The 57,671-nt window shown below is 45.8% G+C and carries 51 protein-coding genes (2 of these 51 cut by a window edge); 26 read left to right on the plus strand and 25 right to left on the minus strand.

The annotated features are described in order from the left end of the window. The 3 genes in view from GV64_RS01640 to rsmG are tightly spaced (at most 16 nt apart) and all read right to left on the minus strand, a layout consistent with a single transcriptional unit that may run on beyond the window. Nucleotides 1-419 carry the start of a ParB/RepB/Spo0J family partition protein gene (locus GV64_RS01640; protein WP_020582247.1) on the minus strand. The gene continues 472 nt to the left of window position 1, outside the view, so 419 of the gene's 891 nt are visible here — the first part of the coding sequence; the start codon lies at nt 417-419; its stop codon lies beyond the left edge, outside the window. Nucleotides 420-422: 3 nt separating this feature from the next. Continuing rightward, nucleotides 423-1,232 carry a ParA family protein gene (locus tag GV64_RS01645; protein ID WP_020582246.1) on the minus strand — a complete coding sequence of 270 codons (810 nt, stop codon included), beginning with the start codon at nt 1,230-1,232 and terminating at the stop codon, nt 423-425. A gap of 16 nt (nt 1,233-1,248) precedes the next feature. After that, complete coding sequence (gene rsmG / locus GV64_RS01650; RefSeq protein ID WP_201772457.1) at nt 1,249-1,923, minus strand: 16S rRNA (guanine(527)-N(7))-methyltransferase RsmG; 675 nt, start codon at nt 1,921-1,923, stop codon at nt 1,249-1,251. A gap of 245 nt (nt 1,924-2,168) precedes the next feature. Between rsmG and GV64_RS01655 the strand changes: the two genes are divergently transcribed. After that, nucleotides 2,169-2,858, plus strand: coding sequence for a DUF2817 domain-containing protein (locus GV64_RS01655; protein ID WP_081622096.1), 690 nt, complete (start codon nt 2,169-2,171; stop codon nt 2,856-2,858). On the opposite strand, the gene GV64_RS23520 is transcribed toward GV64_RS01655, so the two are convergent. From GV64_RS23520 to GV64_RS01690, 7 genes are all read right to left on the minus strand, one after another. Continuing rightward, nucleotides 2,855-3,520, minus strand: a complete 666-nt coding sequence (locus tag GV64_RS23520) for a YiiX/YebB-like N1pC/P60 family cysteine hydrolase (protein ID WP_020582242.1) — start codon at nt 3,518-3,520, stop codon at nt 2,855-2,857. The genes GV64_RS01655 and GV64_RS23520 overlap by 4 nt on opposite strands. A 141-nt stretch (nt 3,521-3,661) precedes the next feature. Further along, nucleotides 3,662-4,489 (minus strand): shikimate dehydrogenase, encoded by an 828-nt coding sequence (gene aroE, locus GV64_RS01665; RefSeq protein WP_020582241.1) that lies wholly within the window; start codon nt 4,487-4,489, stop codon nt 3,662-3,664. Nucleotides 4,490-4,504: 15 nt separating this feature from the next. Then, nucleotides 4,505-5,413, minus strand: a complete 909-nt coding sequence (hemF, locus tag GV64_RS01670) for an oxygen-dependent coproporphyrinogen oxidase (protein ID WP_020582240.1) — start codon at nt 5,411-5,413, stop codon at nt 4,505-4,507. A 38-nt stretch (nt 5,414-5,451) separates the two neighbouring features. Continuing rightward, entirely contained in the window at nt 5,452-6,006 is a 555-nt protein-coding gene (locus GV64_RS01675; RefSeq protein ID WP_020582239.1) for an L-threonylcarbamoyladenylate synthase, read from the minus strand. Nucleotides 6,007-6,032: 26 nt separating this feature from the next. Beyond that, a complete protein-coding gene (gene purE / locus GV64_RS01680) occupies nt 6,033-6,557 on the minus strand; it encodes a 5-(carboxyamino)imidazole ribonucleotide mutase (protein ID WP_020582238.1) in 525 nt (174 codons plus the stop codon). A 79-nt stretch (nt 6,558-6,636) separates the two neighbouring features. After that, nucleotides 6,637-7,770 (minus strand): DNA-processing protein DprA, encoded by a 1,134-nt coding sequence (dprA, locus tag GV64_RS01685; RefSeq protein WP_020582237.1) that lies wholly within the window; start codon nt 7,768-7,770, stop codon nt 6,637-6,639. Nucleotides 7,771-7,899: 129 nt separating this feature from the next. After that, nucleotides 7,900-8,937, minus strand: a complete 1,038-nt coding sequence (locus tag GV64_RS01690) for a LysM peptidoglycan-binding domain-containing protein (RefSeq protein WP_020582236.1) — start codon at nt 8,935-8,937, stop codon at nt 7,900-7,902. 318 nt (nt 8,938-9,255) lie between these two features. On the opposite strand from GV64_RS01690, the gene GV64_RS01695 reads away from it, so the two are divergent. From GV64_RS01695 to GV64_RS01720, 6 genes are all read left to right on the plus strand, one after another. Beyond that, nucleotides 9,256-11,109 carry an extracellular solute-binding protein gene (locus GV64_RS01695; protein ID WP_236632911.1) on the plus strand — a complete coding sequence of 618 codons (1,854 nt, stop codon included), beginning with the start codon at nt 9,256-9,258 and terminating at the stop codon, nt 11,107-11,109. A 101-nt stretch (nt 11,110-11,210) separates the two neighbouring features. Further along, the gene (gene def, locus GV64_RS01700) at nt 11,211-11,708 is read left to right on the plus strand and encodes a peptide deformylase (RefSeq protein ID WP_020582234.1); all 498 of its coding nucleotides are present in this window, start codon (nt 11,211-11,213) and stop codon (nt 11,706-11,708) included. Between the two features lie 124 nt (nt 11,709-11,832). Next, entirely contained in the window at nt 11,833-12,777 is a 945-nt protein-coding gene (fmt, locus tag GV64_RS01705; protein ID WP_020582233.1) for a methionyl-tRNA formyltransferase, read from the plus strand. Nucleotides 12,778-12,794: 17 nt separating this feature from the next. After that, complete coding sequence (gene rsmB, locus GV64_RS01710) at nt 12,795-14,117, plus strand: 16S rRNA (cytosine(967)-C(5))-methyltransferase RsmB (protein ID WP_020582232.1); 1,323 nt, start codon at nt 12,795-12,797, stop codon at nt 14,115-14,117. After that, nucleotides 14,114-15,487 carry a Trk system potassium transporter TrkA gene (gene trkA / locus GV64_RS01715; protein ID WP_020582231.1) on the plus strand — a complete coding sequence of 458 codons (1,374 nt, stop codon included), beginning with the start codon at nt 14,114-14,116 and terminating at the stop codon, nt 15,485-15,487. The genes rsmB and trkA overlap by 4 nt, the downstream gene beginning before the upstream one ends. A gap of 199 nt (nt 15,488-15,686) precedes the next feature. Next, nucleotides 15,687-17,138: a TrkH family potassium uptake protein gene (locus tag GV64_RS01720; RefSeq protein ID WP_020582230.1), complete on the plus strand. Its 1,452-nt coding sequence runs from the start codon at nt 15,687-15,689 to the stop codon at nt 17,136-17,138. A 23-nt stretch (nt 17,139-17,161) separates the two neighbouring features. On the opposite strand, the gene GV64_RS01725 is transcribed toward GV64_RS01720, so the two are convergent. Next, a complete protein-coding gene (locus GV64_RS01725; protein ID WP_034843924.1) occupies nt 17,162-18,199 on the minus strand; it encodes a permease in 1,038 nt (345 codons plus the stop codon). A 303-nt stretch (nt 18,200-18,502) separates the two neighbouring features. Between GV64_RS01725 and glyQ the strand changes: the two genes are divergently transcribed. The 4 genes from glyQ to GV64_RS01745 all read left to right on the plus strand — a co-directional run bounded on the left by glyQ (nt 18,503) and on the right by GV64_RS01745 (nt 23,030). After that, nucleotides 18,503-19,468 carry a glycine--tRNA ligase subunit alpha gene (gene glyQ, locus GV64_RS01730; RefSeq protein WP_033402939.1) on the plus strand — a complete coding sequence of 322 codons (966 nt, stop codon included), beginning with the start codon at nt 18,503-18,505 and terminating at the stop codon, nt 19,466-19,468. Further along, on the plus strand, nt 19,468-21,567 hold the full coding sequence (glyS, locus tag GV64_RS01735) for a glycine--tRNA ligase subunit beta (protein ID WP_020582226.1): 2,100 nt from the start codon (nt 19,468-19,470) through the stop codon (nt 21,565-21,567). The genes glyQ and glyS overlap by 1 nt, the downstream gene beginning before the upstream one ends. 138 nt (nt 21,568-21,705) lie before the next feature. Then, nucleotides 21,706-22,272: a D-glycero-beta-D-manno-heptose 1,7-bisphosphate 7-phosphatase gene (gmhB, locus tag GV64_RS01740; RefSeq protein WP_020582225.1), complete on the plus strand. Its 567-nt coding sequence runs from the start codon at nt 21,706-21,708 to the stop codon at nt 22,270-22,272. Between the two features lie 116 nt (nt 22,273-22,388). Continuing rightward, the gene (locus GV64_RS01745; protein ID WP_157236987.1) at nt 22,389-23,030 is read left to right on the plus strand and encodes a lysophospholipid acyltransferase family protein; all 642 of its coding nucleotides are present in this window, start codon (nt 22,389-22,391) and stop codon (nt 23,028-23,030) included. 48 nt (nt 23,031-23,078) lie between these two features. On the opposite strand, the gene lpcA is transcribed toward GV64_RS01745, so the two are convergent. The 5 genes from lpcA to dnaA form a co-directional block, all read right to left on the minus strand. After that, the gene (lpcA, locus tag GV64_RS01750; protein WP_026258215.1) at nt 23,079-23,675 is read right to left on the minus strand and encodes a D-sedoheptulose 7-phosphate isomerase; all 597 of its coding nucleotides are present in this window, start codon (nt 23,673-23,675) and stop codon (nt 23,079-23,081) included. A 71-nt stretch (nt 23,676-23,746) separates the two neighbouring features. Then, on the minus strand, nt 23,747-26,161 hold the full coding sequence (gyrB, locus tag GV64_RS01755; protein ID WP_020582222.1) for a DNA topoisomerase (ATP-hydrolyzing) subunit B: 2,415 nt from the start codon (nt 26,159-26,161) through the stop codon (nt 23,747-23,749). After that, nucleotides 26,154-27,299 (minus strand): DNA replication/repair protein RecF, encoded by a 1,146-nt coding sequence (gene recF, locus GV64_RS01760; protein WP_020582221.1) that lies wholly within the window; start codon nt 27,297-27,299, stop codon nt 26,154-26,156. The genes gyrB and recF overlap by 8 nt, the downstream gene beginning before the upstream one ends. Nucleotides 27,300-27,422: 123 nt before the next feature. After that, entirely contained in the window at nt 27,423-28,526 is a 1,104-nt protein-coding gene (dnaN, locus tag GV64_RS01765; RefSeq protein ID WP_020582220.1) for a DNA polymerase III subunit beta, read from the minus strand. Nucleotides 28,527-28,592: 66 nt separating this feature from the next. Continuing rightward, nucleotides 28,593-30,218: a chromosomal replication initiator protein DnaA gene (gene dnaA / locus GV64_RS01770; protein WP_201772458.1), complete on the minus strand. Its 1,626-nt coding sequence runs from the start codon at nt 30,216-30,218 to the stop codon at nt 28,593-28,595. A 204-nt stretch (nt 30,219-30,422) separates the two neighbouring features. On the opposite strand from dnaA, the gene GV64_RS25160 reads away from it, so the two are divergent. From GV64_RS25160 to mnmE, 8 genes are all read left to right on the plus strand, one after another. Further along, on the plus strand, nt 30,423-30,596 hold the full coding sequence (locus tag GV64_RS25160) for a hypothetical protein (protein ID WP_157236985.1): 174 nt from the start codon (nt 30,423-30,425) through the stop codon (nt 30,594-30,596). A 331-nt stretch (nt 30,597-30,927) separates the two neighbouring features. Then, complete coding sequence (gene rpmH / locus GV64_RS24105; protein ID WP_081622094.1) at nt 30,928-31,062, plus strand: 50S ribosomal protein L34; 135 nt, start codon at nt 30,928-30,930, stop codon at nt 31,060-31,062. A 14-nt stretch (nt 31,063-31,076) separates the two neighbouring features. After that, entirely contained in the window at nt 31,077-31,448 is a 372-nt protein-coding gene (rnpA, locus tag GV64_RS01780) for a ribonuclease P protein component (protein ID WP_020582217.1), read from the plus strand. Between the two features lie 260 nt (nt 31,449-31,708). Continuing rightward, on the plus strand, nt 31,709-32,002 hold the full coding sequence (gene yidD / locus GV64_RS24110) for a membrane protein insertion efficiency factor YidD (protein WP_345917547.1): 294 nt from the start codon (nt 31,709-31,711) through the stop codon (nt 32,000-32,002). Further along, nucleotides 31,978-33,642, plus strand: a complete 1,665-nt coding sequence (gene yidC / locus GV64_RS01785; RefSeq protein ID WP_020582215.1) for a membrane protein insertase YidC — start codon at nt 31,978-31,980, stop codon at nt 33,640-33,642. Before yidD ends, yidC begins: the two co-directional genes overlap by 25 nt. Before the next feature lie 234 nt (nt 33,643-33,876). Beyond that, the gene (locus GV64_RS01790) at nt 33,877-37,662 is read left to right on the plus strand and encodes a LysM peptidoglycan-binding domain-containing protein (RefSeq protein WP_020582214.1); all 3,786 of its coding nucleotides are present in this window, start codon (nt 33,877-33,879) and stop codon (nt 37,660-37,662) included. Nucleotides 37,663-37,751: 89 nt separating this feature from the next. Then, the gene (locus tag GV64_RS01795) at nt 37,752-38,210 is read left to right on the plus strand and encodes a LysM peptidoglycan-binding domain-containing protein (RefSeq protein ID WP_152553893.1); all 459 of its coding nucleotides are present in this window, start codon (nt 37,752-37,754) and stop codon (nt 38,208-38,210) included. Between the two features lie 76 nt (nt 38,211-38,286). Further along, a complete protein-coding gene (mnmE, locus tag GV64_RS01800; RefSeq protein ID WP_020582212.1) occupies nt 38,287-39,675 on the plus strand; it encodes a tRNA uridine-5-carboxymethylaminomethyl(34) synthesis GTPase MnmE in 1,389 nt (462 codons plus the stop codon). A gap of 35 nt (nt 39,676-39,710) precedes the next feature. On the opposite strand, the gene GV64_RS01805 is transcribed toward mnmE, so the two are convergent. The 4 genes from GV64_RS01805 to GV64_RS01820 form a co-directional block, all read right to left on the minus strand. Further along, nucleotides 39,711-40,247 (minus strand): hypothetical protein, encoded by a 537-nt coding sequence (locus GV64_RS01805; protein ID WP_020582211.1) that lies wholly within the window; start codon nt 40,245-40,247, stop codon nt 39,711-39,713. A 325-nt stretch (nt 40,248-40,572) separates the two neighbouring features. Beyond that, nucleotides 40,573-41,712, minus strand: coding sequence for an ABC transporter ATP-binding protein (locus tag GV64_RS01810; protein ID WP_020582210.1), 1,140 nt, complete (start codon nt 41,710-41,712; stop codon nt 40,573-40,575). After that, nucleotides 41,709-43,346: an ABC transporter permease gene (locus tag GV64_RS01815; protein ID WP_034843927.1), complete on the minus strand. Its 1,638-nt coding sequence runs from the start codon at nt 43,344-43,346 to the stop codon at nt 41,709-41,711. The genes GV64_RS01810 and GV64_RS01815 overlap by 4 nt, the downstream gene beginning before the upstream one ends. A gap of 16 nt (nt 43,347-43,362) precedes the next feature. Beyond that, entirely contained in the window at nt 43,363-44,373 is a 1,011-nt protein-coding gene (locus GV64_RS01820; RefSeq protein WP_020582208.1) for a Fe(3+) ABC transporter substrate-binding protein, read from the minus strand. Between the two features lie 684 nt (nt 44,374-45,057). Here GV64_RS01820 and mnmG point away from each other — a divergent pair. After that, the gene (gene mnmG, locus GV64_RS01825) at nt 45,058-46,938 is read left to right on the plus strand and encodes a tRNA uridine-5-carboxymethylaminomethyl(34) synthesis enzyme MnmG (RefSeq protein WP_026258211.1); all 1,881 of its coding nucleotides are present in this window, start codon (nt 45,058-45,060) and stop codon (nt 46,936-46,938) included. Nucleotides 46,939-47,014: 76 nt separating this feature from the next. Here the strand turns inward: mnmG and GV64_RS01830 are convergent, their stop codons facing one another. Beyond that, nucleotides 47,015-47,308 carry an ArsR/SmtB family transcription factor gene (locus tag GV64_RS01830; protein WP_020582206.1) on the minus strand — a complete coding sequence of 98 codons (294 nt, stop codon included), beginning with the start codon at nt 47,306-47,308 and terminating at the stop codon, nt 47,015-47,017. Nucleotides 47,309-47,526: 218 nt separating this feature from the next. Here GV64_RS01830 and GV64_RS01835 point away from each other — a divergent pair, with 218 nt between their 5' ends. Next, the gene (locus tag GV64_RS01835) at nt 47,527-48,033 is read left to right on the plus strand and encodes a hypothetical protein (RefSeq protein WP_152553894.1); all 507 of its coding nucleotides are present in this window, start codon (nt 47,527-47,529) and stop codon (nt 48,031-48,033) included. Between the two features lie 90 nt (nt 48,034-48,123). On the opposite strand, the gene GV64_RS01840 is transcribed toward GV64_RS01835, so the two are convergent. The 3 genes from GV64_RS01840 to GV64_RS01850 all read right to left on the minus strand — a co-directional run bounded on the left by GV64_RS01840 (nt 48,124) and on the right by GV64_RS01850 (nt 49,756). After that, nucleotides 48,124-48,714 carry a YhgN family NAAT transporter gene (locus GV64_RS01840; protein ID WP_020582204.1) on the minus strand — a complete coding sequence of 197 codons (591 nt, stop codon included), beginning with the start codon at nt 48,712-48,714 and terminating at the stop codon, nt 48,124-48,126. 93 nt (nt 48,715-48,807) lie between these two features. Next, nucleotides 48,808-49,038, minus strand: coding sequence for a hypothetical protein (locus tag GV64_RS01845; protein ID WP_020582203.1), 231 nt, complete (start codon nt 49,036-49,038; stop codon nt 48,808-48,810). A 181-nt stretch (nt 49,039-49,219) separates the two neighbouring features. Then, the gene (locus GV64_RS01850) at nt 49,220-49,756 is read right to left on the minus strand and encodes a gamma carbonic anhydrase family protein (RefSeq protein ID WP_026258209.1); all 537 of its coding nucleotides are present in this window, start codon (nt 49,754-49,756) and stop codon (nt 49,220-49,222) included. 122 nt (nt 49,757-49,878) lie between these two features. Between GV64_RS01850 and prlC the strand changes: the two genes are divergently transcribed. From prlC to GV64_RS01865, 3 genes are all read left to right on the plus strand, one after another. Beyond that, entirely contained in the window at nt 49,879-51,912 is a 2,034-nt protein-coding gene (prlC, locus tag GV64_RS01855) for an oligopeptidase A (protein ID WP_020582201.1), read from the plus strand. Nucleotides 51,913-52,017: 105 nt separating this feature from the next. Beyond that, nucleotides 52,018-52,272 carry a YheV family putative zinc ribbon protein gene (locus GV64_RS01860; protein ID WP_020582200.1) on the plus strand — a complete coding sequence of 85 codons (255 nt, stop codon included), beginning with the start codon at nt 52,018-52,020 and terminating at the stop codon, nt 52,270-52,272. 150 nt (nt 52,273-52,422) lie between these two features. Continuing rightward, nucleotides 52,423-53,625, plus strand: a complete 1,203-nt coding sequence (locus GV64_RS01865) for an FAD-dependent oxidoreductase (protein ID WP_020582199.1) — start codon at nt 52,423-52,425, stop codon at nt 53,623-53,625. 22 nt (nt 53,626-53,647) lie between these two features. Here the strand turns inward: GV64_RS01865 and GV64_RS01870 are convergent, their stop codons facing one another. Further along, nucleotides 53,648-54,298, minus strand: a complete 651-nt coding sequence (locus tag GV64_RS01870) for a hypothetical protein (protein WP_020582198.1) — start codon at nt 54,296-54,298, stop codon at nt 53,648-53,650. 1,090 nt (nt 54,299-55,388) lie between these two features. Between GV64_RS01870 and coxB the strand changes: the two genes are divergently transcribed. Both coxB and ctaD read left to right on the plus strand, forming a co-directional pair. After that, nucleotides 55,389-56,576 carry a cytochrome c oxidase subunit II gene (gene coxB / locus GV64_RS01875; protein WP_020582197.1) on the plus strand — a complete coding sequence of 396 codons (1,188 nt, stop codon included), beginning with the start codon at nt 55,389-55,391 and terminating at the stop codon, nt 56,574-56,576. An 11-nt stretch (nt 56,577-56,587) separates the two neighbouring features. Then, on the plus strand, nt 56,588-57,671 hold the 5' portion of the coding sequence (gene ctaD, locus GV64_RS01880; protein WP_020582196.1) for a cytochrome c oxidase subunit I. The gene runs 512 nt beyond the window's last position; only the first 1,084 of its 1,596 coding nucleotides appear in the window; it begins with the start codon at nt 56,588-56,590; its stop codon lies beyond the right edge, outside the window.

Genomic DNA, 57,671 nt, shown 5'->3' on the forward strand with positions numbered 1-57,671 from the left:
ATAGGATTCAGGTCCTCACGCTGGATGTTTTCAATCAAAGCCATGGCGATGGCAGCTTCATCTGCAACATCACGAATCAACGCTGGAACTTCAGAAAGGCCAGCCAATTGAGCTGCACGCCAACGTCGTTCACCGGCAATGATCTCATAGCGGTTCTGCCCGAGCGGACGAACAACTATCGGCTGCATGATGCCCTGCTCTTTAATACTTTCCGCCAACTCTTCCAGGGCATCAGAGTGCATGTCTCGGCGAGGCTGATACTTGCCACGAACCAGAAATTCAACAGGCAGTTCTTTCATCACCCCATCCATAGACTCTTTGACCAGGGAAGGCCCTGCCAAGTCATTAGATAGAGAGTTTGGTAATCTGGCACTGCCCAGCAGTGCATTCAAATTAGTACCGAGACGTTGTTTCGCCATCTGTTATTGAGTTCCTGTTTTCCTTTCAGACTTGCTGTGAAGGCCCTTGATATCATGCTTGCGAACCAGCTCTCCAGCCAGAGCCAGATATGCCACCGCTCCACGGGAGTTTCTGTCATAGGCCAACACCGGCTTACCATGGCTAGGTGCTTCAGCGAGTCGAATATTTCGGGGAATGACGGTTCGATAAACCTGATCACCAAAATGGTTGATGAGCTGTCTCGATACTTCAGTGGTCAGCGTCATCCTTGGGTCATACATGGTCCGTAGCAGACCTTCAATATGCAAATCGGGATTAATGGTTTCCCTGAGACCTGAAATGGTTTCCATCAGGGCTGTCAAACCTTCCAGCGCATAATACTCACACTGCATAGGGATAATGACCCCGCGGGCAGCAACCATGGCGTTGATGGTCAACATGTTAAGGGATGGCGGACAGTCAATCATGATGAAGTCATACTGATCTTCTACTTTGGCCAGGGCATCCTTGAGTCGTGACTCTTTGTGATCCATAGACATCAGCTCAACTTCAGCTGCCGTCAGATCCGCATTGGCTCCCAGAACATCATAGCCACCATCAAGAGAGGGCATGATAGCCTGGCTGATATCACAACGACCGGTCAGTACATGGTACACGGACCATTGCTGATCATGCTTGTCAATACCACTTCCCATAGTGGCGTTACCCTGAGGATCGACATCGATCAGCAACACCCGTTGCTTACTGGCTGCCAGAGAAGCCGAAAGGTTAACGCAGGACGTCGTTTTGCCAACTCCGCCTTTCTGATTGGTTACCGCTAGAATTTTAGCCACAGCCGTTTAATACCATTCAATGCCTGTTACGCAAAATGACCAGATGTCGATCGCCTTCTGTGCCCGGTACATTCAGGGGCTCACAGCCGACTAGCTCAATCTCGTGACGATCCATCAGTTCCTTCAGTTCTTCTTCAGGATATAGCCCTTTCATGGCCAGATAAACACCTGAAGGTGATAATAAGTGTTTTGTACCATCAACCATGTTAACTAATGAGCTAAATGCCCGTGAGGTAATAGCATCAAAAGGTTCACGGATTTCAAAGCTTTCTACTCGAGCATTTGCAACTTCAAGGTTATCCAGTTGAAGATCCAACTTTGCCTGAAGCATGAACCGGGTCTTTTTGCCATTACTGTCCAATGTCGTGAATTTTTTGTCTGGATAGATAATTGCCAGAACAATGCCGGGCAACCCCGGGCCTGAGCCAACATCCAGAATCGTACCACCTGAAATATGTGGAACAATACTCAGGCTATCAATGATATGCCGGAAGACCATCTCTCTGGGGTTTCGGATAGCAGTCAGGTTGTAGGCCTTATTCCACTTATCCAGCAACAGAACATAGCGGGTCAATAAGTCGGCCTGTGTCTCTGATAAATCAAGACTCAACGATTTTGCACCCTGACAAATATCATTCCGCAATGTTTTCGCCAGAGGATTGTCTATTAATGATGATTGAGAAACGTTCATTGATTCCTTCAGCCAGCAGCCTGATGGACCTTATTGAGCCCTGCTGCGGTTACGCTAAGCAAGCCAAACACGTTTGGACTGCATTACTGATGGCAAGTATTTATAGATAACCAATCAGTCTATTTCATAACTTTAATAAAATCGACGCAATCATTGATCAAAACCTGCGATATATAAAGTAAGTACTATTTCCCTTTTCAAATGCAGCATTTACCTGCGTTATAGATCACTACAGTATTAACAAAATGACGAATTACAACTTTTCAAAGAATGGATTCAGTGTTTGTAAGAGACCCATTAATGCACTAGTGAGCCGACAGCCCAGCGATAACCGGTTCTGTTATCTGATAGCAGGTACTCATGGAGATGAGCCTGAGAGTGTCTATGTTCTTGAGCAGCTAATGCATTGGTTCAAAGACCATAAGATAAGCTTTCCGATGGTTATAATTCCTGCCCTCAACCCAGATGGCTTTGCTGATGGGACGCGGGTGAACAGTAATGGTGTTGACCTTAACCGTAATCTTCCTGCTTCTAACTGGACTAGACAGCAGCGTGATGAAAAGTACTCTCCAGGACAGCATCCTGCCAGCGAGCCCGAGAATCAGTTTCTTATCTCTTTATTTGAGCAATATCCACCTGGTTTTATTCTCTCTTTTCACTCCTGGAAACCCATGCTTAACAGCAACGGCTCTTGTGAAGAAATCCTGCAACTGCTTCATCAGGAGAATGCTTATCCAATTGTCAGAGATGATATTGAAGGTCACCCGACTCCTGGCTCTCTGGGCAGCTATGCCAGTGAAAAACTGGGTATACCTGTCTTAACTTATGAATGCCCTGTTATGAACGAGAAACAGACTCTCCATTCTATCTGGCAAGAAAGTGAAAACGCATTGGTCAAGCTGATGCAATCGGGCCTGATCGAAAAACTGCTCTAAACGAGTGTTGATCCTGGCTCAAGGCTGCATAAGTCCTGACCATTTTTAGCTGGGAGGGATCCAAAAATATTGATGGAGACCAGCTTATCAGAGCAGGAGAGAAGCGCCGGATGCGAACCAGGGAGCCCTTCCGGAATATCCTGACCAACCGCTTTGTAATGATCAATCCAGAATGGCATTAACTCTCCGGTATCCATATCGCGAAAGCTCATGGGGGTCTCTTCAAACAGGAAACAGCCTTCATTGGCACTGCGGAAAGCATGAACAATCAATTCGCTGCAATACCAGCTCTTTTGGTGGCCATCTTGAGATTGGCTGTAGTGCGGGTCATAGGGTACCGCTAACTGCTGCTCTGCAAACTCCAAAGCAGCAGACACCAGAATGGAATAATCAGCTTCAAGTCGGCAGACCAGAACACATGGTCTACCATGGTTGTCCAACACAGAGCAGTTCAAAAAATCATCCAGCGGTGTCTTTTTAACCTGAGGCATCACTGCCTCAATTACCATGCCATCACCGTCGTAGAGAGCCACATGGTTAATAGCTATACCGTCTCGGCCCGCAAATAATCGGCTGATAACCCATTCAGCCTCTCCTCCCGCACGAAGCTGAAAAAGCAAATCTCCCGGCAAGAGATCTTCAGTAATTACAGTGGCGGGCATTGCCTTATCCATAACATTTCCGATATCTGAGCATCATTCCGTGATAGACAGCCTTGAGCTGAAATTCCGCATGTACCCAAACTATTTAAAAGGCTGCAACTTTCGGAATGGCGGAATTTCCATAATAGAGTATAGAGTCTGTCAGGCTATTTCGTTACGTAGCAGATCAAGAACCTTGCGAGTATCCGGGCGAACACCACGCCAGATAGAAAACTGTTCAGCAGCCTGCTCAACCAGCATACCCAGCCCATCAATAGTCTTCTTTGCACCACGCTCACGACACCAACGGTTAAATACTGTTTCTTCAGCACCATACATCATGTCATAGCAGCAGGTACTATTATCAACGATGTACTCTGGAACCGGAGGCATTTCCCCCTGCAGACTGGCAGCAGTGCCATTAATGATCAGGTCAAAGCGACCTTCTATACCTTCAAAACTGCTGGAGGAAACAGCCTCCCCGGGAAAGAGCCCAACCAAAACTTCAGCTTTGCTTAATGTTCGGTTCGCAATCACCAGTTCAGCTGGCTGCTCTGAAAGTAATGGTTCAAGTACACCTCTTACCGCACCACCAGCTCCAAGAACCAGTATTCTGGCACCGTTAATATTCACGCCATTATTTTCTTTAAGATCGGCAACCAGACCAAGGCCATCAGTATTATCACCGTGAAGCTGGCCCTGATCATCCTGCCAGAGTGTGTTCACTGCACCCGCTTTCTCCGCTCGCGATGTTCTTTTTTTAGCCAGCTGCCATGCCTCTTCCTTAAAAGGTACAGTGATACTCAAGCCAAGATCACCATTTTCGAAAAAGTCTTTTACTGCTTTCTCAAAACCATCAGTTTCTACAAGGTTGGCTGTGTAGCGCAGGCTCTGACCGGTCTGATCGGCAAACAGTGTGTGTATTGCGGGAGATTTACTGTGGGCAATGGGATTCCCCATTACAGCGTAACTGTCTACTGGTCCGGCCATGATCTAATCCTCTCTTTATACCCAGTCTTTTGGTTTTAGAAATTCTTCATATAAGCGAGCTTCTTCAGTGCCCTGCTCTGGATTCCAGTTGTAATCCCAACGAACATGAGGAGGCAGAGACATAAGAATAGACTCTGTACGACCACCGGACTGCAATCCGAATAATGTTCCACGGTCATATACCAGGTTGAATTCCACATAACGGCCACGGCGGTATTCCTGAAAGCGCTTGTTCTGCTCCGAGTAAGAAATCTCTTTACGACGCTGAACAATGGGCAGGTAGGCATCAATATAACTGTTGCCAACCGACTGCATAAACTCAAAGCAGCGTTCAAATGGCCACTCATTCAGGTCATCGTAGAACAGTCCGCCGACCCCCCTTGGTTCATTGCGATGTTTAAGAAAGAAGTAGTCATCACACCATTTCTTATAACGGGGGTAGACCTCGTCACCAAACGGCTCACAGGCTTTTTTGGCTGTCTGATGCCAGTGTTTGCAGTCTTCTTCAAAGCCATAGTAGGGAGTCAGGTCATAGCCACCGCCAAACCACCAGATCGGATCTTCTCCTTCTTTATGAGCAATCAGCATTCGAACATTGGCATGAGACGTTGGCACAAATGGATTGTCCGGATGAATCACCAGGGAAACGCCCATGGCCTGAAAACTCCGACCGGCCATTTGTGGCCGATGCGCCGTGGCACTGGCAGGTAGCTGATCCCCTTTTACATGAGAAAAATTCACTCCTGCTTTTTCAAAAATCTTGCCGCCTTCGAGAACTCTAGCCTTACCGCCACCACCACCGTGGTAATCCCACTGGTCTTCCCTGAAGGAACCCTCCGTTTCTTCTGCTTCAATCGCCGTACATATGCGATTCTGCAAACCCATGAGGTATTGTTTTACGAGATCTACAGACGGTTCTGACATCTTGGAACAAGCCTTTTATCCATTAAATTTGAGCAATATTAGCCTGCCCGTACAAGTTCACCAGATCGCAGGTCTTGAATTGTTGTAGGCGTTTTCTGCTCTCCAGTATCGCCAGAAACAATACCATCGAGAAGAGCGCCAAACTCTTCCTCAACCCCAGAGAAAGTTAGCAAAGGATCTTTGCCTGCAAGGTTTGCAGAGGTAGAAACAATCGGGTGCCCTGTTGCTTCACACAGTGCTTTCACCCGGGGGTGGGCACTGATACGCACGGCAACCGTATCAAACTGCCCTCTGACCCATTCCGGCGCCCAGCCTTCAGGATCGGGGATAAGCCAGGTATAAGGACCAGGCCATGTGGACTTCAGCTGGGCCCTTTCCTCTGGAGAAAGAGGGGCAAGCAGTGGTGTAAACTGCTTTTCTGAAGATCCTATCAATATCACGCCCTTCTCAACGGGCCGCTGCTTGATTTCAAGAATCCGATACACCGCCTGCCGATTCCATGGGTCACACCCCAGTCCCCAGACAGCTTCGGTAGGATAGGCAATAACGCCTCCATTTCTGATTGCCTTGGCAGCTTGACTAACATCCATCATTCAAAAATTTCTCTTAAGGATAAACCTCAATGGTTTAACTGCTGTTGGAGAACGGCATCTTTTGCGAGAACCGCTTCTGCACTAGCCTGACGATCCATACGCAGGCGATTTGCCAGATCTTTGTCATTCAGGGCAATAATCTGGGCCGCGAGGTATCCGGCATTTGTAGCACCATCCTCCCCCAGAGCTACCGTTGCAACGGGAATGCCCCCCGGCATTTGAACCGTTGACAACAATGCATCCAGACCATCCAAAGGCCCCGTATCAATGGGAACACCAATAACCGGCTTGATAGTAAGGGAAGAAACAACACCGGCTAAGTGAGCAGCCATTCCTGCGCAGGCGATAAAAGCAGCAGCACCACGCTGGTCAGCATCTTTTACGTAGTTCCTGATTGCCTCAGGTGTGTGATGAGCCGAGTGGACTTTAACTTCTACAGGCACATCGAGTTTCTTCAATACATCAACTGCGAGCTGGATCCTGGGAAGGTCTAAATCTGACCCTATCAAAATCGCAACAAATGGCCTAACCATCAGTATTCTCCGAAACATGATCGGTAAGGCTCGCTAGTCTAGCAAGAGAAGTTCAGAAGCAACAGTTAGACGAAAAAGACCTTGTTTTAAGAAATGGCTAACCCAGGCGGATAAAGCCACCCGGTGTTGACTCAATGACGCCATCAAGCTCCATTTCAGTAAGAACGACTGATAACTCAGCATAAGGAACACCAGATAATGCACTTATCTGGTCAGCACTGACTACATCAAAACCCATAACCTCGATGACTTTCAGTCGCAGCGGGTCGGTTTCTTTTCGAGAGGAGGTGGAAGGTGAAAACTCATTCATAACGCCATGCAGCTGTGGTGCCAGCTCAATCAATACATCATCGGGACTTTCAACCAGCACGGCTCCTTCACGAATGAGCTTATGACACCCTCGACTCAATGGATTCAGCACCGAGCCAGGTATGGCAAAGACCTCACGCCCCTGCTCTGCAGCCAGTCTCGCGGAGATCAACGAGCCACTTTCAAGGGCTGCTTCGACCACCATTACCCCCAGTGACAGCCCCGATAAAATACGATTCCTGCGAGGGAAGTTACCCGCAAACGGTTTGGTTCCCAAAGGAAACTCGCTGACCAATGCTCCATGACTGGAAATAAGCTGATAAAGGTCTTTATGTCGGGCTGGGTAAATCTGATCGACGCCAGTACCTAAAACAGCAACGGTTCCACCGTAACACCCAAGGGCACCCTGGTGTGCTGCAGCATCAATCCCAAGAGCCATACCGCTGGTAATAACCAGACCACTTCTGGACAAGTGCTCACTGAACTCCTGAGCAACCCTGCGCCCATTCGGGGTTGGCCTACGACTACCAACAACCCCCAATTGAGGTTCATTGATCAGACGTTTATTTCCAACGACATAGAGCACAACCGGTGAATCGGGAAGTTCCTTAAGTGCTTTTGGGTAAAGCGGTGAGTCTGGCGTTAAAACTGTGTGAGCCTCGCTGGATTGAAGCCAGGCCTGGGTCAGATTCAGCTGTTTTTGTATAACAGGATCACGAGATGCATTGACCAATAAGCGAGCTAAATTAGCTGGAATGATTGTTTTCAGTTCATCCAGAGAAGAAGCGAAGAGTTGGCCAGGGTGATTAAACCTTTCTATAAGTTGACCAGACTTGATAGGACCCAAACCAGGAATCAGAGAAAGTGTCAGCCAGGGAACCAGTTGCAGCCAATCCTTCTGGCTTGTATCAGTGTATATCATTGAATTCTCATTCCGGAGTTATGTGGCTTATTCTGGTTATTGTCAGCGTCTGCCTAAATAAGCCACACATCCAATGAAGCACCCTGTAAACATCCGGGTAATAAATTGATATTTCGATTAGGTGATCATTTATGGCTGTGGGCTTTTGAGGATATAGCCAACTTCAATATCCTCTTTTGCTGATAGCACAATACCATAGCTCATTTTTTCAAAAGGTCGATAAACCATCACCAGACCAACCCTTTCAGATGGCAGAGAAACCTCTTCATTGGTAAAAGGATCAAACGCTTTCTCTGCCTGTCGGTACACAGCCAAAACATCACCTTGTCGAAGGCTCTCTCTCTCTCCCTTGTTAATGACCACAGTATCAAACTTGGAAATCTTTTTAGCGTTGTTCAGATTCGCCGTAACAATACCTTCCAGAGGCGCATCCGGTGCTCTTGGAAAGAATGTCGTTACCAGACCACTGGCGTCCTGCTTAACCAGTCGGTCTCCCGGCTTTAACTCCATTTTACTTTCCTGGATGATCATAGAGGCAACATCCTCCCTGACCCGGCTCAAATTGATAGCCCCAACGTCAATACCAATAAGTCCAAGCAGCTCATCAGTTTCCGGATCGACAATCTGCTCACCACGGCGAACAATATCAAACCGGATATTCTGACCGGTAAAATTTCCTCGAGCATAGACTTTATCACCAGTTGCTGAAGCCAGCTTCCCATCTTTGGCCGCAAAAACATAAGGCGCGTTATTTAACTGCTCTTCACTTGAGAAAACATGTCCACCTTTCAAATAACTGTGTACTGCACTCAATGGTATAGCGGGAATCGCCGACTCACCGGGCATCACCCGAATTTTTGGACTCAGTTTAATGGTTCGTCCGGTATCACCACGACTGGAGATCGTCAGCCTTGGTTGACCATTGATATACACCAGACTAACGATATCTCCAGGATAAATCAGGTGAGGGTTTTTAATCTGCGGGTTGGCATGCCATATTTCCGGCCACAACCATGGGCTGTCCAGAAACGTAGTGGATATATCCCATAAGGTATCGCCTTTCTCGACAGTATATCTGCTGGGGGAATCCGACTTTATCGGGCTATCGTATGCCAGGCCCAGTGTGGACATACAGAGCAGGATTCCTGCCAGAGCAAAGCGTCTCATTATCGTCCCGATCCCTTGAATAGTTTTTAGTGTAAAGCCTTGAGCCGGTAAAAATTTCTGAGGAAATGTAATTTTTACGTCTCTTCAAACCAGTTTAAGAAGAGTAACCGCATTTCCATTGTAAATGCCTCTATCAGAACAGTGTACCAACCGCCTCCGGTTTTGAGCAATCGGCTCTCTTTTAGTTCTCGGCTTTACTAACCAATTCTCAAGATCAGGTCACATATTCGCTCACTTCATAGACCGTCAGCTCTGTGGATCATGGCTACTATTTAGCCCCATCACCAGAGTTTTCACCTGGTGGATCAAGGAGCTATTTTGAAACTGAAAATCCTGACATTATTGTCTGTCATTATTACAGCTTTTATCAGCTTCCACGGTGTAAAAGCTGATAAAAAAGCCCCTCTTATTCATAAGTCTCATGGTCTATCACGATTTAATGACCTTAAATACCCAGAGGACTTCCAACACTTCGACTATGTAAACCCTGATGCACCCAAGGGTGGGAAAATCAAAATTGCCGCGATAGGCATTTTCGATACACTCAACCCTTACACGCAATCAGGCACTCATATTTCTCAGATTCCCCCACTTAATTTTTTTACGCTGGGGTTTCTGGGGTTAAATGAACCCCTGATGATGGGGACTGGCGCTTATAGCCCTTCAGGTGATGAGTCGAAATCGGCTTATGGATTGATTGCCGAGTCCGTAGAGTACCCAGATGATAATCAGTGGATTATCTTTAACCTGCGCCCTGAAGCTCGGTTTCATGATGGAAAACCAATAACAGCAGATGATGTCGAGTTCTCCTTTAACCACCTAAAAAAAAAGGGCCCCATCAGGTATCAGGTTCAGCTTAAACCCGTTGATCGGGTAGAAGTGCTCGACAAACACAAAATCCGCTTTCACTTCAGCGAATCCGGAAATAGAGACCAGCTCTTTTGTGCCGCAGAGTTACCCGTCTTACCCGCTCACTACTGGAATAATCAGCACAATGAAAAGTCAAAGCTTACACCACCTCTAGGAAGCGGGCCTTATAAGATAACTCACGTCGAACCGGGCTCATCGGTTACCTTTACCAGGGTTGATGACTACTGGGGTAAAGAACTATCAATAAATAGGGGAAAATATAATTTCGATCAGGTTACCGTCTATTTCTACCAGGATATAACCATTGCCTTTGAAGCCTTTAAAGCGGGCGTTCTGACCATCTACTTTGAACCTATCTCTAAAAACTGGGCCAAAGCTTATAACTTCCCCGGTATCTCTTCGGGAAAAATCAAAAAAGTAGAAATCCCGACAAAAATGATTATTGGTAGCCCTATGATCGTGTTTAACACCCGCCGTGGCCCCTTTGAGGATATTCGGGTGAGAGAGGCTTTGGGGTATTTGCTTGATTTTGAGTGGAGTAACCGAACCCTTTTTGAAGGCTCATATATCAGGGCTAACAGCTATTTTCCAAATTCAATATACGCTGCTTCAGGCGAGCCTTCTCCCGAAGAACTGAACCTGTTGCAAGCCTATCATTCGCAATTGCCCGAAAGACTCTTTACACAATCATTTTCCCCCCCAAAAACCACAGGTGATGGCTCTATCAGGAGGCAACAAAAAAAAGCGCTCGAATTACTTAAAGAGGCAGGATGGCAGATGAAGGGAAATAAACTAGTAAACAACAAGCAGGAGCCCCTTACGTTTGAGTTAATCACATACAGTCACATGGTGGACAAGGTCATCCTGCCTTACAAAAAGAATCTGGCCACTATTGGCATTGATATGAAATATCGTGTCGTTGATAGCAGCAACTATTTCCAGCGGGTCAGAAAACTGGACTTTGACACTATTGGCAATGCCTATCCACTAGGACTCTCTCTTGGCAGTGAGCTTTTCCGATATTTTCATTCCAGTAATGCGGATATACCCGACACTCAAAACCTGGCTGGAATAAAAAACCCGGTGGTTGATGCTCTTTTAGAGAAGATTACCAATGCAAAGACCCAACAGGAACTACAGTCTATTATTCATTGCTTGGATAGAGTTCTGCTCTGGAACCACTACGGCATCCCATTGTGGTACTTCGGGAAAGTCAGAGTTGCCCACCAAAGCAATATCAAGCGTCCGCAAACAGAAACTGACTACCCGATGATAATCAATACCTGGTGGCAGGCTGAATAAGCTCTATTCAGCAACGATGCTAGGTACAGGCTAAAATTGCAGATATACTGAGAAGTCACTAAACCACTTTCTTCGTTAATTCTGTCAACCTGAGATCACTGATGGCTCTACTGGAAATTCTTGAATACCCTGACCCCAGACTTCGTACAGTTGCCAAGCCGGTAGCAGAGGTCAATGACGAGATTCGCCGTATCGTTGATGACATGCTGGAAACCATGTATGACGCTAGCGGCGTCGGTCTGGCTGCAACACAGGTGAATATTCACCAGCGCATTGTGGTTATGGATCTTTCGGAAGAAAGTAATGAGCCAGTAGTGCTTATCAATCCCAGCTATGAGCCCATTGGGGATGAAAAATCAGATTTACAGGAAGGCTGCCTGTCAGTACCCGGCTTTTATGAGCTGTTGGATCGTTATGCTCAAGTGCGACTAACCGCTTTAGATCGCGATGGTAATGAGTACACTCAGGATTATGACGGGCTTGCTGCTGTCTGTGTTCAGCACGAGCTGGATCATCTGGAAGGCAAACTTTTCATAGATACCCTTTCCCGCCTGAAACAGGATCGTATCAAAAAAAAGCTTGGTAAAAGAAAGAATTGAACAAAACCAAGCCTACCACACTCTATTGAAACAATGGTTATCATTAGAATCTGAAACAACCCCACTCCGGTAAACGGTGTATTAAATGCACCGTTATCGATAACTTTCTGATACATTGCCTCCTATGAAAAGCCTTCGAATTATCTTTGCCGGAACGCCTGAGTTTGCCAGTGCTCACCTTCAGGCCATGCTTGATAGTCAGCATCAGGTTATTGCCGTTTATACCCAGCCAGACCGTCCTGCAGGGCGTGGTCAAAAACTGATGCCATCGCCGGTCAAATCACTGGCAGCCCAGCATAATATTCCTGTTTACCAGCCCAAATCACTGCGCACTGAAGAAGCCCAGAAGGAACTCGCATCCCTTAATGCGGACCTGATGGTCGTTGTTGCTTATGGACTGATTCTTCCACAGGTCGTTCTGGACACACCTGAGCTGGGCTGTATTAATGTTCATGGCTCTATTTTACCAAGATGGCGAGGGGCAGCCCCCATCCAGCGAGCAATAGAAGCCGGAGACACCGAGTCAGGTGTTACTATTATGCAGATGGATGCAGGGCTGGATACTGGCGACATGCTGCTTAAGGCGTTTTGCCCGATTCATCCCGATGATACAGCGTCACAACTGCACGATCGCTTAATTACAGTGGGTAAACCTGCACTTATTCAAGCGCTTGATGCCATAGCCTCCAATCAACTACAACCAGAAAAGCAAGACGATAGTCAGGCTTGTTACGCTCATAAGATGAGCAAAGAGGAAGCCATACTGGACTGGCAGAGGCCTGCACAAGCTCTGGACCGGCAAATTCGTGCCTTTAATCCATGGCCTGTAGCCATTACCTCATTGGATGACACTAAGATCCGGATCTGGGAAGCAATCGCACTGAAAGAAAGTACTGGAGAACAACCCGGCACCCTGATCAGCGCAGATAAAGATGGACTGGATATTGCCTGCAGTGAAGGCACTCTTCGCATTAAACGACTGCAATTGGCAGGAAGCCGAGCAATGACTGTGCAGGAGCTGTTGAACAGCAAAAAAGCGATGTTCAGCACCGGAAAACAATTCAGCTAGGCTCTTTTTTACCTGATATGGCTAAACAATCTTCTGTTCGACAGTTAGCAGCACGGGCGATCACCCGGGTAACCCTGGGAGAATCACTGAGTAGTGTACTGCCGAATTTACAGGAAAAGCTGTCCAAAAAAGACCAGCCTTTATTGGCTGAGCTTTCCTATGGAACACTCCGTTACTATCACCGACTGGATGCCTGGCTTAAGTTTCTTACGGAAAAGCCCCTGAAAGAAAAAGAGCAGGATATTCATAACCTGATTTTAGTAGGACTTTACCAGCTGTTCTACACCCGAATCCCTCCTCATGCAGCCATTGGAGAAACGGTTCAGGCAACCCGCTCCATGGGCAAAGCTTGGGCCAGAGGGCTGGTCAATGGCATTCTCAGAAATGCCCAGCGCCGATTTAAAGAACTTAGCGAACTGGAAGAGCGCAGTCCTGTTTGTGGCTTTTCACACCCAAAATGGCTGATCAATGCCATCAAAAGAGCCTGGCCAGAAGATTATCAATCTATTCTCTCTGCCAATAATCAACCGCCCCCGATGACCCTTCGGGTCAATGAACAGAAAATCCAGCCATCCAGATATCTGAAAAAACTGCTGGATGAGTGTATTCAGGCTCGACAGTCTCAAGTTGCACCACAGGCTATCACCCTTAACAAGCCAACCGCTGTCGATAAACTCCCCATGTTTCGTGATGGAGCGGCCAGTGTTCAAGATGAGTCTGCACAACTGGCAGCCACATTAATTCGAGCTAAACCTGGCGATCATATTCTGGATGCCTGCTGTGCTCCTGGCGGCAAGACCTGTCATCTACTGGAACTTAACAAAGAAATTACCGTTGATGCCCTTGATACAGACAGCGTACGACTGGAAAGAGTCGGTGAAAACCTGCAAAGACTGGGTCTCACCGCCAATGTACTCTGTGGTGATGCCACGGAACCACAAACCTGGTTCCCGGGGAAACCTTATAATCACATTCTTCTGGATGCCCCCTGCTCTGCAACGGGTGTAATTAGACGGCACCCGGATATCAAACTGCTGAGAAAAGCAGAAGATATTGAAGCCCTGGCTCAGCTACAACAGAAAATACTTCAGGCAATCTGGCCTTTATTAAAGCCCGGCGGCACATTGCTTTATGCAACGTGTTCAATCATGCCTCAGGAAAACCACCGACAGATTGAACATTTCCTTTGCGCAACACCTGATGCAAAGCTGCTACCCATCGAAGGCCAATGGGGTCATGATACCGGGTTTGGCAAACAGCTCTTTCCAGGCGCCAGCGGCCACCTCACTATCGGTGACGGCTTCTTTTATAGCCTGATGACAAAAACGGAAAATCAATGAAAATCATCATTCTCGGTGCTGGCCAGGTCGGTGGCACACTGGCAGAAAATCTCGCCAATGAGGAAAATGACATTACGGTAGTCGATACCAATGCCTCACGACTCAGAGAGTTGCAGGATAAGATTGATATCCGAACCATCCAGGGTAAGGCATCTTTTCCAGGGGTTCTGAAACAAGCTGGGGCTGATGAAGCCGACATGCTGGTTGCTGTAACTAACAGTGATGAAGTCAACATGGTAGCCTGCCAGATTGCCTACACCCTGTTTCACACACCGTCCAAAATCGCCCGTATTCGCCAGGCTGCCTACCTGAAGAATGAGAGTTTGTTTGCCAATGCGGCAATGCCTGTGGACGTACTGATCAGCCCCGAGCAAGTGGTTACCAACTACGTTAAGCGCCTTCTGGAACGTCCAGGAGCGCTTCAGGTTCTTGATTTTGCTGATGGCCGGGTACAACTGGTTGCCATGAAAGCCTATTATGGCGGCCCTCTGGTTGGTCACGAACTTCGTTATATCCGGGAACATATGCCCGATGTAGATACCCGGGTTGCCGCCATTTTCCGCCGGGGAAATGCCATCATGCCCAAAGGCACGACGGTCATCGAAGTGGATGATGAAGTCTTTTTCATTGCCGCCCGTGAAGATATCCGCGCAGTCATGGGTGAGCTCCAACGGCTGGACGATGACTATAAACGCATCATTATTGCCGGAGGTGGCAACATCGGACTGCGTCTGGCTCAGGCCGTTGAAGACCAATATAAGGTCAAAATCATTGAACATGATATGGAGCGATGCCAGTTCCTGTCAGAGACGCTCACCAAAGCGATGGTTTTCTGCGGCAATGCCTCTGACAAAGAATTATTGATCAGTGAAAATATTGAAGAGACAGACATATTCTGCGCCTTGACCAATGACGATGAAGCTAACGTTATGTCATCCATGCTGGCCAAGCGTTTGGGTGCTCGAAAAGTCATGGCACTGATTAATAACCCAGCTTATGTAGACCTGGTTCAGGGTGGCGAAATCGACATTGCTATCTCTCCTCAGCTGGCAACAATTGGTAGCCTGCTCAAGCATGTAAGGCGTGGAGACATAGTAAATGTTCACTCACTTCGCAGAGGCGCAGCAGAAGCTATTGAAGCTATTGCTCACGGTGATGAGCAAAGCTCTAAAGTTGTGGGAAAAACCATCCAGGAAGTAGAGTTACCCCAAGGTACGACGATTGGCGCTATTGTTCGTGATGATCAGGTACTCATTGCTCACGACTCTACCCGTATTGAGTCCGGTGACCACGTTATCCTTTTCTTGACCAATAAGCGGAAAATCCGAGAAGTAGAACAGTTATTTCAGGTAGGACTTGGATTCTTCTAAAATGTAAAACCAGCTTCCTTCTTCTCTGAAGTTGGAAGCCACCTTTCCGAAATCATGTCAATGATCTGAAACAAGCTTCAGGGCTTTATTTTTCCCATGGATTGGGAGTAACCTGCTACTGCATAAAATCAGAATTTCTTATAGCCATTATAAGAATCCACCATGGTAGGTTATTCATACTGGATGAAGCAGGAGCACCATGCAGTTTCAGGTTATTCTCCCCATTTTGGGTATTTTGCTGATTTTGTTCAGCACCTCCAGTCTTCCCCCCATTCTTGTTGCCCTGATTTATCAGGAGCAGGAAATATCAATATTCATCTACACATTTTTACTCACACTACTCCTGGGTGTCTTACTCTGGTTTCCTTTCAGGCACATTAAAGATGAATTAAGAGCTCGGGAAGGCTTCCTGGTTACGGCTCTCTTCTGGGTCGTGCTTGGGTCATTTGGTTCTTTGCCATTCCTGCTCATGGAAAGCCCATCACTCAGCATTACTGATGCAATGTTTGAATCGATGTCAGGCTTAACAACTACAGGTGCAACAATTCTGACAGGCATTGAGCACTTGCCGCGTTCAATTTTGTTTTACCGGCAACAGCTTCAATGGCTGGGGGGGATGGGAATTATTGTTCTGGCGGTTGCTATTATCCCGATGCTGGGAATCGGAGGGATGCAGCTCTATCGAACGGAAACACCGGGCCCGGTTAAAGACTCCAAGTTAACGCCAAGGATCACAGAAACGGCCAAAGCACTCTGGTTTCTCTATGTCTTTCTAACCGCCGCTTGTGCCCTTGCCTACTGGCTGGCAGGAATGAACTTATTTGATGCCATCAGCCATAGCTTTACCACCATCGCTATCGGGGGCTTTTCTACATACGACAGCAGTATGGGACACTTCAATTCCCCAATGATTATCTCTGTAGCTATCTTCTTCATGCTCGTTGCTGGCGTCAATTTTGCCCTGCACTTTACGGCTTGGAGACATAAGTCATTAACGCACTATTTTCAAGACCCAGAAGTTAAATGGTTTCTGGCTATCCTAGGTGTAGTTGGGATGATTACGGTAGTAACCCTCTACATGTCTGACACTTATTCTCTGAGCAAGTCTTTCAGGTATGGCCTGTTCGAGGTGGTATCTGTAGCAACGACTACTGGCTACACATCATCATCCAGCTTTTCCGCCTGGCCAATGTTTCTACCATTAATGTTGTTTTTTACCAGCTTTATGGGTGGCTGTGCAGGCTCAACTGCTGGCGGTATGAAAGTAATCAGAGTTGTTCTGATTGCGAAACAGGGTATGAGAGAACTTCGCCGTTTAGTTCATCCCAATGCGGTATTTACCATCAAGATCGGTGGCAGACCAGTGAGCCCCAGAGTGGGTGAAGCTGTGTGGGGGTTCTTTGCTACTTACATTTTAATGTTTGTGCTTCTCTTCCTTGCTTTGCTGGCAACGGGCCTGGACTTTACTACCGCATTCTCAACGATCGCTTCGTGTCTGAATAACCTCGGACCAGCGCTAGGAGAAGCAGCATTCAGTTACCATAGCCTACCCGATGCAGCAAAGTGGATTCTCGCTTTTGCCATGCTGTTAGGTCGTCTGGAAATTTTTACACTACTTGTGTTGTTTACTCCAACCTTCTGGCGATACTGACTAAATGTCTTTGGGGATGATGATTACATCGAGCAACCACCGTCCCCACTTTTCCCCTTCAGGTACATGACCAAGGCAAGCCCTCCAAGAATCAAATTCAAGATTAATGTAATGATTACGCCATTCCCAGACTTTGCTGCAATAAGATTACTTCTTACTAAATAAATAGATGACTTATCAAGAATAAAGTCCATTAGCATGCAGGAGAGAAAAACACTAAAAAATAAAACAGCTGTCTGTCTTACTGTCACTGATAAACCGTAATAATTATACGACATTCTAAGCATGGGAAAGGTGAGTAGGCTGGATAACAAAAAGGCCATTACGCCTCCAGGTGATACACCATTCCACCACATCACAGCAGCCAGAGAGACATTGCCAATAGAGCAACCAAAAGTAAGAACAGCAACAATGATTCCAATAAAAGCATTCCATAGCCATGCTATAAATCCATAGTCCTGAGTACTCCAGAAGATTAACTCCCACCAGTTAGATGGCATCAAAACACTCACAGATGAAGCAATCAACAACCCCACCAGAATATCTTTACGAGTCATATTCAAATCATCACGAAAAAATACACACGCCCTCTGCCATGCATTCTTACCATTAGACGTGATTTCATTTTTTTCATGCCCAGCATCTGGAGCAGGCATTCGCAAGGTAATAGCCAAAAAATAGGCAAGGATGATAAATGCAATTGAAGTGACTACCATGATTTCCAGAAAGAGCACGCCCAGAAACCCATAAATGGCAACCAACATTGAAATACCAATATTCGTGCTGGAAATCATAAAAGCCAAACTGTTTGGCCAGCTTGCTCCTTTCTGCCTCAATGTATGGCCCATCCCTATCGTCGCGTAATTACAGACAGAAGAGACAGCACCGAGTATTACTGAAAGGCTGGCGCTTTCAAGACGATTACTTCCCAATCGCTGGACAATAGTCCCTGTAGGAATATAACTTCGAACAAAAGCAGAAAGCGATAAGCCAAAAACAATTGGCCATAACATGTGCCATAAAAGAAGAGCGTAGGCAGAGGCAAGTTCAACAATAATCATGGAGAGCACTCCGAAGCTCTGGAGAAGTTGCAATTATAGTTGGCTATTTCGTACCGTATAAAAGACACCAAGAAGTGCTATCCAAAAGTCTTACCCACGTTTTTCACAACTTATCCACAGCTTAAACTTAACCGCACAAACCGGTATAATCCCTCTCTATTTTTACAATCGAACCCTGCGAGTGTTCACTCACAGGGAAACCTATGCCAGGCACGTTAGCTGGTCATCGATAATTGCTCGCAATACAAAGCTCAATGCTCAAAAAACGACCAGTTTGCATATGAGCCTCTAAGAGGTAGAAAAGTGACTTCCCAGAGCACGCCAGATATCAATACATTTCAGGGTCTCATTCTCGCCCTTCAACAATTCTGGGCCCAACAGGGCTGCGTTATCATGCAACCACTGGACATGGAAGTGGGGGCCGGTACTTTCCATCCTGCTACATTCCTGCGAGCCATTGGCCCGGAAAACTGGAACGCTGCCTACGTTCAGCCAAGCCGTCGTCCAACAGATGGCCGTTACGGTGAAAACCCGAACCGTCTCCAGCATTACTACCAGTTCCAGGTAGTCATGAAGCCTTCACCCGATAATATCCAGGAGCTTTACCTGGACTCTCTTCGTCAGCTGGGCGTTAATCCACTGGTTCATGACATCCGTTTTGTGGAAGACAACTGGGAGTCCCCAACACTGGGAGCCTGGGGCCTTGGCTGGGAAGTATGGATGAACGGTATGGAAGTTACTCAATTCACTTACTTCCAGCAGGTTGGTGGTATTGAATGCTACCCGGTCACTGGTGAGATCACTTACGGTCTTGAGCGTCTGGCGATGTACATTCAGGGTGTGGATAACGTTTATGATCTCGTCTGGACTGTTGGCCCACAAGGCCCGGTCACTTACGGGGATGTTTTCCATCAGCAGGAGGTTGAAATGTCCACGTTCAACTTCGAGCATGCTGACACTGAAGAACTGTTCAAACAGTTTGACTTCTTTGAGCGTGAGTCCCAGAAACTGGTTGACATAGGTCTGCCTCTCCCAGCTTATGAGTACGTTCTGAAAGCTTCTCACACCTTTAACCTGCTGGATGCCCGTCATGCGATTTCTGTGACTGAACGCCAGCGTTTTATCCTGCGCGTCAGAACTCTGGCCAGAGCAGTAGCCAAAGCTTACTTTGATAAACGTCGTGAGCTTGGCTTCCCTCTTGCAGATGAAAGCATTCGTAATGAAGTTCTGGCTCAGCTTGCGAAAGAAAGCACGCAGGAGGAAAAATAATGAGCACCATCAATAAAGAAGACTTCCTGATTGAGCTGGGAACAGAAGAACTGCCACCAAAGGCATTAAAGAGTCTGTCTGAGGCGTTTACCCAGGGAATTATTTCTGGTCTTGAAAAAGCCCAGATCACATTTACCGGCTATGAGTCGTTTGCTGCTCCACGCCGTCTGGCTCTACTCATCAAAGGCCTGGATACTGCACAGCCTGATCAGAAGTTTGAGCGCAAAGGACCTGCAGTCAAAGCGGCATATGATGCCGAAGGTAATCCAAGCAAAGCGGCGCTTGGTTTTGCCCGTTCTAATGGTGTGAATTTTGAAGACCTGGAACAGGAAGAGACACCTAAAGGCGCATGGCTGGTCTACCGCTCTGTCAAACAGGGTGAAGCAACCAAAGAGTTGCTGCCGGAAATTATTACTCAGTCTCTGAATAATCTGCCCATTCCAAAGCGTATGCGCTGGGGAGCCAGCCGTACCGAGTTTGTCCGTCCAGTTCACTGGCTGCTGATGCTGCAGGGCAACAGCGTTATTGACTGTGAAGTCCTTGGCCTGAAAGCTGGCAATACAACCCGTGGTCACCGCTTCCACGCTAATCAGGAAATCACGATCAACACCCCCGCTGATTATGCGCAGATTCTTCATGAGCAGGGCAAAGTTATTGCTAACTTTGATACCCGTCGTGAAATCATCCGTGAGCAGGTTGAGCAAGTTGCAACCACTATTAACGGTCACTCGGTGATTGATCCTGATCTTCTGGATGAGGTAACCGCTCTCAACGAATGGCCGGTTGCTCTTTCCGGTCGTTTTGATGATGAATTCCTTTCCGTTCCATCGGAAGCACTGATCTCTTCCATGAAGGGACATCAGAAATATTTTCACGTGGAAAACAGTGAAGGGAAACTCCTGCCTCACTTTATAACGGTGGCAAATATTGAAAGCTCCGAGCCTCGCCATGTTGTGGAAGGTAATGAGAAGGTCATTCGTCCACGTCTTGCTGATGCCAAGTTCTTCTATGACACTGACCGCAAGCAGACTCAGGATGATCGTCGTGAAAAACTGAAGCCTATTGTATTCCAGGCTCAACTGGGCTCAGTGTTCGCTAAAACTGAGCGTATTGCACGACTTTCGTCTTATATTTCGCAAACAGAAGGCGGTGATGCAAAGTTGGCTGAGCGTGCAGGTCAACTGTGCAAGTCCGATCTGGTTTCTGAGATGGTTCTGGAGTTTCCAGAGCTTCAAGGGATTATGGGTCAATACTATGCCGACAACGATGGTGAAAGCCCTGAGGTCAGCAAGACACTGTATGAACAATACATGCCTCGCTTTGCTGGTGATCAGCTGCCTTCCACGCTGATTGGCTGCGCTGTTGCTATTGCTGATAAAGTGGACACTATTACTGGTATTTTTGGTATCAACCAGCTGCCTACTGGCAGTAAAGATCCTTTCGCACTTCGTCGTGCCAGTATTGGCGTACTTCGAATCATTGTTGAGAAAAAACTCAACCTTGATCTGGAAGCACTGATTGATCAAGCAATTCAGGGCTACCAGAAGCAAGGCGTTTCTCTGCCAGCGCTGGACAACCTTAATACGACAGTAGTCAATTATATGCTGGAGCGCTTTGACGCCGCTTACCAGGAAGAAGGAATTGCTATTGAGATCATCAACTCCGTTAAGGCACTACGCCCTACCCGACCACTGGACTTTGATCTTCGCATAAAGGCAGTTACCCGCTTTAATGCCATGGATGAAGCTGATGCACTGGCTTCTGCTAACAAGCGTGTTTCCAACATTCTTGCTAAAGCCGGAGATATTGTTATTCCAGATACACTTGATGAGACGCTACTGACTGAAGCCGCAGAAATTGAGCTGGCAAAAGTTGTCTTTAATAAGAAGCAGGAAATCGCACCAGCACTTTCAGAGGGCCGCTATGCACTCGCTATGGAAAGTCTGGCAGCACTGAAAGAACCGGTAGATATGTTCTTTGACCAGGTTCTTGTTAACGCAGAAGAAGAAGCTATTCGTTTGAACCGTTATGCACTGCTTAAACAGCTGCGTAGCCTGTTCCTCCATGTGGCCGATATCTCTTTGTTACAGAAATCCTGAGAATGACCTGTTAAAGTGCGGCTTCTGCCGCACTTTTTTTATGTAAAGAATGTCACATACTTTTACTTTCCAGTTATGTGAATTCATTTACATAATACTTGTTATTATCAAGCGTATTTGAGAGCACTATCAACCATTATGACTAAGCTGGTTATTCTGGACAGGGATGGAGTCATTAATGAAGACTCGGAACAATATATTAGGTCTGCAGATGAGTGGATTCCTATTGCGGGAAGTATTGAAGCAATCGTCCGTCTGACCAAGGCAGGTTATAAGGTAGTTATCGCTACGAATCAGTCTGGACTTGCCCGTGGTTATTTCACACTGAAAGAACTGGGTGCAATGCATGACAAGCTATCAAACTTGGTTCAACTACAGGGAGGCAGGATTGATGGTATCTATTATTGTCCCCACGGCCCAGATGATAACTGTCAATGCAGAAAACCAAAGACGGGCTTAATTGATCAAATTTTTATGAAGTTTGATGCTTCTCCAAACCAAACTTGGCTTATCGGCGACTCACTAAGAGATTTGCAAGCCGGAGCAAGTAGTGGTTGCAACGTTGCTCTGGTTCTGACTGGTAAGGGGGTTAAGACTCAAGCTACACTCACCAATCATCCTGAAGAACTATCTGGTACCAAGGATGTACCTGTTTATAACAACTTGAACAGTTTTGTAGAAAAACTACTCTCAGAGGGATTTTGATGTTGTCCGGTGTCGGCTCTTCAATGATGTCTATTATATTTCATATCATTTCTATAATAAGAACCACTGTCTTTTATCTTAGCTTTGCACTATGGACAGCCTTGTGGTCTACGGTGATGATCCTTTTCATCTACCCATTCCGCTTCAGGCTTCGCCATAGAGTATTTGTAAAAACTTGGGCTATCGTATCGGTTTATCTTTGTCGCTTAATTTGCGGTGTGCGATGGAATGTTAAAGGCAGGGAAAATATTCCAGAAACTCCTTGTGTCATCATCAGTAACCACCAGAGTACATGGGAAACATTTTTCCTTCAGACACTGTTAACACCTCAAACACAAGTTATTAAACAAGAGCTATTAAGAATTCCCTTTTTCGGCTGGGCCTTTAAAAAAATCAAACCAATAGCAATCAGCCGAAAGGATGCCAGACAAGCCCTTCAACAGGTAAGAGATCAGGGGAAAGCAGCTCTTGAGCATAATGTCTGGGTGCTTATATTTCCCGAAGGAACCCGAACAAAACCAGGGGAGCCTGGAAAGTTTTCACGTGGTGGAGCTGGGCTGGCTAAGGCTGCAGAAGTTGATATTTTGCCCATCGCTCACAATGCAGGAAGTTTCTGGCCGAATGATGGCTGGTTGAAAAAGCCTGGTACTATCCAGATAGAGATTGGGCCAGTGGTTAACACTGAAAAGCTGTCTGTTGCAGAAGCAAATGACGCTGCTCGTAGCTGGATTGCCAACTCACTCAGCAAGATGAATTAATTCGTTTCAATAGATAAAAAAGAGGCCGGTTTTGAACCGGCCTCTTTTTTATTCCATATATTTTTCAATTAGCTGAATCATTATATGGATGGCCTTAATATGAACCTCCTGAATACGGTCAGCATAACCAAAGTGCGGCACTCGAATTTCAACATCGGCAGTCCCCGCCATTTTGCCGCCATCTTTACCAGAGAGCAGAATAACTTTCATGCCTTTAGCTCTGGCAGACTCGACGGCTTTAATGATATTCCCAGAATTACCACTGGTACTTATGCCAAGGAGTACATCCCCTTCTCGGCCAACTGCTTCCACATATCTTGAAAATACATACTCATAACCAAAATCATTGGATACACAGGAAATGTGGCTTGGGTCTGAAATAGCAATGGCTGCATAGCCTGGGCGATTCTCACGAAAGCGCCCGGTCAACTCCTCAGCAAAATGCATAGCATCACAATGAGAACCACCATTACCACATGAAAGCACTTTACCGCCTGCTTTAAAACTCTCTGATAAAAGCTGAGCAGCAAGATCAATAGATTCAAGATTGGCCTCATCAACCAGAAACCGGTTCAGCACTTCAGCCGCTTCTTCCAACTCCTGTCGAATAATTGCTTTAAATTCTGAAGACCTTTCTGTAGACATGGCAAACACCTGAATAGCAAAAAAGAAGGCTGAAAAAGTGCCAGAAATATCCAGCACCCTACTTGGATTGATTAGATATCGAGATTCGCAACATTGAGAGCATTGCTTTCGATAAACTCTCTACGAGGCTCTACATGATCGCCCATCAGCGTATTGAATATCTGATCAGCCGCGATAGCATCTTCAATCGTTACCTTGAGCATTCTGCGTACATCTGGATCCATGGTAGTTTCCCACAGCTGATCCGGATTCATCTCTCCCAACCCCTTATAGCGCTGGATATAGTGACGCTTGGTTGACTCAGTCATGAGCCATTCAAGAGCTTCTTCAAAGGAAGAAACTTCACGCTTGCGCTCTCCCTTCTGGATAAAGGCCCCCTCTTCAATCAACCCCTGTAGCTGATTACCCAGAGAAACAATCTTTCCATAATTCGCTGATGAGAAAAAGTCGGCATTCCAGCGATAGTGACTATCGACACCATGGGCGATAATAGTCACTTTAGGTAACCAGATATTGAGTTCCTTATCTTCCTCTACAGAGAACGTCATGGTGCTACCAGCCGCCTTTAAGCCCTCAATTCGATTACTCAGTTGAGCAACCCAGGCTTCCATTGTGCTTTTTTCAGCTAGGCTCTCAGCAGTCAATGCAGGCATGTAGATCATTTCACGAAGTACTGAGACCGGATAAATACGGGACAGTTTATCGGCGACCTTATGCACTTCTCTGAACTCTTTCACCAGATCTTCAAGTGGCTGGTCTGCAATACCAGGTGCATTTTCATTGACATGCAAACTGGCATTTTCCAATGCAGACTGAGTAAGGTAACCATCCAGCGCACCATCATCTTTAAGATACTGTTCTTGCTTACCACGCTTCACTTTATACAGTGGCGGCTGGGCAATATAGATGTAGCCATTTTCAATCAGCTCAGGCATTTGACGGAAAAAGAATGTCAGCAGAAGCGTACGGATGTGAGAACCATCCACGTCCGCATCGGTCATGATAATGATGTTATGGTAACGGAGCTTTTCAATATTGAACTCAGTACGACCAATACCACAACCCAATGCAGTGATCAGGGTTCCAACTTCCTGAGAAGAAAGCATTTTGTCAAACCGCGCTTTCTCAACGTTCAGGATCTTACCTTTAAGTGGCAGGATAGCCTGAGTTTTACGGTTACGTCCCTGCTTGGCTGATCCGCCCGCAGAGTCACCCTCCACTATGTATAGTTCAGAAAGTGCTGGGTCTTTCTCCTGACAATCCGCCAGTTTTCCAGGCAACCCTGCTATATCCAGAGCTCCTTTACGACGAGTCATTTCGCGAGCCTTACGCGCTGCTTCACGGGCTCTGGCAGCGTCCAGCATCTTACCAACGACCGCCTTTGCTTCCTGAGGGTTCTCTACCAGGTAATCATTAAGATATTTACCCATTTCCTGCTCAACAGCGGTTTTTACCTCTGAAGAAACCAACTTATCTTTGGTTTGGGAAGAGAATTTTGGGTCCGGCACTTTGACCGAGATAATGGCTGTCAGACCTTCCCGGGCATCATCACCGGAGGTTGCGACTTTAGCCGTTTTCTGGAAACCTTCTCGCTCAATATAACCATTCAGGCTCCGTGTCAGAGCAGCACGGAAACCAGCCAGGTGCGTGCCGCCATCCCGCTGTGGAATGTTATTAGTAAAGCAGAACACCCCTTCCTGGAAGCTGTCATTCCACTGCATTGCCACTTCAACACCAATCCCGTCTTCACGAGTCATATCGAAGTGAAAGACCTTATTAATGGTGCTCTTATTCTGATTCAGGTGCTCAACAAATGCTTTCAGACCACCATCGTACTTAAAGTCATCAACCTTACCGGTTCTCTCATCAGTAAGCTGGATATAAACCCCTGAATTCAGGAAGGAAAGCTCACGTAATCGCTTTGCCAGAATGTCATAACTGAACAGTATATTTGAGAAGGTATCAGGAGATGGAATAAAGTGGAGCTCAGTTCCTGTGCTATCAGTTTCACCAATAACTTTTAATGGCTCCTGAGGCACACCCTGATGATAGATTTGTTGATGTACTTTTCCGTGTCGGCGGATAGTCAGTTTTAACTGACTGGAGAGAGCATTAACTACTGATACACCAACACCATGGAGACCACCGGACACTTTATAAGTGTTGTCATCAAATTTACCACCGGCATGAAGCACCGTCATGATAACTTCAGCAGCAGAGACCCCCTCTTCCTCATGGATGTCCACGGGGATACCACGACCATTATCCTTAACGGTAATTGACTCATCCGGATGAATAATAACGGATATCTTGTCACAGTGTCCCGCTAACGCCTCGTCGATGGAGTTATCCACCACTTCAAATACCATATGGTGCAGACCGGTGCCATCATCGGTATCACCAATGTACATCCCCGGGCGCTTGCGGACAGCATCCAGGCCTTTGAGGACCTTAATATTGGATGCGTCGTAGTTTTGTTCACTCATGCTCTATCTCCAAAGACTCAGCCCGGCGAATTCTCTGCTGACCAGGGTTCTCATCCAATGCAATTTGCCCATGTTTCACGTGAAACATTTTTACTTCTGTTTCAGGCAACCAGCAATTTCCAAGTGCCTCCTTCTCAACGCAAGTGATGAAGGTCTGGCAGCTCATTTTTTGAAACAGCTGGCACAATGCCAGCCGGTGTGGAATATCAAGTTCTGATGGTAGGTCATCAACCAGAAAGATACACTGCTTACTACTGAGCTCTTTATATAGAAACCCCTGAGCCAGTTTCAGTGCACAGACCACCAGTTTTAACTGTCCTCGTGAAAGAACATCGACAGCACTTACTTTACCCATTCGAATTCTCAAATCAGCTCTTTGAGGCCCCGAATGTGTGTAACCAGACTGCGCATCTCGAGCCAACCCACTCGTCAGTACTTCATTCAGAGATCTTTCTTTATCCCACCCCCGGTAATACTGGATAGTCAGATTTTCCAGATCTGTCAGTTCAGATAACACCTGATTAAAGACTGGGATCAGTCGCTCAATGTACTCATTGCGCAATAAGTCTATTGCATTAGCCGCTTTTTCAAATTCAATGTTCCACGAAGCCAATTCGGAACCGTTTATTCTACCATGTCGAAGCAGACTGTTCCGCTGTTTAAGCGCCTTCTGCATTCGCTTCCAAAGGGGGAAAAAATCCTGATGTTTCACGTGAAACACGCCCCAGTCGATAAAATTCCTTCTCAGTTTTGGAGAACCTTCAAGAAGGCGGAATGTATCCGGATTAATCACCTGTAAAGGTAATAACCTTGCGAGCTCAGATGTTGACTTAAGGTTCTCACCTGAAACTCGAATCTGGAGGGATTCATCTCTTAAATTCCGGGAGACACCAATAGGTACAGAGCCGGATGTAACGCCTAAACGGCCAAAAACAGTGCATACCTCAGAATCACGGTTGATCACTGGTTTGATACGAGATGTTCGGAATGAGCGAGCAACACCAAGAATATGTATAGCTTCAAGTACACTGGTTTTACCACTGCCATTGAGCCCATAGAGCACATTCATAGAAGGAGAAGGTTTTAGCGTGGCAGAAACGATATTTCTGATATCGGTAATAGTGAGCTGCTGGATCATATTCTGTTTATTTCCGAGCCTGACGATAAAGCTCGGGGAGGAGCTGGATCCACTCAGGCAAGTGGTGGGTATTTAGCTAAACACGCTAAACACCCACCAAAGACTTCATCAGCCGACAGGCTGTTACAGCCTCATAGGCATAACAACATACGTGGAGTCACCAGATTCAGACTCCTCCAGAAGCGCACTGCTATTGGGATCCGAAAGGGTCATTTTGATGGACTCACCGGACAGAACAGAAAGCACATCCAGCAAGTAGCTGACATTAAAGCCAATTTCCATTGAGTCACCATGGTAAGCCAGATTCAATTCTTCTTCAGCTTCTTCCTGCTCCGGGTTATTGGCAATAACCTTTAACTGACCATCAGAGAGAATCAGACGAATACCACGATACTTCTCATTAGAAAGAATGGAAGCACGCTGAAAAGCCTGACGAAGTTCCTGACGATCCCCAACGATGATCTTGGTTCCACCTTTTGGGATAACCCGATCATAGTCAGGGAACTTACCATCCACCAGTTTAGAGGTGAACATAAAGTCACCGGTTTTAGCTCTGATGTGATTAGCTCCCAGGGTAATATGAACGCTTTCTTCACCCTCTGTCAGCAGACGCGCCATCTCAAGAATACCTTTGCGCGGTACTATCACTTGGTGTTTTTCCTGCTGATTGATGTCGGCATCAACACTGCACATAGCAAGACGATGGCCATCCGTCGCCACTGCGCGAAGACAGTTCTGGCTAACTTCGAGCAGCATTCCATTCAGGTAGTAACGAACATCCTGCTGAGCCATAGCAAAGCCAGTACGATCAATCAGGCGACGAAGTCTTGACTGGCCGATAGTGAATGATACTGAACCAGCCTCTTCTTCTATGCTGGGGAACTCATTGGCCGGCAGAGTGGAAAGCGTAAACCGGGATCTACCTGCCTTAAGTTTTACTCTCTGATCATCCTGATGGATTTCAATCATGGTATTTTCTGGCAGAGATTTGCAGATATCCATCAGCTTTCTAGCTGGAACGGTAATCTCTCCAGCTTCTGCAACATCCTCAAGGGCAACCCGCCCAACCAGTTCAACTTCAAGGTCAGTACCGGTTAAAGAGAGTTGATCTCCATCGACTACCATCAACACATTCGACAATACCGGCAGAGTCTGTCTGCGCTCAACCACACCGGCAACCAGCTGAAGTGGCTTAAGCAATGCTTCCCGATTAATGGTAAATTTCATCGCTTTCCTTTCTCTTGGCTAACTGAAAGACTCTCGCCTTTCTGAAAAATAAGAATAAATAAGGTATTAACTGGTCAGTGATCTCAGCAGATTTTTGTAATCGCTTTTGATCTCATTATCCACTTCAACCAGCTCTTTCACCTTTCGGCATGCATGAAGTACTGTTGTGTGGTCACGTCCACCATAGGCATCACCAATCTCAGGTAAGCTATGGCTGGTCAACTCTTTGGAGAGCGCCATGGCAACCTGACGAGGCCTTGCTACAGAACGACTGCGACGTTTGGAAAGAATATCCGCCACTTTGATCTTGTAGTACTCAGCTACCGTCCTTTGGATATTATCTATACTGACTTGTTTGTCCTGTAAAGCCAATAGGTCTTTCAGGGACTCCCGGATCAGATCGATATCAATAGGCCTTCCCATAAAATGAGCACTGGCGATAACTCGCTTTAAAGCACCTTCGAGCTCACGAACATTAGAGCGAATTCTCTGGGCAATAAAGAAGGCAGCTTCATGGGGAAGTTCCACTTTCTGCTGCTCTGCTTTTTTCATCAGAATGGCAACTCGGGTTTCCAGCTCTGGAGGCTCAACAGCTACGGTTAACCCCCAGCCAAAGCGAGATTTCAAGCGTTCTTCTACACCACTGATCTCTTTCGGGTAGCGATCACAGGTTAGAATCATCTGCTGCCCACCCTCAAGAAGCGCATTAAAGGTGTGGAAAAACTCTTCCTGAGAACGCTCTTTACCTGCGAAAAACTGAATATCATCAATCAACAGCGCATCCACAGATCGGTAGTACTTCTTAAAATCGTTAATGGCGTTTAATTGCAGCGCTTTAACCATATCCGCCACAAAACGCTCAGAGTGCAAATAAACGACTCTAGCATTACGATTTTGCTTAACCAGAGAGTTACCAACAGCATGCATCAAGTGGGTTTTACCCAAACCGACACCACCGTATAAAAACAACGGGTTATAAGATGCTCCTGGATTTTCAGCAACCTGACGAGCTGCAGCCAGAGCAAGCTGATTCGATTTACCTTCAACAAAGGTCTCAAACGTAAAACCATTATTCAAGGAACTGTGATGCTTGATAGAACCTTCAACTTCAACCTGTCGAGCTGGGGCCACAAGCTCCTCTGATGGCTCATTTATCTGCTCTTTTAAAGGATTTACCTTAATTTGAGGCAGGTCTTCAGCAGTCCTTGAAAGCTCTTCATTAATAGAAGACCTATTTACGGCAGTTGATGCTGAAACAAATTCAGGCTCGGGCGTGTTGTCTTGAGCAATGGGTAAAGCTGAAACCAGCTCATGGGTAACCACAGAGCGCTCAATGCCTGACTGCTTAAGCGGGTTTTCTATAGGCTTCTCAGAAACGGATACCGTTGCAGCTTGCTGCACTTCTCTAGGTCGGGCGGAGCGCTTACTGAGGGAAGGAGGACGTCGGTTGGATACTGCCAACGCCACTGCTGGTGATTCACCATCAGACAGCTCATCCAAAATCTCCTCAATTCTTGGCAGAAACTTCTCTTTAACCCAATCAGCAACAAACCGGTTTGGAGCCAGTAAACACAGATCGTGTTCATCCCCCATCACTTTCAAAGGGCGAATCCAAGTATTGAACTGCTGAGAAGACAGCTCATCCTGCAAGATATCAATGCATTTTTGCCATAGCGACAGGGGCACAGGCACTCTCCTACTCTCCTGAAATAGATCAGGATCTGATACGGATATCACTGAAGCCGGTCAGACAGCCTGCTGAAGACCTTCAGGTACAAATTAAGGATGGATAGATAAGAGGAAATTGTATCCTTTTTGGGAAAAGTTATCCACACCTGCCTGCGAAGCAGTAAAAAACCACATAAACATCAATATTTATATATTTCAATGAGTTACATGGATAATCCATACAAAACCAAACAAATTATTATCCATAACCTCCTGTGGGTAGATCCGTTTATGAATGGCAATAAACCTTATGATCTTCCTGTGGGTAAAATGAATAATAACTACTCTGTGGATAAATCAGTCTTTTATCCACAAGCCATCAAGATCAAAACAACAGCATAAACGCGTTATTTTTACAGAAAAACACACAGGCAGAAGCGCATGCAATTACTGGACAAAATGCAGTTATCCACAGAAAAGTCGGTCCTTAATAATTACATTAAAATCAAACAAACATCACATAAGAGATAACTCTTCTATTTATATATTGATAAGAGCAAAGAATATTATTCGGACCTGAATCCCTTTTTTCACTTATATATGAAGAGCGAAAGTAAAGTAGTGGTAACAACGGGTGGTAATACGGTGCTTCTTGACAAATGCAAATTGACGCTAACTCTTCAATTACTTAGAATGCCCGTCTTTTGTAAATCCATTAAAACGAGTAACCACGATGAAAAGAACTTTCCAGCCAAGCAATCTGAAGCGCAAGCGTAACCACGGCTTTCGTGCACGCATGGCTACTAAAAACGGCCGTGCGGTTATCAACCGTCGCAGAGCTAAGGGACGCAAGCGTCTGTCAGCCTGATCAGAGCTATCAGTGTGAGCTTATCTTTTAGCCGTGAATCACGGCTACGCTCCTCGTCTGATTTCAAACAGGTATTTGATACAACGGATATCAAGGTCTCCAGCAGACAGCTTCTTATACTGGCAAAAGCTAATAGGCTTGGCCGTGCAAGACTAGGCCTGGTGGTTGCCAAAAAGAATATTCGTACTGCCGTTGGCCGAAACCGGGCCAAACGTCATATCCGGGAAACCTTTCGTTTGCAAAATGACGAAATAGGTCACCTGGATATTGTTGTTTTGGTCCGTAAAGGTTTCAGTGACCTGAGTGACAGTGAACTGAACCAGCTACTCAACCAGCAGTGGCACAGGTTGAAACGAAGACTGCGAGAATGGAAAGCTTCGGCATAACTGTTAGGCAGGCTTGATATACAACCTGAATGAAAATGCCAGAGCACTGTAACAGGAAGTCCTGCGTGGTTTTTCCTGTTCGGCTCGACCAGGCTCAGAAAGCTTCCGTTATTAACAGACTCTTTGAGCAACTATTACTGGCTAAGGGCTTTTGCCCATTGAGGGCTATTTAATAAGCACAGGGCTTTAAAAAGCCTGGATGGCTCCGACGATATGAAGGCATTGATATGGCCAGATTAGCAAGTATCCCCCGAGATTTTATGATCGGGTTGATCAAGATATATCGCTATGCGCTGAGTCCTCTAATGCCCAGCCGGTGCCGCTTTTACCCCTCTTGCTCTGCCTATGGCCTGGAAGCCTTAAATCGTCATGGTTTTCTGACTGGTAGCAAGCTTACCTTGCTCCGACTACTGAGGTGCCACCCTTGGCATCCAGGAGGATTTGACCCGGTACCGGAAAAAGATTCTGGTAATCATCGGACACAATCAGACAATCATATTCATTCACCTGAATGTGTGGCCCGGAACTCATGGATTTCCAAAGAACACTCCTGATTGGCGCTATTGCTGTAGTTGGTGTCTTGACACTGCAGCAATGGAATGAAGACTATCCCGGTACGCCGAAGTCGACATCCGTCGTCCAATCAGTTTCCAGCAGCCTTGCTGGTTCCGATATGCCTTCTATCAGTGACGGCAACTCAATTCCATCTATCGACGATGGTGCAGCTAAACCTTCAGCCCAATTAATCAGCGTTAAGACCAGCACTATTGATGCTCTGATTGATCCGGCCGGTGGTGATATTATCAGTCTGACACTGCCTCAATACCCTGCCTGGTTGCCTGAAGACGGTGAGCAAGCGGTTCCATTCCAGCTTCTGGTCAATAGTCCTGACTGTAAAGGGGAAGCAACGTGTGTATTTACTGCACAGAGCGCCTTGGCCAAAAGCGATGGTCCCGATGCCAACAACCTTCGCGGCGTTTACAGTGTAAAGCAAACCAGCTATACACTGGATGATGGCGAAAAGAAGCTGACTGTCGATCTCCATAAGAATGCTGATGGCGTCGATATCACTAAAAGCTTCACTTTCTATCGTGACAGCTATGATGTTTCTGTTAATTACAAAATTGTGAATAACAGTGGCAAAGTATGGCGTGACCAGTTTTATGCTCAGCTAAAACGTGACAATTCAGAAGATCCAAGCCAGTTAAACTCAAAAGCTCCGATGAATACTTATCTGGGAGCTGCAGTTCGTTCCAATGATGAACCTTATACCAAGCTACCTTTTGATGATTTTGCAGATAAGGCATTTGCCGAACGGGTTCAGGGTGGCTATGCCGCAATGCTTCAGCACTACTTTGTGACAGCATGGGTTCCTGATCAGCAAAAGCCTCATCAGTATTACACCAAGCAAAACAAAGACGGTTACAACTTTGTTGGCTTTTATGATGATGCCATTGTTGCACAGCCCGGTGAGACCATTGAGACTGGAGCCACTCTTTATGTCGGCCCCAAAAACCAGGAAAATCTGAAAGCATTGTCTGATGGTCTGGAGTTGACCATTGACTACGGCATGCTCTGGTTCCTGGCTCAACCGCTGTTTACTATCCTGAAGTGGATTCACTCTCTGGTGGGGAACTGGGGATGGTCCATCATTCTACTGACGGTATTGGTTAAAGCGGTATTCTATCCTCTGAATGCGACCAGCTTCCGTTCAATGGCGAAAATGCGCAAACTGGGACCTAAGCTTCAGGAGATGAAAGAACAGTTCGGCGATGATCGTCAGAAAATGTCTCAGGCCATGATGGAACTGTACAAGAAGGAGAAGGTCAACCCAATGGGTGGCTGTTTGCCAATACTTGTTCAGATGCCTGTGTTCATTGCACTGTACTGGACGCTGCTGGAGTCTGTTGAGCTGCGTCAGGCCCCGTGGCTGGGATGGATTCACGATCTTTCTCAGATGGATCCATACTTTATCCTGCCGCTGATTATGGGGGCCTCGATGTTTATTCAGCAGATGCTGAATCCAACACCGCCAGACCCTGTTCAAGCTAAAGTTATGAAGATGATGCCGGTGATCTTCACCTTCTTCTTCCTGTTCTTCCCTGCTGGTCTGGTGCTGTATTGGGTAACTAACAATACATTGTCGATAATCCAGCAGTACTTTATTACCAAGAAAATCGAAAAAGAAGGTTAAGCCTTCTGCGAAGCAGCTTTTTTACAAGAAAGCTGCTTCGCTCACCTTCCCCCTCACTTCTTCCTTTCAATTCCCCTGACTTTAACTCCTTACCTCCTGATAAAGCTGAATTTCTATTCCATATATCCCTTAATAGCATGAGTAGAATTTTTCTACAGTTGCCCATGGTCGAACCGATAAACAGTTAGTAGTACAGGCTTCCCACATTTGAGCTAACTGGAAAAGATCAGAACCATGTTAAAAAAACTGATAAGCACAGCCATTTTAAGCAGTGTTATCGGGAGTGTATCTGCAAACCCCGAACTGGGATATATGACCCTGAACACTGATCGAAACCATTTCTTTAATGCAACGATTGCAATTGATGCCCTACCCGCAGAACTTGCAGACAAGAAGCTTAAAGTAAAGCTAGGCTCAATCACTGATTTTTACCGGCATGATATTGAATACGACAAGCAGGTTGGCAGTCTCAGGTTCAAAGTTACCAAAGATGCCAGTGGGAAGCCGGTTATCAGGGTTCGCTCAATTCGTGAAATTACTGCAAAGCAACTACAGGCGGTTGTTAAGCTGTATGTGGGAAGGCAGAAAATCTATGGAATCTACGACTTTCAGGTAACACCCAATAAGAAAGAGCATCATGTAAGTCTTAATTTATTAAATTCTGATCATAAACCCGAAGAAAAACAGCGTTACGCAAAAAATACTAAATCGACTGCTACACAGTCATCAGAGGCTATTGCCAATTCTGTGACAGCATCCAGAGAAGAAGCGAAGCCTGTAGACATTTCTTCAGGCCTTCAATATCGGGTTCTGGCAGGAAAAACCATCAGTCAGATTGCGATGGAGCTGTTACCTGAATACCCAGAGACTTCGGACTGGCAGGCTTTGATGGAGCAACTGGTTTCTATCAATCCAGATGCTTTTGTTAATGGCGACATCAACCAGCTAAAGTCTGATGCAATACTTAACCTCCCCGCCAGAGAAAATCTGCAAACTATATCTGAGGTCTCAGCTCAGCCATTAGCCAGAGAGGTTGAACCTAAAGCTGATGAGTTAGTTGCTAAAAAGCAGAGTACACCGGATCAAAATGATCTCATTCAGCGTAGTCAGGAAGAAAAAGCAGAGTTAACAGTACCTAAAGTTTTGGCTCAGGAAGATAAACCATCCCTTGATTTCACTAAACCTAAAGACGGCGATCTGACTCGCAAAGAAGAACCAGAAACACCTCAACATCCAGAGCCAGTAGTTTCACATAAAGACGTTGATACAGAGGCGGATGGCAATAAACGCTACCTGGTATCCAAAGGGGAAACTATTAGCTTGATCGCAATCAAGCTATCCCCTCAATATTCAGGGATGGAGAATTGGCGCGGCTTAATGGATGAACTGATTACCCTGAATCCAGATGCTTTTATCGATGGAGATGTGAACCAACTTCGTGCTGAAGTAGAGCTTAAACTACCAGCCCCATCTCAAACTGCTATCGTTTCCGATCTATCCCGTGATTCGACACTTGAAACGCAGCCACTCCTCTCAAAAGTTGAAAATATAAAGCCTCAGCCGGATCGTCAGGATATTTCAGAAGAAACTCCGCAACTGACTGAGGTAGATAATGCTGCCATTAAAATCCAGCCAACTCCTGTCAGTCAGGAGCAGACTGGTGGAACTTATCAGGTTCTCAAAGGAGAAACTATTGGCTCCATTGCAATAAAACTGCAGTCGGATTACCCGGGAGTCAGTAACTGGAAGTCTCTGATGGATCAGCTGGTCATGTTGAATCCAGATGCATTTATCAATGGCGATATTAACCAGATTCGTGCAGGTACCAGTCTTGTTTTACCGTTTGAGAATGCATCCAGTCATCAACGTCCTATTGATCCGCAGAAGTTAATATCTGAAGGAGAGAATTCAATAGTCACGTTACCGGTGGAGTCTATTGAAGAACAGGTCGCTGAGACACAGGGTAGTCTGGACAGTATGAATCCTGATGATACCTATCAGGTGGTAGCAGGTGACAGCATCAGCGGTATTGCCATGAAGCTGCAGGAGCGCTACCCGAATGCTAATGACTGGCAAGAGGTTATGGCGCAACTGGTTGCTCTAAACCCGGACGCTTTTATTGATGGCGATAGCAGTAAATTACGAGCTGATGCCGTTCTCGACCTGCACAGTCAAAAGATAACTGAAGTCGAGGCTGTAAATAAGGAAACACCAGAGGTGGAAGCTTCTGTAAGTCGTCATGAAGAAGATCTAATTCTTACTCCAGCAATGGAGTCAGATAGTAATATTTATCAGGTAGAAAATGGTGAAACCATCAGTGCCATTGCAATGAAGTTGAAGACTGACTATCCCGATGTAGTTAGATGGCAAACAGTAATGGGACGTTTGGTTGAATTAAATCCTGAGGCCTTTATTGATGGGGATGTAAACAGGCTGCTATCCAATGCATTACTCATCCTCCCAGCTCAGGGAGACTTTGAAGTTGAAGCCGAAAATCAGGAACTCCCCGAGGATACTTTGTCAGCGGTTGATGAAAAGCCTTCCAGAACCTCTGATGAGTCTGTTTCGCATGTTGAGGTAACTCACTCAGCAGAAAAAGGAGATCAATACCAGGTTTCTCAGGGAGAGTCTGCCAGTACCATCGCCATTAAACTTGCACCGGATTATCCTGGGGTAGATAGCTGGAAAGCTATCATGGAGCAACTGGTTATTTTGAATCCTGAGGCATTCATTGATGGTGATGCAGACAAGCTTCGTTCGGACGCTGTACTAGCACTCCCTTCAAAGGAGCACTTAAGCAGTAATATTGAAGCGGAAAATCATGAGCAGTCATTGACTCCTGATTATACCATGGACGGTGAGAGCCAGGCAGAAACGTATAAAGTTTCCAAGGGGGAAAGCCTGAGGTCAATCTCTCTTCAGCTGCTGTCGCAATACCCAAAAGGAAGCAGTGTCAAAGCCATTATGGACCGGCTGGTTGCTCTGAATCCAGAAGCATTTATTAATGGTGATCCAGGCAGGTTACTGGCTGAATCTACTCTTTCTCTGCCTTCACAGGATGACTTCGAGATAGAGAATCTATCGACAGTCTCTACCACTGCTGATTTGGTGCCTGAGAAAGGCTACCGGGTGAGTCAGGGAGACAGTCTCAGAAGTATCTCAATTAGATTATTCCCTAACTATCCGAATGCAGGCAGAGTTGAAACGGTAATGGATCGGTTAGTGGAGCTTAATCCTGATGCTTTTATTGGAGGTGATGCTAATCGGCTTTTGGCTGAGTCAACTCTGGTTTTACCTGCTGAGAGTGACTTTCAGCAAGAAAGTGTTTCTGACAACGATAATAGTAAAATCAATGAAACTCTGACCCAGTTAAATAAACAGGATTACGGTTACTCTCGTACTGAGAACACTTACCGGGTTGCTAAAGGTGAAAATCTCAGAGCTATTGCAACTGAGCTATTAGTGAATTATCCAAATATAAGCCAGGTGGAGCCAGTAATGGAGCAACTGGTAGCGCTTAACCCTGAAGCGTTTATTGATGGTGATGCAAGAAAACTATTGGCTGAGTCTACGCTGAAGCTCCCTTTACAGAATGAGCTAATCAACCAAAGCGTTACACAAGAAGATAGCAGTGACATCAATGCTTCAATGGCTAAGTTGTCGAAAGAATCCCCTGAAAACCAATATCAAGTTTCTGCAGGTGAAAGCATCAGCGCTATCGCGATGAAGCTATTGCCAAACTATCCTCAAACTCAGGATTGGAAAACTGTGATGAATAGTCTGATCCTGCTAAATCCGGGCGCATTTATTGGCGGAGATGAGAGCAAACTGCGTTCAGATGCTGTATTGATGATTCCCGGACAGGACGATCTGGAAATAGAGGCTGAGAATCAGGAGATTCCAGGTACTCCATTGCCAGATTCCTCTTTCAATAATTTGGAAGAAGGTCCAGATATAAACCTGACACTTGCAGACGTACAAGACGATTCGCAACCTACCGCTAAAAAAAAAGTGAAGTAGTTTATCGGGTAGCTAAAGGCGAGAGTCTCAGTGTCATCGCCTTTAAGTTGTTGCCCGAATATCCTGAATTTGGTGGCTGGTATCCTCTGATGGAAGAGCTGGCAAGGCTTAACCCCTCCGTATTTATGCACAATGATATCGGCGTCATTATGGCCGGTACATTGCTTAGGCTGCCTTTAAAAGATATCTTACAGCCTGAAGATAATGAGGCTGCAATGCATACGCTGCAAACGTGGGATGAGATTGCAGAGCAAAGAAGAAAAGAGCAATCCAGACAAGTTTTAACAGAACCCAGTGATGCTTCTTATAAAAAGATCAGTCAGTCTCTTGCGATGAGAGCAGTACCAGAAAACGTCTATTCAGTACCTGCAGGTCATTCAATCAGTATGGTTGCTATACACCTTTTTCCAGATTTTCCTGAATATGGCAGTTGGTCCGAGTTGATGAAAGTGTTGCATGAGCTGAATCCTGATGCATTTATCGAAAATGACATAAATCAGCTTCGATCAAACGCTGAACTAATACTTCCGGATATTATCCGTCCTTAACCAGTACTCTCTATGTACTAAAGGTCTATCGAGGCATAGACTATGCCATCGATTTAGTAGTTACCGATGTCTTGTTATGTCTGATTTCAGCAACCTTCACCAGGATACCATTGCAGCCCAAGCCACCGCTCCCGGTAGGGGAGGTGTGGGTATTATTCGGGTTTCCGGACCTGATGCTCTGCGTATTGCCAGAGAAGTTCTGAAGTTAGAGCCCAAACCCCGTTTTGCCCATTATTGCCCATTTTATGACTCGGATGGTCAGGTTCTGGATGAAGGTATAGCACTTTACTTTCCAAACCCCAATTCGTTTACTGGTGAGGATGTTCTTGAGCTGCAGGGGCATGGTGGTCCCATTATTCTGGATATGCTGCTGAAGCGGATTCTCGAGCTTGGCGTTCGTCAGGCTAATCCCGGTGAGTTCTCAGAGCGTGCTTTTCTCAACGACAAACTGGATCTTGCTCAGGCTGAAGCGATAGCAGACCTGATTGATAGTACTTCCGAACAGGCTGCCCGCTCTGCCCTGCGCTCCCTTCAGGGGGCTTTTTCTCAGCGGGTCAATGCGCTGGTTGAGTCACTTATTGAGCTGAGAATCTATGTGGAAGCGGCTATCGATTTTCCAGAGGAAGAGATTGATTTTCTCAATGATGGGAAGGTAACAGGAGAGTTGGAAAGCATAGTTCTGCAGTTGAATGATGTGATTCGAGAAGCGGGTCAGGGGGCTATTTTAAGAGATGGCATGACCGTGGTTATTGCCGGTCGCCCCAATGCTGGAAAGTCCAGCCTGATGAATGTTCTGGCTGGTAGGGATACAGCCATTGTTACCGATATTGCCGGAACAACAAGGGATGTATTGAAAGAGCATATCAATATTGATGGTATGCCCTTGCATGTTATTGATACAGCAGGCTTGCGTGAAACTGAAGACAAAGTTGAGCAAATTGGTGTTGAGCGGGCTTTTAAAGCCATTGAAGAGGCTGACAGAGTCTTATTGATGGTTGATGGCTCTTCAACGAATGCTACCCATGCTCATGATATCTGGCCTGAATTTGCTGATCGTTTACCAATCCGGGAAAAACTTACCATTATTCGCAATAAAATCGACCTCACTGGTGAACAGCCTGGTTTTTCAGAGGTTGATGGTGTTCCTGTTATTCGTATCTGCGCCTGTAATGATCAGAAAAACGAGCACGGAGTTGATGCTCTCCGGGAGCACCTGAAGGCATGCATGGGATTTGAAGGAGCCATGGCGAGCAGTTTCTCTGCCCGTCGCCGTCATCTTGAGGCTCTGCGTCAGGCCGGTGAGTTTATTGAAAATGGTCGATTGCAGCTTGAGCACATGGGGGCTGGCGAACTCTTGGCGGAAGATCTTCGTCTGGCACAAAAGGCTCTAGGTGAAATCACAGGGGCCTTTTCCAGTGATGACCTTCTTGGCAGAATTTTCTCATCTTTCTGTATTGGGAAGTAGCTCTTTAACCTTTATCAGGGATGAGAGAGTAGAGTTTAGGGGCCTAAGCTAATAGCGAAAGCCCTTAAGTTGCTGTGATCAGATTCTGGGGAGATGAACTTGGCGAAAAAGTAAACACACATTCCAGCTTCAATTGTTTCGCTGGGTGTTCTGGAATGTTTGATTTTTGGGTCTCGATAATTTTCAACCTCATCATATAAAAAACTGGCCGTATAAGTTTCACGCAGAACGAAAAAAGATACGGTTCCTGATTTTGCAATTTTATCATAAGAAAGGATGATTCCTTTTAACCGGCTTCCTATATCTATCAACATTTTAAGCCTTATCTTGGAGTTTTCTGAGTGAATAACTCGACCGCTGTCATGATCTTCACCGTGAGTCCTGTCAGAACAAGGGGGAATATAGTTTGTTGTCGACTCTTTACCTGCAATATGTCGGGTTGAAATGCTCGACTGTCTGTTGGTAGTAGCTTCATAACTCAAAACTTCTTGACGGTTCTTGCTCTGCAACTCTTTTTCATTGGGGAAGAGTTGATAGCCTCCTGAGCCATAAGAAGGAAAATTGAAATTCACTGAAAAAATCCTGATATTAGTTTCTTTTAGACGTTAAAAAATAATATTTACTAAAATCTAAACTTGGAATTCTGTAAATTGAGCAGCATGATAATTGTATTATGCTGCAAACTAGTAAGGCTCTTATAAATATCCTATTTATCTAACGATCGGATCGTCTTAGAAACATTTTCTCATGGTGATTGGTTCCTTCTGAGCAAGCAACCATCTTAACCAGAATAGCAATTTTCACTTGGGAAGTAGCTTTATTATCTGGTGCTGGTATAGGTGCCCTCTCAAGACACAGGGAGTATCCACAGGTATATACTTTATCCCGAGAGGATAATCAGTTTTTCAAAACCTGCCCATCTGCATCGAACAGAACCAGACTATGAGGGACGATGTTCAGCTGAACCGTGGAGTTCTCGGAAACCGGATTGGAATGCTCTGAAACCAGCTGGTAGCTTCCCTGGCAACAATCCAGATGAATTTCACTGCGAATATTTTTCCCCATGAACTGCTGGCGAATAACAGACGCTTGTGGATAACTGTTTTCTTTATTATTCACAGGTTTCAATTCGACCATCTGAGGGCGGATAAAAAGCTCAAGGTTTTCATTGTTATTCACAGGCAGCCTGTGTGTAGATTCCACCATGCCTAATGGTGTACTCACATGGAATTCATCTTCAATTCTGGCGGGTAGAACATTCCCTGCGCCCATAAAATCAGCAATAAAGCGATTATTGGGGTGATGATAAATATCGAATGCAGTTCCTTGTTGCATGATTCTGCCCTGCCCCATGACGGCAATCGTATCTGCAAAAGCAAAGCCTTCTTCCCGGCTGTGAGTAACAAAAAGACCGGCTACTTTTTGCTGCTTGAGGATATCTCTAATCTCTCGGACAAGATGCTGACGAACTTGGCTATCAATGTTTGAGAAAGGTTCATCCAGTAACAGGATCGATGGCTCATTCGCCAGCGCTCTGGCTATTGCCACTCGTTGCTGCTGTCCTCCAGACAGTTCGTGTGGGTATCGTTTTTCCAGTCCATAGAGGTTCACAAGTTCAAGCATGTCCTGAACTCGTTTCTTGATCTGTTGAGATGTCAGCTTCTTCAAGCCGAAGGCAATATTGTCAAACACCGTAAGGTGAGGAAAAAGGGCATAATCCTGAAAGATCATGCCGATGCCTCGTTGTTCCGGTGGGGTGACCCTTGAAGAAGAGCTGACCTCCTTTCCATGCAGCTCAATGGTGCCTGATACGGGTTGTATTAACCCGGCAATAGCTTTCAGCAGAGTCGACTTTCCACAGCCACTTCTACCCAGTAGACAGACGATCTCGCCATCTTCAATGGATAGATCTAATTCCGACAATACAAGGTCGCTGTTCCGTAGCGTTTTTTTCCTCGGTAGCCCCCTTTTGTTCGAGGTCTTGTGAGACATGCTGTTATAAGCACAGGCAAGCTCCGTGATTTTCAGGGCAATCATTTCTGCTCCTGCCGTTCCAGTGATCGATTTAGCATAATTAGAGGAATCAAACCGACAAGTACTAGTACTAATGCGGCAGGAGCCGCATATTCAAGCTGTTCATCAGAGACATATTGAAACACCCAGGTCGCCAGCGTTTCAAAATTAAAGGGTCTCAGTAAGAGTGTGGCCGGGAGCTCTTTCATGCTTTCGATAAACACCAGCAACAGTCCTGCCAGCAACCCTTTACGAATCAAGGGAATATGAATACGTCGTACCATTTCCTGTGGATTGCAGCCGAGCGTCCTGCTTGCCATATCCAGTGAAGGGGATACTCTGCCCAGACTGGACTCAACACTGCCCACAGCAACAGCCGAAAAGCGTACAACATAAGCAAAAACCAAAGTAATCACTGAACCGCTAAATATCAGTCCGACCGGTGCCTGATTCCAGGAAATCAATAACTCATTAATGAAATGATCAGAAAGTGTCAGGGGGATCAGCACGCCAATGGCGAGAACGTTTCCCGGCATAGCGTAACCCGTTGACACAAGGCGGGCAGGAATTTTTGAAAAGGTACTGTTTTTAAGCCGTTGATAAACACCCAGAAAAAGTGCAATAAAACAGGCAACCGCAGCAGCTGAACCGGAGACCAGCAGACTGTTCAGGCCATATTCAAACAGTTCAGTATTCCACGATGTATCGAAGTAGGTAATTATATAATCAATCAGTACCAGAGACGGTAGAAGAAAGCCCAATGTGACCAGTAACCAGCACCATCCCAAGGCTAACCATTTAGGCCAACCGGATAATTCAACTAGCTCTCGTTGTTCCTGACCGGTATTTTTCTGATAAAGCTGCTGTTTACGCCGGCTATATTTCTCGCCACTTATCAACAGCATAACGACGAGTAGCATCATGGCTGAGATTTTTGCCGCTGCATTCAAGCTGCCATAACCTAACCAAGTGTCGTATACCGCAGTTGTGAGTGTCGGTACAGAGAAATAACTCACTGTAGCAAAATCCCCCAACGCTTCCATACCCATCAGGGCTAACCCGGTAATGATTGCCGGGCGTGCCATCGGGAGTGTTACACGAGCAAAGCTTTCCAGTTGAGAGCAGCCAAGAAGACGGCTTGCAAGCATCTGGCTTTTGGATTGTTCCAGAAAAGCTGTTCTTGTCAGTAAATAGAGGTAGGGATAGAGCACCAGGGCGAGAATGATAATAGCCCCCCCTAAACTACGAACTTCAGGAAAAGAATAGTCAGCAGCGGACTCCCATCCTGTTAAGGCTCTCAGAAGGCGTTGAACAGGCCCTGCAAATTCAAGCAGGTCGGTATAAATATAAGCAATCACATAAGATGGCATTGCCAGGGGTAATACCAGTAACCACTGCAACTGGGATTTACCGGGAATATTGGTATTGGCCATGACCCAGGCGGCAGGAATTGCCAGAATGGCGCCCAGTACGCCGACACCAAGAATTAAAAGAACACTGTTTACTATGTAAGTGGTGAGGACCGTATTCCATAGGTGGTCGAACAGTTCTCCGGCCGGTGCAAGAGCCTCGACCACGAGAGAGATAACAGGGGAAAACAGCAAAAGGGCCAGCAACCAACTGCCAGCCCTCCAGTAGAAAGGTAAGTTGTGATTCATTCAGTAAGGACAAGAACTACAGATCAAATTTAACCTCGTCCAGCAGTCGCTGGGCTTTGGTACGGTTTGCTGCAATGTCAGAGATAGGCAGTGGATCAGCCTTAAACTTACCCCAGGCAGCAACGGTATCAGACACTGGAACCTTAGGATTTACCGGGTATTCCATATTGTCTCTGGCATAAATGGACTGTGCCTTTTCACTGGACAGGTACTCCATCAGCTTGAGCGCATTATCCTTATTAGGCGCATATTTAGCCATCACCATTCCGCTGATATTTACATGAGAGCCTTCAGTGCTCTGATTGGGGAAATTGATGTAGACAGCATCAGCCCAAGCCTTCTGGTCTTCATTCTGGAGCATTTTTCCAAAATAATAGCTGTTACCCAAGGAGACGTCACAGACTCCCTCTTTAATCGCTTTAACCTGAGCACGATCGTTACCCTGTGGACGACGAGCCAAGTTTGCTTTTACACCTTCCAACCACTTTTTAGTCTCAGCTTCACCTTTATGGGCAATCATGGAGGCTACAAGACCAATATTGTATGGATGCTTACCACTGCGGGTGCAAATTTTTCCCTGGTACTGAGCGCTGGCCAGATCTTCGTAATTAATATCAACAGGTTTGTCACTACGCTTAGAGCTGTAGATGTTGCGAACTCGCATTGTCAGTGAGTACCACTGATTATTCGGGTCTCTCAGGTGAACTGGAATATTGTCATTTATTTCATTGCTGCTAACGGGCTGAACCAGCTTTCGATCAACTAAGTCGAACAGGCTGATCATATCAGAGGTAAGAACCACATCAGCAGGGCTGAACTTACCTTCTCTCTCTATACGCTCTTCCAAACCTTTTTTGGCAAATACCACATTGACCTTAACACCTGTCTGATCTTCGAACTCCTTGAGCATTGGTTCAATCAGAAATGGCTGACGATAAGAGTAGACATTCACTTCTTCTGCCGCCTGGGCAATTAAAGAGGAGCACGAGATTGCAATAGCGGAAGCAATAGAGAGAAGTTTTTTCATGGCAGCCCTGTAAACAAGAATTATTATCGTTTGCGGATTGTACTCATTTCCTTTGATTTCGCAACCGGTTTATCCCCCTGTGGATAAATTGAATCGTTATAAACCTGCTCATATACCGTGCATGTCAGATAATAAAAGGCTTTCAGACCTGGTTTTGGGTATTTTTCAAAATGTGGACATATACACAGACAAGCTATTAACAATACAGGGAATAACCTATTCACATTATTGTTCTGTGGATAAACACTGTTTTTTCCACAGCTTAATGACACCTTAACTAGATATTTCTACCATCTATATAACATACTTATTCAATCTATAAATTATTGAAAATGATGATAATAATGTTGTTATCCACAGTTTTTATCAACACTAATAATAACAATAAAAATAAAAAACACTAAAAAACAGCTATTCGCTGTTATTACTGTTATTGCATATGATATTTACGGCTTACTCTGTGGGACTTTTTACTAAAAAGGACAAACTTATGGGCAAGACGCCGAGTTGTGAGTAACTTTACGAGGCCTGTTTCTCCATATGATCCCTAATGGACACCTGCTAGCGGATGGACCTTCTGAAACCTTCATATCTCTCTTATTCAATGCAGGGTCACAGCGCTATTTAACCTGTGTATAATTGCCGGCCTTATCTTCTCGTGATTACAGGTAACAGACTTTGGCAGTGGATTTCCCAAAACAATTTGATGTGATTGTTATCGGTGGTGGTCATGCCGGAACTGAAGCTGCTCTGGCTTCAGCACGCATGGGTGTTAAAACGCTCTTGTTGACCCATAACATCGAAACTCTGGGGATGATGTCCTGTAATCCAGCGATTGGTGGGATTGGTAAAAGTCATCTGGTGAAAGAGGTGGATGCTCTGGGTGGTGCCATGGCAAAAGCCACAGACCTTGCTGGTATCCAGTTTCGTATCCTGAATGCCAGAAAAGGCCCTGCAGTCAGAGCGACTCGTGCACAGGCCGACCGTGCTTTATACAAAGCAGCTATCCGTACCATCCTGGAGAACCAGGAGAACCTGTGGATATTTCAGCAGGCAGCGGATGACCTTGTGGTTGATGAAAGCACCAGTCAGGTTCGTGGTGTGGTTACCAATATGGGTGTTCGCTTCCTGGCTCCAAACGTAGTGCTGACTGCGGGAACCTTCCTTGGTGGAAAAATTCACATTGGTTTGGAAAGTCACAGTGGAGGTCGCGCAGGAGATCCTCCATCCATTGCTCTGGCTAACCGGTTAAGAGAACTACCTCTGGATGTTCAGCGTCTGAAAACAGGGACGCCGGCACGTATTGATGCACGTAGCGTTGATTTTTCAGTAATGGAAGCCCAGCCTGGCGATACACCTATACCGGTAATGTCTTTCCTGGGATCTGTGGACCAGCATCCTGAACAGGTTTCCTGCTATATCACTCATACTAATGAGAGAACTCACGAAATTATTCGTGGTGGTTTGGATCGTTCCCCCATGTTTACCGGGGTTATCGAGGGTGTGGGGCCACGCTATTGCCCTTCCATAGAAGACAAAATTACGCGTTTTGCGGATAAAAACTCACATCAGGTATTTCTGGAGCCGGAAGGGTTATCCACACATGAACTCTATCCAAACGGAATCTCGACCAGTTTGCCGTTTGATGTACAGATCAATCTGATTCACTCGATCCGTGGGCTTGAAAATGCGCATATAACACGGCCTGGTTATGCTATTGAGTACGATTTCTTCGATCCAAGAGGGTTAAAGTACTCACTGGAAACCAAATCCATAGGAGGCTTGTTCTTCGCAGGTCAGATTAATGGCACTACTGGTTATGAAGAAGCCGCGGCTCAGGGATTGCTGGCAGGCATGAATGCGGCGTTGAGAGCGCAGGATAAAGAATCCTGGTGCCCTCGTCGTGATGAAGCCTATATCGGTGTGCTGGTTGATGATCTGATTACCAATGGTACCAGTGAGCCTTACCGGATGTTTACCAGTCGGGCTGAATACCGTTTGATTCTTCGAGAAGATAATGCTGACTTACGCCTGACAGAAAAAGGTAGAGAACTCGGGCTGGTGGATGATGAACGCTGGGCTGCGTTTACCAATAAGAAAGAACGCATTGAGAGGGAATCTGAGCGTCTTAGAGGAGCTTTCATTCATCCGGGTAGTTCCGCAGCCACTGTGTTGGAAAACAAGCTCAGCAGGCCTATAAGCCGTGAATACAGTCTTTTGGAGCTGCTTCGTCGTCCAGAGTTAACCTATAACGATGTTGCCGGACTGGTTGGAGACGCGGAAACTCAAAGTCAGGTTGCGGAGCAGGTTGAGATTCAAACCAAGTATCAGGGATATATTGACCGCCAGAAGGAAGAGATAGACCGTATGCGACGCTACGAGAATACTCGTATACCTGAAGCGCTTGATTACTCTTTGATTGAAGGGCTATCGAACGAGCTTAAGCAGAAGCTTGGTGATGCCCGCCCTGAGACGCTTGGGCGAGCTTCCCGTATTCAGGGCATGACGCCAGCAGCAGTGTCTCTGTTGCTGGTTTATATGAAAAAGCGGTCGATGGCTGCTTGATAGTCTTTATGCTGGTATAGACAATACGGGTTCCTGAAATATCAGGAGCCTGTAACTTTAATCTGTATCCGTTTGATCAAGCCGTTTCATCCACACAGCACTCCTCGCTGAGAAACCCCAAGACCTCATTGAAAGTGTCAAACTGGGGAATGCAGTACAGTATCCTTCCATCCCGTCTTTGTTGAACCAGCCCCACCGAAACCAACGCTGAAATATGATGGGAGAGCGTGGAGCCAGGAATATCGAGTTCTTTTTGCAGAGTTCCGACAGGTAAACCGTTGTGACCAGACCTGACAAGACGCTTATAAATTCCAAGCCGTGAAGGGTGACCCAGCTCTTTTAGAGCTTTGGCACAAGTGTCCAGATCCATAACAGAAAACTTTCGTGACAAATAATTCGATAATAATGAAAGTGTTAGAGGTTTGTACAGAAACTATCGTACTTAAATATTGAACTTAATTCTAACAATTAGGTCATAAGTACCAGTAAATAATGTGGGTTTAGCTAAGTTATAGCTGGAAAAATTCATTATTAGCTATAGATAAAACTACTTTCCTGATGATCAGGTTATAAAAAATGGAGTTTATTATGTTTAATAGCGTCATGGGGGCTGCAAAGAATGTTGGTGGCTGGCTATATGAGGCTAGTACACAAGCAGCTTTTCGAATAGGGAATGCATTCACCAGATTGGTGAAAAGCGCAGATGTTGAAAACCAGTTAAAACAATGGTGCTCACATTCAGAAATGAGTAGCTATTCATTAGCTGATTTTTGTATCAAAAGTGTTGGCTCATTTGAGGTTGTCTCTTGGACTGGATCGAAAGCTCAAAGCAATCAATCTGAACAACATATAGATTTTAATAAACCCGTTCCAGGGCTGAAAGAAGCAATGGAAGACCTTGATGTTCAGGCAAAAAAACTGGAAAAAACCATCGATAAAAGAATAAAAGATGTAGAAAAGCAAGAGTTACTGGATAATATTTATTTGCAGAGATCTAAGATTAAGCCATTGGGTAATTGGCGTGAAGAGATACAAGCTCGAACTAAGGCGAGGACTGAGGCTCGATTGGCTCGCAGAACTTCTAATATTGGTTAGAGAAAAAAGCAGTATTTAAACTTAAAAAACTGAAACGGTAGAATAGTGATGCCAATGCAAAAAGAAAAGTTCGTCTGCATTGGCATTTTTTTACTGAAGATAATGCGCAATCCCATCCATAAACATCTGAACAGAAAGCATTACCAGAATCATCCCCATCAGCCGCTCAATGGCAAAAATACCCCGCCCTCCCAGCAATTTCATAATTTTTCCCGACATCATCAGGATGGCTGCACTCAACGCCCAGGAGATAAATACGGCCATGGTGAGTTCGAGTTGATGTCCAGGATGTTGACTGGATACCAGCATTAAAGTCGCCAGAATCGACGGGCCTGCGATCAGAGGAATAGCCAGTGGCACAATGAATGGTTCACCGTCCGGGGTACTGCCCATGATGCCACCACCACGGTTGGACGGGAAAATCATGCGAATTGCAATAATAAACAGGATGATAGCACCGGCAATACTCACCGATTCTTGCTTCAGATGAAGGGATAGCAGGAGATATTTCCCGGCAAACAGGAAGATCAGGAGAATGAAGAGCGCAATAAGAAGTTCTCTGATAAGCACCTTACTGCGCCTCTCCTCAGGAACCCCTTTCAGGATCGAAATAAACACGGGCATATTGCCCAATGGATCCATGATCAGGAAGAGCAGAATAACGGTTGAATATATTTCCATGTGTATAAGAGCCGGCCGAATGTAAATCAGAGCGCGCTTATAGCATATTCACCGGAGGCGGTGGAAGGCCTCCTGTGGCTCGTTTGTTCACCCCTACCCTCTGATTGCCTTGCTGGCGTAAATATTGAGCAGCTGGGACTCACGGCTCCTGCCATCACCATTACCATCTAAATCAATGGTTTCTTCCAATTGAAGTTTATTGTGATGCTTGAGAGCTGCTTTCTCAGCTTCTCTGATCTCAGCTTTATCTCTCACTTCATCAGCAAATTCAGCTTGGATAAAGATAGGGTTTTGATCTTGTCTAATGTTATTGAGTTCGCTCATAAGAAGTCCCTTTCTGTATAGTGGCAAGATAAAGCTCATAATTTGATTGATAACTTCAGACTAGTTATGAGATGTGTGTTTAGTCAGTAATACTTAGGTCATAAGAAGGTGTTGGTGGAAGTTAAATTTTTGATTTTATTACTTTTATTTTTTGAAAAAAGAGCGTTTTTCAGTTCCTTTGCTAATTATCCAGATAGCTATTTTTAAGTTTTACATAGTTACCGGCTGTGTATTTAAAGAAGTTACGCTCTTTTTCCGATATTTTCCGTGTTTTAGTGGCCGGATTTCCTTTATAAACAAAGCCGCTTTCAAGACGTTTCCCCGGTGGTACCAGACACCCCGCAGCAACAATCACTTCTTCTTCAACTACTGCTCCATCCAGAATAATGGCGCCAATACCAATCAGGCATCGATTTTTAATGGTACAGCCATGAAGAACCGCTTTATGCCCAACTGTTACATCATCACCGATAGTCAATGGATAGCCGTTGGGATTGTAATCACTGGCATGAGTGATATGCAGCACAGAACCATCTTGAATACTGGTTCTGGTACCAATGGAAATTGAGTGCATATCGCCACGTATGACGGCTGTTGGCCATACAGAGCTGTCATCCCCGATAGTGACATCACCGAGTACGACAGAACTCTCGTCGATGTAGACCCTTTCTCCGAGAACTGGCATTTTATTATTAAAGTGTCTGATGGCTTGACTCATTGAGCGAGGCTCCTTTGGTGTTTCGGCCATAATTGAGATTGTGCTGACTGGATTCTGCTTGAATTCATACGGTGACGCACCCATCTATTACAAATAATAACCCTGGTATAGAGAGCTGTCCTATGAATAACCCGCTGCTGGAACCCAGTGAACTTCCCCCTTTTTCAAAAATTCTTCCTGAGCATATTAAACCGGCTATTGAGTCCATTATTGATGATAACGAAAAGGCGGTAGCGGCGTTACTGACTTCTGGTGTTGGTGCAGGATGGACCTCTTTGCAGGAGCCATTGGATCAGCTGGATGATCGGCTGGGTCAGGCGTGGTCTCCTGTTGGGCATATGAATGCTGTAGTGAACAGTGAAGCGTTGCGGGAAGCCTATAATGGCTGTCTGCCACTGTTGTCTGAATACTCCACGCGTCTTGGACAAAATCGCCAATTGTTTGAAGCTTACCAGTCTCTGGCAGACTCTGAAGAGTTTAGCAAGCTCGACAGTGCTCAGCAGAAAGTGATTAACGATAATCTCAGGGACTTTCGTCTTGCCGGTGTTGCCCTGGAAGATGATAAGAAAGCCCGCTATGGCGAGATTAAAAAACAGCTGTCAGAACTGACCAGTAAGTTCTCTGACAATGTTCTGGACGCCACCATGGCCTGGAGCAAGCTGATTACCGATGAATCTGAGCTGGCTGGATTACCCGAGTCCGCACTGGCAGGCGCAAAGCAGCTGGCTGAGTCTAAAGAGAAAGAAGGCTGGTTGCTGAATCTGGACTTCCCAAGCTACTTTCCGGTGATGACCTATTGCGATAATAGGAAGCTCAGGAAAGAGGTTTACACCTCATTCTCTAGTCGCGCTTCTGACCAGGGACCGAATGCCGGGGAGTTTGATAACACTAAAAACATCCAAGAAATCCTCAAACTGCGACATGAGCTGGCTCAATTGCTGGGTTTTGATAATTACGCCGAGTATTCCCTGGCCACCAAGATGGCCGAGTCTCCTGATAAAGTCATTGAGTTTCTCGAAGACCTGGCTGCGAAAAGCAAGCCTCAGGCAGAAAAAGAACTGGCAGAACTGAAAGCGTTTGCCAAAGAGACGTTCGGTGTTGAAGAGCTTGAAGCCTGGGATGTTGGTTATTATGGCGAAAAGCTTCGCCAGCAGCGTTATGCTATTTCGCAGGAAGAGCTGCGCCCATGGTTCCCTGCAGAGAAAGCGATTTCTGGCATGTTTGAAGTCGTGAACAGACTCTATGGTATTGAGTTTGAAACGGTGAATAACGTGGATACCTGGCATAAGGACGTTCGCTTTTTCAACATCACCAGGAAGGGAGAAGTGATCGGCCGTTTCTACCTGGATCTTTATGCCAGAGAGCATAAGCGTGGTGGTGCCTGGATGGATGTCTGCCGTTCGCGCTGGAAGCAGGATGACAAGTTGCAACTGCCGGTAGCGTATCTGACCTGTAACTTCACACCTCCAGTTGGTGATAAACCGGCGCTACTGACACACGATGAAGTAGTCACCCTGTTCCATGAGTTTGGTCATGGGCTGCACCATATGCTTACCAAAGTCGATTATGCGGCGATTTCAGGCATCAGTGGTGTTGCCTGGGATGCCGTAGAGCTGCCCAGTCAATTTATGGAGAACTGGTGCTGGGAGAAGGAGGGTCTGGCCATTATTTCCGGTCATTTTGAAACGGGAGAGCCTCTGCCGGAAGAGATGCTGAATAAACTGCTGGCCGCAAAAAACTTCCAGTCCGCCATGATGATGGTCAGGCAGTTGGAGTTCTCGCTCTTCGACTTCAAACTGCACAAGGAGTACAGGGAAAACATCGATGTGCAGTCAGTGCTTAATGAGGTACGAAAGCAGGTAGCTGTAGTCATACCTCCGTCTTTCAATCGTTTTCAGAACAGCTTCAGCCATATCTTTGCGGGTGGTTATGCTGCGGGATATTACAGCTACAAATGGGCCGAAGTTCTATCAGCTGACGCATTTTCACGCTTTGAAGAAGAAGGGATTTTTAACCGGAACACCGGTGAGTCCTTCCTGCATGAGGTTCTGGAGAAAGGCGGTTCAGCAGAACCTATGGAACTGTTCGTGAAATTTCGTGGCAGAGAACCAGAGATTGATGCTTTACTGCGACATAGTGGTATTCAGGACGTGTAATGCTTAGACTGCGCACAACAATCTGAAGCATTTAATACGCAATGGAAAGTTTGAGGTGCTTTCTGTTGCGTATAAGAGTTAAGTCAACGCTCAGGGATAAGAATCATGAAAACTAAGCGCTTCATTGCAGGAGCTGTATGTCCCTCCTGCGGCATGATGGATTCAGTTCGCATGTTTCGCAGTGAGACTGAAAGGGATTACCGTGAATGTGTGGAATGTGGTTTCACTGATGTGATGGAAGTCGATCCCAAGCTGGAAGGCGAGTTACCAGAAGCTCGTATAGTACGAGAAGAAAATATTCTGGAAGATCACACCGATGTGATACGTTTTGTGGATGCCTCGTCTTCAGATAAGCATTAATTGAAAGAATTGAAATGTTGATCTACTTTTTCAGCGCAAATAAACATAGTGCTGAAAGACAATAACCAAAAACTAATTCCAGTAATGTCTGGATCGACAGTGGAGTGCTATACGAGTAAGCAGTTGCCTTGATTTTTTCGGGGGTAAAACATGAACCGCAGAGCACTGCTGAAAGGGTTAGCTGTGAGTCCATTTATTGCTTATAACGAAACAGGCTCTACAAAATCTCCGTTCGGGTCAATGCATGTTGCTGTTATTGGTTCAGGCGCCTTTGGTTGTTGGACTGCTCTAAACCTTGTTGAGCAAGGGGTTCAGGTTACTCTTATTGATCCCTGGGGGCCTGGCAACTCACGGTCAAGTTCGGGGGGAGAATCTCGTCTTATCCGCTCCGTTTATGGGGCTAACCCTATTTACACACAGTGGGTTCAGCGTTCCTTTGAACTCTGGCTTAAGCTTCAGAAGCAGGCAGGACAAAGGATTTACTTTCCTACAGGTTTACTCTGGATGTTTTCCGGTGATGATGAGTTAATGCAGGAATCCTTACCCGTAGTAGAAAAAGCGGGTTATCGCATTGATACTCTTCCGATGAATCATGCAGAGAAGCAGTTTCCTCATATTAACTTTTCAGATGTGAAGTCGGTTTATTATGAGCACTCTGCTGGTTACCTTCTTTCCCGCGTGGCATGCCAGATTATTGAAGATAGAGTCTGTAAACTTGGAGGAAGGGTGATCAGGGAAGCTGCACTGCCCATTCACCAGTTATCCGGTGGGCTTGATAAAATCACACTGGCTGATGGTGCATCACTTTATGCTGATCACTTTGTTTTTGCCTGTGGCCCATGGCTAGGGCAGTTATTACCTGATCTTTTACAACCAATCATCATACCCACACGGCAGGATGTTCTTTTTTTTGGATTGCCAGAGCATTCTGAATACACTCAGTCCATGCCATCCTGGGTAAATATTGGAGACCGGATTTTTTACGGCATGGCTAATCCTGAAAACCGGGGTTTCAAAGTTGCTGACCACTCTGCCGGGGACGTCATTAATCCAACAACCGTGGATCGTACTGTTGATATAGCATCATTAAAGAGGGCCTCAGAGTTTCTGTCCCACCGGTTTCCTGATTTGGATGGAGCGCCATTAGTGGAGAGCCGTGTCTGCCAATATGAAAACAGTCCAGACACGCACCTCGTTATTGATCAATATCCAGATGCTGATAATGCATGGGTTGTTGGTGGAGGGTCCGGGCAGGGTTTCAAGATTTCACCTGCAGTTGGTGAGTATGTTTGCTCCCGGATACTTGAACGTGTGGATCATGAGCCACTTTTTGGAATAAGTCGATTTTTGTAATTTGCTACTAGAGCTAGCGATCTCAGGCTGAAGAAGTAAATTTAAGCTCAATGCCCAGATTATTGGAAAGGCAGTTCCAGCGTGACCAGATGCTGATCCACTCCTCTGCACTGCGGTTGTGGATAAATTCTTTGAATTTTTCTTCGTGATAGATAGCCTGAGAACGCATCATCTGATCCACCGTTTTATCTACAATTACATCTAGCTCATTGGCAAAGTGTTCACCCAATATCGAATGAACGATCAGATTGGCCCAGGTCATGTTCATAGGAATCAGTGTTGATCCGGCTTTTAAAAGATATTGGTCGTTTACTTCTTCAATTAGCCGGTGGGCAAAATAGGCTTTATCCAATAATAAATCGAGCCCATTCAATGCCTGCCCCTGAGTAACAGGAGACATGAAATTTTCTTCTGCGATGTCCAGAAATGGAGCTATGAAGCTATGGATGCCGGCTTCATAAGATGCCTCATCAAGAGCTTCAAGAAAATCAGGAACATGGTCAATGTAGTCAATTGTGAAAATTAGTAACGTTTCACAGGTATTCTCTTCCGGAAGCTCAATGGTGTGATGTAATTGTTCTATCTTATCACCCATCAACTTTCTGAGATGTTCATTTTGTGCTTCCAGCTCTTTTACCCGACTAATTAGATTTCGGATTGCCTGCACATCCATACTTTTCCCCTGCTATTCATCTCCAGCTGTCCATAAATGGTTGTCAGAAAATAATGGCTGACAATAGCTGCTTGGTAGATGGATACAAAACCATAGTGCTTTCTATAAAACAAGACGTAGTAAATATTCCTTTTTCATATGTTTCAATATTTTTATAAGTAAAAAAGATTTATAGAAAGTACTGAAAATAGCGAGTTTTTCTGATTTTTGGAAGCGGTTGTGTAGTCAAAAAAATGGCACACAATATAAGCTATGCCAGCTTACTTTGTTGTGATTTATTGAAACGCTGAGCGAGAGAGGTTTTTTCTGTCAATTGATAGTTTTGAGAGAGCATGGAGGAAAAAATATTCTGTGCAATCGATAGTAATTAATAAAAGTCGGTCATGATCAATAAGCTGTCACAGACTTTACCACGTCGTTTGTAAGCAATAGAAGAGCATTATCGAGCTTTATACTAAATTATAAGGTTACCAGATAAGGTATGGTTTTTTCTCTGACTGAATAAAAAATGTCGTTTAATTACAGTCCGTTATAGCCTTTGATAATGAATAGCTTAAATTATAAATAAACGACACTAATAGTATTTTGAAATTGAAGATTTCATTTCTTTTCATCATGTTGTTTAATGGTTTTCAAGAACTATACTCTATGAACGATTATTGTCAGACTTAGAGTGTTCTGCTTGGGATGTATTGTCATAGTTTTTCTGTGACTTGAGGTGTTGGATTTGCAGTTATGTGTATGAAAGTAGTTTGGCTTTGTCTCAATACTGATTGCATATCTGCTCTTGATTAGATGTAGTGGGGTTTTTCAGGTCAGATAAATCAAAGCAATATTGCTTCCTCTCAATAAATCCATGTGTGGTTTACCTGCGTAAATGACACAAATGGGCTTTATCATGGGTGGTAGCGATGAATGTTTGTAACAATACAAGACCATTGGACAGGTCAGTATCGTGACACATACAACTGGGCAAAATGCTGCTCTGTTGTCAGTCACACCTCTGAGAAGTAAAGCAGCACAACAAGTCTGCACAATAATAATAAGAAGTTTCCGCTGCGATCAGCGGATAGTCAGGGGATGTAAGGGAATGATGCAGCAGGCGAAATCTCTTTTTCTTCTTCTTGCGGGACTGGCTGTAACGGGTAGTAGCCGTGCTGCATGGGAAGTCAACATGACCGAAGGTGTGACGGCTGTCAGCCGGAATATCTACGGACTTCATATGACCATATTGATAATCTGTGTCGTGATTGGCCTGATTGTCTTTGGGGTCATGTTTTATTCTATTTTCAAGCACCGTAAATCCAAAGGTGCTGTACCTCACCAGTTTCATGAAAGCACACTGGTTGAGATTGTATGGACATCCATTCCTTTTCTGATACTCGTGCTGATGGCCATCCCGGCGACGAAAACGCTGGTGGATATCTACAATACTGACGAGGCCGATATTGATATCAAAATCACCGGCTATCAGTGGAAGTGGCAGTATGAGTATGTTGGAGAAGATGTCTCCTTTTTCAGTAACCTCAGTACTCCCCGGGAACAAATCCTTAATGTCCGGGAAAAGAACCCCAACTATCTTCTGGAAGTGGATGAGCCGCTGGTGATACCTGTTGGCAAAAAGGTTCGCTTCCTGGTCACCGCTGCTGACGTTATTCATTCCTGGTGGGTGCCTGCTCTGGCAGTAAAGCGCGATGCCATCCCTGGATTTATTAATGAAGCCTGGACGAATATTGAAGTGCCTGGTACTTACCGTGGGCAGTGTGCAGAGCTGTGTGGTAAGGATCATGGCTATATGCCCATTGTCGTTGAAGCTAAGTCACAGGAAGACTATGACGCCTGGCTGGAAGCGAAAAAGGTCGAAGCCGAAAAAGAGCGTGAGCTGACGGACAAAACCTGGACCATGGAGGAGTTGATGGCCAGAGGTGAGCAGGCCTACAACAAAGCCTGTGCGGTATGTCATCAGCCTAACGGGGCCGGTATGCCACCGATCTTCCCTGCACTAAAAGGCAGCCCGATGGCCACGGAAGCCGATCAGATCGGAGCGCATGTCGATATCGTTATGAATGGTAAGAAAGGTTCTGCAATGCAGGCCTTTGCCGGCCAGTTGAATGAGGTGGACCTTGCTGCAGTGATCACCTATGAGCGAAATGCCTGGGGCAATAACACCGGCGAAATGGTGACACCTAAAGAGATCGTGGATTACAAGAAAACTGGCAAGTATGTAGAAGATCCGGCCAAGCAGGCCATGCCCGATAACAAACAGGCGAGCCTGTAAGGAGAGTAGATATGACTTCGGTAACTGATACTGCTTCTTCACATGAGCATGACGAGCACCATCATGGGCCTGCCAAAGGGTTGATGCGCTGGGTTCTCACCACCAACCATAAAGACATTGGCACCATGTACCTGTGGTTCAGTTTCATTATGTTTCTGACCGGTGGGGCTATGGCAATGATTATCCGGGCTGAACTCTTTCAGCCCGGGCTGCAGATTGTTGAACCGGGATTTTTCAACCAGATGACCACGATGCATGGCTTGATCATGGTATTTGGTGCTGTTATGCCGGCTTTTGTCGGACTGGCTAACTGGATGATTCCCATGATGATCGGGGCGCCGGATATGGCCATGCCCCGGATGAACAACTGGAGTTTCTGGATTCTGCCCTTTGCAGCGGTGATGTTGGTGAGTACGTTGTTTATGGAAGGTGGGGGGCCAAACTTCGGTTGGACTTTCTACGCGCCTCTGTCCACAGACTATGCGCCACCTTCAACAACATTCTTCATCTTTGCGATCCATATGCTCGGTGTGTCTTCCATCATGGGGGCGATTAACATCATCGCAACCATCTTGAACCTTCGTGCTCCCGGGATGACCATGATGAAGATGCCGCTCTTTGTCTGGACCTGGCTGATCACCGCCTACCTGCTGATTGCTGTAATGCCGGTGCTGGCGGGTGCAGTAACCATGATGTTGATGGACATTCACTTCGGTACCAGTTTCTTCAATGCTGGCGGTGGTGGTGATCCCGTTCTGTTCCAGCATATTTTCTGGTTCTTTGGGCACCCGGAAGTTTACATCATGATTCTCCCTTCTTTCGGGATTGTCTCAGCCATTATTCCGGCATTTGCCCGCAAACACCTGTTTGGCTATACCTCCATGGTTTACGCCACCGCCAGTATCGCTTTTCTGTCGTTTATTGTCTGGGCTCACCATATGTTCACCGTTGGCATTCCACTGATTGGTGAGCTGTTCTTTATGTACGCCACCATGCTGATTGCCGTACCGACCGGGGTAAAGGTCTTCAACTGGGTAACCACGATGTTCCGCGGTTCCATGACCTTTGAAACCCCCATGCTGTTCTCAACGGCAT

Origin of the sequence: Endozoicomonas elysicola (assembly GCF_000710775.1) — a bacterium.
Classification (GTDB): domain Bacteria; phylum Pseudomonadota; class Gammaproteobacteria; order Pseudomonadales; family Endozoicomonadaceae; genus Endozoicomonas; species Endozoicomonas elysicola.

Bases quoted from the DNA above. Each gene is read 5' to 3' on its own strand.
- rsmG (WP_201772457.1), bottom strand. From the start codon at position 1,923: ATGAACGTTTCTCAATCATCATTAATAGACAATCCTCTGGCGAAAACA.
- GV64_RS01655 (WP_081622096.1), top strand. From the start codon at position 2,169: ATGACGAATTACAACTTTTCAAAGAATGGATTCAGTGTTTGTAAGAGA.
- GV64_RS23520 (WP_020582242.1), bottom strand. From the start codon at position 3,520: ATGCCCGCCACTGTAATTACTGAAGATCTCTTGCCGGGAGATTTGCTT.
- aroE (WP_020582241.1), bottom strand. From the start codon at position 4,489: ATGGCCGGACCAGTAGACAGTTACGCTGTAATGGGGAATCCCATTGCC.
- hemF (WP_020582240.1), bottom strand. From the start codon at position 5,413: ATGTCAGAACCGTCTGTAGATCTCGTAAAACAATACCTCATGGGTTTG.
- GV64_RS01675 (WP_020582239.1), bottom strand. From the start codon at position 6,006: ATGATGGATGTTAGTCAAGCTGCCAAGGCAATCAGAAATGGAGGCGTT.
- purE (WP_020582238.1), bottom strand. From the start codon at position 6,557: ATGTTTCGGAGAATACTGATGGTTAGGCCATTTGTTGCGATTTTGATA.
- dprA (WP_020582237.1), bottom strand. From the start codon at position 7,770: ATGATATACACTGATACAAGCCAGAAGGATTGGCTGCAACTGGTTCCC.
- GV64_RS01690 (WP_020582236.1), bottom strand. From the start codon at position 8,937: ATGAGACGCTTTGCTCTGGCAGGAATCCTGCTCTGTATGTCCACACTG.
- def (WP_020582234.1), top strand. From the start codon at position 11,211: ATGGCTCTACTGGAAATTCTTGAATACCCTGACCCCAGACTTCGTACA.
- fmt (WP_020582233.1), top strand. From the start codon at position 11,833: ATGAAAAGCCTTCGAATTATCTTTGCCGGAACGCCTGAGTTTGCCAGT.
- rsmB (WP_020582232.1), top strand. From the start codon at position 12,795: ATGGCTAAACAATCTTCTGTTCGACAGTTAGCAGCACGGGCGATCACC.
- trkA (WP_020582231.1), top strand. From the start codon at position 14,114: ATGAAAATCATCATTCTCGGTGCTGGCCAGGTCGGTGGCACACTGGCA.
- GV64_RS01720 (WP_020582230.1), top strand. From the start codon at position 15,687: ATGCAGTTTCAGGTTATTCTCCCCATTTTGGGTATTTTGCTGATTTTG.
- GV64_RS01725 (WP_034843924.1), bottom strand. From the start codon at position 18,199: ATGATTATTGTTGAACTTGCCTCTGCCTACGCTCTTCTTTTATGGCAC.
- glyS (WP_020582226.1), top strand. From the start codon at position 19,468: ATGAGCACCATCAATAAAGAAGACTTCCTGATTGAGCTGGGAACAGAA.
- gmhB (WP_020582225.1), top strand. From the start codon at position 21,706: ATGACTAAGCTGGTTATTCTGGACAGGGATGGAGTCATTAATGAAGAC.
- GV64_RS01745 (WP_157236987.1), top strand. From the start codon at position 22,389: ATGATCCTTTTCATCTACCCATTCCGCTTCAGGCTTCGCCATAGAGTA.
- lpcA (WP_026258215.1), bottom strand. From the start codon at position 23,675: ATGTCTACAGAAAGGTCTTCAGAATTTAAAGCAATTATTCGACAGGAG.
- gyrB (WP_020582222.1), bottom strand. From the start codon at position 26,161: ATGAGTGAACAAAACTACGACGCATCCAATATTAAGGTCCTCAAAGGC.
- recF (WP_020582221.1), bottom strand. From the start codon at position 27,299: ATGATCCAGCAGCTCACTATTACCGATATCAGAAATATCGTTTCTGCC.
- dnaN (WP_020582220.1), bottom strand. From the start codon at position 28,526: ATGAAATTTACCATTAATCGGGAAGCATTGCTTAAGCCACTTCAGCTG.
- GV64_RS25160 (WP_157236985.1), top strand. From the start codon at position 30,423: ATGGATAATCCATACAAAACCAAACAAATTATTATCCATAACCTCCTG.
- rpmH (WP_081622094.1), top strand. From the start codon at position 30,928: ATGAAAAGAACTTTCCAGCCAAGCAATCTGAAGCGCAAGCGTAACCAC.
- yidD (WP_345917547.1), top strand. From the start codon at position 31,709: ATGATCGGGTTGATCAAGATATATCGCTATGCGCTGAGTCCTCTAATG.
- yidC (WP_020582215.1), top strand. From the start codon at position 31,978: ATGGATTTCCAAAGAACACTCCTGATTGGCGCTATTGCTGTAGTTGGT.
- GV64_RS01790 (WP_020582214.1), top strand. From the start codon at position 33,877: ATGTTAAAAAAACTGATAAGCACAGCCATTTTAAGCAGTGTTATCGGG.
- GV64_RS01795 (WP_152553893.1), top strand. From the start codon at position 37,752: ATGGAAGAGCTGGCAAGGCTTAACCCCTCCGTATTTATGCACAATGAT.
- mnmE (WP_020582212.1), top strand. From the start codon at position 38,287: ATGTCTGATTTCAGCAACCTTCACCAGGATACCATTGCAGCCCAAGCC.
- GV64_RS01810 (WP_020582210.1), bottom strand. From the start codon at position 41,712: ATGATTGCCCTGAAAATCACGGAGCTTGCCTGTGCTTATAACAGCATG.
- GV64_RS01815 (WP_034843927.1), bottom strand. From the start codon at position 43,346: ATGAATCACAACTTACCTTTCTACTGGAGGGCTGGCAGTTGGTTGCTG.
- GV64_RS01820 (WP_020582208.1), bottom strand. From the start codon at position 44,373: ATGAAAAAACTTCTCTCTATTGCTTCCGCTATTGCAATCTCGTGCTCC.
- GV64_RS01830 (WP_020582206.1), bottom strand. From the start codon at position 47,308: ATGGATCTGGACACTTGTGCCAAAGCTCTAAAAGAGCTGGGTCACCCT.
- GV64_RS01835 (WP_152553894.1), top strand. From the start codon at position 47,527: ATGTTTAATAGCGTCATGGGGGCTGCAAAGAATGTTGGTGGCTGGCTA.
- GV64_RS01840 (WP_020582204.1), bottom strand. From the start codon at position 48,714: ATGGAAATATATTCAACCGTTATTCTGCTCTTCCTGATCATGGATCCA.
- GV64_RS01845 (WP_020582203.1), bottom strand. From the start codon at position 49,038: ATGAGCGAACTCAATAACATTAGACAAGATCAAAACCCTATCTTTATC.
- GV64_RS01850 (WP_026258209.1), bottom strand. From the start codon at position 49,756: ATGAGTCAAGCCATCAGACACTTTAATAATAAAATGCCAGTTCTCGGA.
- prlC (WP_020582201.1), top strand. From the start codon at position 49,879: ATGAATAACCCGCTGCTGGAACCCAGTGAACTTCCCCCTTTTTCAAAA.
- GV64_RS01860 (WP_020582200.1), top strand. From the start codon at position 52,018: ATGAAAACTAAGCGCTTCATTGCAGGAGCTGTATGTCCCTCCTGCGGC.
- GV64_RS01865 (WP_020582199.1), top strand. From the start codon at position 52,423: ATGAACCGCAGAGCACTGCTGAAAGGGTTAGCTGTGAGTCCATTTATT.
- GV64_RS01870 (WP_020582198.1), bottom strand. From the start codon at position 54,298: ATGGATGTGCAGGCAATCCGAAATCTAATTAGTCGGGTAAAAGAGCTG.
- coxB (WP_020582197.1), top strand. From the start codon at position 55,389: ATGATGCAGCAGGCGAAATCTCTTTTTCTTCTTCTTGCGGGACTGGCT.